Annotated in this window: 56 protein-coding genes (2 of these 56 only partly in view); 35 read left to right on the forward strand and 21 right to left on the reverse strand. The window is 70.3% G+C overall.

Annotated elements, in window-relative coordinates; all coding sequences use genetic code 11:
- The 10 genes from sufB to dapD form a co-directional block, all read left to right on the forward strand.
- Positions 1-1,081 carry the 3' portion of a Fe-S cluster assembly protein SufB gene (sufB, locus tag OG746_RS31585; protein ID WP_266720897.1) on the forward strand. The gene continues 344 nt to the left of window position 1, outside the view, so only the last 1,081 of its 1,425 coding nucleotides appear in the window; its start codon lies beyond the left edge, outside the window; it ends in the stop codon at positions 1,079-1,081.
- Between the two features lie 76 nt (positions 1,082-1,157).
- Positions 1,158-2,339: a Fe-S cluster assembly protein SufD gene (gene sufD / locus OG746_RS31590; protein ID WP_266720898.1), complete on the forward strand. Its 1,182-nt coding sequence runs from the start codon at positions 1,158-1,160 to the stop codon at positions 2,337-2,339.
- A complete protein-coding gene (locus OG746_RS31595) occupies positions 2,339-2,668 on the forward strand; it encodes a bifunctional 3-phenylpropionate/cinnamic acid dioxygenase ferredoxin subunit (protein ID WP_266720900.1) in 330 nt (109 codons plus the stop codon). Before sufD ends, OG746_RS31595 begins: the two co-directional genes overlap by 1 nt.
- Positions 2,669-2,675: 7 nt before the next feature.
- A complete protein-coding gene (gene sufC / locus OG746_RS31600; RefSeq protein WP_266720902.1) occupies positions 2,676-3,440 on the forward strand; it encodes a Fe-S cluster assembly ATPase SufC in 765 nt (254 codons plus the stop codon).
- The gene (locus OG746_RS31605; RefSeq protein ID WP_266720904.1) at positions 3,437-4,693 is read left to right on the forward strand and encodes a cysteine desulfurase; all 1,257 of its coding nucleotides are present in this window, start codon (positions 3,437-3,439) and stop codon (positions 4,691-4,693) included. The genes sufC and OG746_RS31605 overlap by 4 nt, the downstream gene beginning before the upstream one ends.
- A gap of 12 nt (positions 4,694-4,705) precedes the next feature.
- Positions 4,706-5,164, forward strand: a complete 459-nt coding sequence (gene sufU, locus OG746_RS31610) for a Fe-S cluster assembly sulfur transfer protein SufU (RefSeq protein ID WP_266720906.1) — start codon at positions 4,706-4,708, stop codon at positions 5,162-5,164.
- The gene (locus OG746_RS31615; protein WP_266720908.1) at positions 5,161-5,499 is read left to right on the forward strand and encodes a metal-sulfur cluster assembly factor; all 339 of its coding nucleotides are present in this window, start codon (positions 5,161-5,163) and stop codon (positions 5,497-5,499) included. Before sufU ends, OG746_RS31615 begins: the two co-directional genes overlap by 4 nt.
- A gap of 108 nt (positions 5,500-5,607) precedes the next feature.
- Complete coding sequence (locus OG746_RS31620; RefSeq protein WP_266720910.1) at positions 5,608-5,928, forward strand: DMT family transporter; 321 nt, start codon at positions 5,608-5,610, stop codon at positions 5,926-5,928.
- Positions 5,928-6,467, forward strand: a complete 540-nt coding sequence (locus OG746_RS31625) for a TetR/AcrR family transcriptional regulator (protein ID WP_266720912.1) — start codon at positions 5,928-5,930, stop codon at positions 6,465-6,467. The genes OG746_RS31620 and OG746_RS31625 overlap by 1 nt, the downstream gene beginning before the upstream one ends.
- 92 nt (positions 6,468-6,559) lie before the next feature.
- A complete protein-coding gene (gene dapD / locus OG746_RS31630) occupies positions 6,560-7,561 on the forward strand; it encodes a 2,3,4,5-tetrahydropyridine-2,6-dicarboxylate N-succinyltransferase (RefSeq protein WP_266720914.1) in 1,002 nt (333 codons plus the stop codon).
- Between the two features lie 102 nt (positions 7,562-7,663).
- On the opposite strand, the gene OG746_RS31635 is transcribed toward dapD, so the two are convergent.
- The 8 genes from OG746_RS31635 to OG746_RS31670 all read right to left on the reverse strand — a co-directional run bounded on the left by OG746_RS31635 (position 7,664) and on the right by OG746_RS31670 (position 14,977).
- Entirely contained in the window at positions 7,664-7,984 is a 321-nt protein-coding gene (locus OG746_RS31635) for an SCO4225 family membrane protein (RefSeq protein ID WP_266720916.1), read from the reverse strand.
- 138 nt (positions 7,985-8,122) lie between these two features.
- Positions 8,123-9,124 (reverse strand): hypothetical protein, encoded by a 1,002-nt coding sequence (locus OG746_RS31640; RefSeq protein WP_266720918.1) that lies wholly within the window; start codon positions 9,122-9,124, stop codon positions 8,123-8,125.
- Positions 9,125-9,137: 13 nt separating this feature from the next.
- On the reverse strand, positions 9,138-9,647 hold the full coding sequence (locus OG746_RS31645) for a SigE family RNA polymerase sigma factor (RefSeq protein ID WP_266720920.1): 510 nt from the start codon (positions 9,645-9,647) through the stop codon (positions 9,138-9,140).
- Between the two features lie 163 nt (positions 9,648-9,810).
- Positions 9,811-11,097, reverse strand: a complete 1,287-nt coding sequence (locus OG746_RS31650; protein WP_266720922.1) for an ABC transporter permease — start codon at positions 11,095-11,097, stop codon at positions 9,811-9,813.
- The gene (locus OG746_RS31655) at positions 11,094-11,798 is read right to left on the reverse strand and encodes an ABC transporter ATP-binding protein (RefSeq protein WP_266720924.1); all 705 of its coding nucleotides are present in this window, start codon (positions 11,796-11,798) and stop codon (positions 11,094-11,096) included. The genes OG746_RS31650 and OG746_RS31655 overlap by 4 nt, the downstream gene beginning before the upstream one ends.
- Positions 11,795-13,348 carry a peptidoglycan-binding protein gene (locus OG746_RS31660; RefSeq protein ID WP_266720926.1) on the reverse strand — a complete coding sequence of 518 codons (1,554 nt, stop codon included), beginning with the start codon at positions 13,346-13,348 and terminating at the stop codon, positions 11,795-11,797. The genes OG746_RS31655 and OG746_RS31660 overlap by 4 nt, the downstream gene beginning before the upstream one ends.
- Before the next feature lie 102 nt (positions 13,349-13,450).
- The gene (locus OG746_RS31665) at positions 13,451-14,398 is read right to left on the reverse strand and encodes a hypothetical protein (RefSeq protein ID WP_266720928.1); all 948 of its coding nucleotides are present in this window, start codon (positions 14,396-14,398) and stop codon (positions 13,451-13,453) included.
- A 180-nt stretch (positions 14,399-14,578) separates the two neighbouring features.
- The gene (locus OG746_RS31670; protein ID WP_266720930.1) at positions 14,579-14,977 is read right to left on the reverse strand and encodes a peptidase inhibitor family I36 protein; all 399 of its coding nucleotides are present in this window, start codon (positions 14,975-14,977) and stop codon (positions 14,579-14,581) included.
- A gap of 595 nt (positions 14,978-15,572) precedes the next feature.
- Here OG746_RS31670 and OG746_RS31675 point away from each other — a divergent pair.
- On the forward strand, positions 15,573-16,133 hold the full coding sequence (locus tag OG746_RS31675; protein WP_266720932.1) for a SigE family RNA polymerase sigma factor: 561 nt from the start codon (positions 15,573-15,575) through the stop codon (positions 16,131-16,133).
- A complete protein-coding gene (locus OG746_RS31680; protein ID WP_266720934.1) occupies positions 16,130-17,353 on the forward strand; it encodes a WD40 repeat domain-containing protein in 1,224 nt (407 codons plus the stop codon). Before OG746_RS31675 ends, OG746_RS31680 begins: the two co-directional genes overlap by 4 nt.
- A 40-nt stretch (positions 17,354-17,393) precedes the next feature.
- Here OG746_RS31680 and dapA read toward each other — a convergent pair whose 3' ends face one another.
- Complete coding sequence (dapA, locus tag OG746_RS31685) at positions 17,394-18,281, reverse strand: 4-hydroxy-tetrahydrodipicolinate synthase (RefSeq protein WP_266720936.1); 888 nt, start codon at positions 18,279-18,281, stop codon at positions 17,394-17,396.
- 140 nt (positions 18,282-18,421) lie between these two features.
- On the opposite strand from dapA, the gene OG746_RS31690 reads away from it, so the two are divergent.
- The 4 genes from OG746_RS31690 to OG746_RS31705 all read left to right on the forward strand — a co-directional run bounded on the left by OG746_RS31690 (position 18,422) and on the right by OG746_RS31705 (position 20,423).
- Entirely contained in the window at positions 18,422-18,793 is a 372-nt protein-coding gene (locus OG746_RS31690; protein WP_266720938.1) for a hypothetical protein, read from the forward strand.
- Positions 18,790-18,945, forward strand: a complete 156-nt coding sequence (locus OG746_RS31695) for a hypothetical protein (RefSeq protein WP_266720939.1) — start codon at positions 18,790-18,792, stop codon at positions 18,943-18,945. The genes OG746_RS31690 and OG746_RS31695 overlap by 4 nt, the downstream gene beginning before the upstream one ends.
- Positions 18,942-19,607: a hypothetical protein gene (locus tag OG746_RS31700; protein ID WP_266720941.1), complete on the forward strand. Its 666-nt coding sequence runs from the start codon at positions 18,942-18,944 to the stop codon at positions 19,605-19,607. The genes OG746_RS31695 and OG746_RS31700 overlap by 4 nt, the downstream gene beginning before the upstream one ends.
- Positions 19,608-19,670: 63 nt before the next feature.
- Entirely contained in the window at positions 19,671-20,423 is a 753-nt protein-coding gene (locus tag OG746_RS31705; RefSeq protein ID WP_266720943.1) for an SRPBCC family protein, read from the forward strand.
- A gap of 45 nt (positions 20,424-20,468) precedes the next feature.
- Here the strand turns inward: OG746_RS31705 and OG746_RS31710 are convergent, their stop codons facing one another.
- Complete coding sequence (locus OG746_RS31710; RefSeq protein WP_266720945.1) at positions 20,469-22,310, reverse strand: DUF8508 domain-containing protein; 1,842 nt, start codon at positions 22,308-22,310, stop codon at positions 20,469-20,471.
- Positions 22,311-22,585: 275 nt separating this feature from the next.
- Between OG746_RS31710 and OG746_RS31715 the strand changes: the two genes are divergently transcribed.
- The gene (locus OG746_RS31715) at positions 22,586-24,016 is read left to right on the forward strand and encodes a hypothetical protein (protein ID WP_266720946.1); all 1,431 of its coding nucleotides are present in this window, start codon (positions 22,586-22,588) and stop codon (positions 24,014-24,016) included.
- A 94-nt stretch (positions 24,017-24,110) separates the two neighbouring features.
- Here OG746_RS31715 and OG746_RS31720 read toward each other — a convergent pair whose 3' ends face one another.
- The 4 genes from OG746_RS31720 to OG746_RS31735 form a co-directional block, all read right to left on the reverse strand.
- Positions 24,111-24,557, reverse strand: coding sequence for a hypothetical protein (locus OG746_RS31720; protein ID WP_266720948.1), 447 nt, complete (start codon positions 24,555-24,557; stop codon positions 24,111-24,113).
- An 11-nt stretch (positions 24,558-24,568) separates the two neighbouring features.
- The gene (locus OG746_RS31725; RefSeq protein WP_266720950.1) at positions 24,569-25,723 is read right to left on the reverse strand and encodes a chymotrypsin family serine protease; all 1,155 of its coding nucleotides are present in this window, start codon (positions 25,721-25,723) and stop codon (positions 24,569-24,571) included.
- Positions 25,724-25,773: 50 nt separating this feature from the next.
- Entirely contained in the window at positions 25,774-26,013 is a 240-nt protein-coding gene (locus OG746_RS31730; protein WP_266720952.1) for a hypothetical protein, read from the reverse strand.
- A gap of 149 nt (positions 26,014-26,162) precedes the next feature.
- Positions 26,163-26,936, reverse strand: coding sequence for an SDR family NAD(P)-dependent oxidoreductase (locus OG746_RS31735; RefSeq protein WP_266720954.1), 774 nt, complete (start codon positions 26,934-26,936; stop codon positions 26,163-26,165).
- 116 nt (positions 26,937-27,052) lie between these two features.
- Between OG746_RS31735 and OG746_RS31740 the strand changes: the two genes are divergently transcribed.
- Positions 27,053-28,492, forward strand: a complete 1,440-nt coding sequence (locus OG746_RS31740; RefSeq protein WP_266720955.1) for an alkaline phosphatase PhoX — start codon at positions 27,053-27,055, stop codon at positions 28,490-28,492.
- A gap of 4 nt (positions 28,493-28,496) precedes the next feature.
- On the opposite strand, the gene OG746_RS31745 is transcribed toward OG746_RS31740, so the two are convergent.
- Positions 28,497-29,990: an amino acid permease gene (locus OG746_RS31745; RefSeq protein WP_266725556.1), complete on the reverse strand. Its 1,494-nt coding sequence runs from the start codon at positions 29,988-29,990 to the stop codon at positions 28,497-28,499.
- A gap of 145 nt (positions 29,991-30,135) precedes the next feature.
- Here OG746_RS31745 and OG746_RS31750 point away from each other — a divergent pair, with 145 nt between their 5' ends.
- Positions 30,136-31,365, forward strand: coding sequence for a TerD family protein (locus OG746_RS31750; RefSeq protein WP_266725558.1), 1,230 nt, complete (start codon positions 30,136-30,138; stop codon positions 31,363-31,365).
- Positions 31,366-31,607: 242 nt separating this feature from the next.
- On the forward strand, positions 31,608-32,534 hold the full coding sequence (locus OG746_RS31755; RefSeq protein ID WP_266720956.1) for a PRC and DUF2382 domain-containing protein: 927 nt from the start codon (positions 31,608-31,610) through the stop codon (positions 32,532-32,534).
- Positions 32,535-32,588: 54 nt separating this feature from the next.
- Here the strand turns inward: OG746_RS31755 and OG746_RS31760 are convergent, their stop codons facing one another.
- The 6 genes from OG746_RS31760 to OG746_RS31785 form a co-directional block, all read right to left on the reverse strand.
- The gene (locus tag OG746_RS31760) at positions 32,589-33,578 is read right to left on the reverse strand and encodes a zinc-dependent alcohol dehydrogenase family protein (protein ID WP_266720958.1); all 990 of its coding nucleotides are present in this window, start codon (positions 33,576-33,578) and stop codon (positions 32,589-32,591) included.
- A gap of 55 nt (positions 33,579-33,633) precedes the next feature.
- Entirely contained in the window at positions 33,634-34,467 is an 834-nt protein-coding gene (locus OG746_RS31765) for a carbohydrate ABC transporter permease (protein ID WP_266720960.1), read from the reverse strand.
- Positions 34,467-35,402 (reverse strand): carbohydrate ABC transporter permease, encoded by a 936-nt coding sequence (locus OG746_RS31770; RefSeq protein WP_266720962.1) that lies wholly within the window; start codon positions 35,400-35,402, stop codon positions 34,467-34,469. The genes OG746_RS31765 and OG746_RS31770 overlap by 1 nt, the downstream gene beginning before the upstream one ends.
- Positions 35,399-36,772 carry an ABC transporter substrate-binding protein gene (locus OG746_RS31775; RefSeq protein ID WP_266720964.1) on the reverse strand — a complete coding sequence of 458 codons (1,374 nt, stop codon included), beginning with the start codon at positions 36,770-36,772 and terminating at the stop codon, positions 35,399-35,401. The genes OG746_RS31770 and OG746_RS31775 overlap by 4 nt, the downstream gene beginning before the upstream one ends.
- A 102-nt stretch (positions 36,773-36,874) precedes the next feature.
- Positions 36,875-37,636: a DeoR/GlpR family DNA-binding transcription regulator gene (locus tag OG746_RS31780; protein ID WP_266720966.1), complete on the reverse strand. Its 762-nt coding sequence runs from the start codon at positions 37,634-37,636 to the stop codon at positions 36,875-36,877.
- Between the two features lie 268 nt (positions 37,637-37,904).
- The gene (locus OG746_RS31785) at positions 37,905-38,750 is read right to left on the reverse strand and encodes an NAD-dependent epimerase/dehydratase family protein (protein ID WP_266720969.1); all 846 of its coding nucleotides are present in this window, start codon (positions 38,748-38,750) and stop codon (positions 37,905-37,907) included.
- 222 nt (positions 38,751-38,972) lie between these two features.
- Between OG746_RS31785 and OG746_RS31790 the strand changes: the two genes are divergently transcribed.
- The 15 genes from OG746_RS31790 to OG746_RS31860 form a co-directional block, all read left to right on the forward strand.
- On the forward strand, positions 38,973-39,917 hold the full coding sequence (locus tag OG746_RS31790) for a 5-dehydro-4-deoxyglucarate dehydratase (RefSeq protein WP_266720971.1): 945 nt from the start codon (positions 38,973-38,975) through the stop codon (positions 39,915-39,917).
- On the forward strand, positions 39,914-41,074 hold the full coding sequence (locus OG746_RS31795) for a hypothetical protein (protein ID WP_266720973.1): 1,161 nt from the start codon (positions 39,914-39,916) through the stop codon (positions 41,072-41,074). Before OG746_RS31790 ends, OG746_RS31795 begins: the two co-directional genes overlap by 4 nt.
- A 208-nt stretch (positions 41,075-41,282) precedes the next feature.
- Positions 41,283-41,954, forward strand: coding sequence for a GntR family transcriptional regulator (locus OG746_RS31800; RefSeq protein ID WP_266720975.1), 672 nt, complete (start codon positions 41,283-41,285; stop codon positions 41,952-41,954).
- Positions 41,951-42,907 carry a dihydrodipicolinate synthase family protein gene (locus tag OG746_RS31805; RefSeq protein ID WP_266720977.1) on the forward strand — a complete coding sequence of 319 codons (957 nt, stop codon included), beginning with the start codon at positions 41,951-41,953 and terminating at the stop codon, positions 42,905-42,907. The genes OG746_RS31800 and OG746_RS31805 overlap by 4 nt, the downstream gene beginning before the upstream one ends.
- On the forward strand, positions 42,904-44,658 hold the full coding sequence (gene araD / locus OG746_RS31810; protein ID WP_266720979.1) for an L-arabinonate dehydratase: 1,755 nt from the start codon (positions 42,904-42,906) through the stop codon (positions 44,656-44,658). Before OG746_RS31805 ends, araD begins: the two co-directional genes overlap by 4 nt.
- 141 nt (positions 44,659-44,799) lie before the next feature.
- The gene (locus OG746_RS31815; protein WP_266720981.1) at positions 44,800-45,741 is read left to right on the forward strand and encodes a carbohydrate ABC transporter permease; all 942 of its coding nucleotides are present in this window, start codon (positions 44,800-44,802) and stop codon (positions 45,739-45,741) included.
- Positions 45,738-46,661 (forward strand): carbohydrate ABC transporter permease, encoded by a 924-nt coding sequence (locus tag OG746_RS31820; protein WP_443063064.1) that lies wholly within the window; start codon positions 45,738-45,740, stop codon positions 46,659-46,661. The genes OG746_RS31815 and OG746_RS31820 overlap by 4 nt, the downstream gene beginning before the upstream one ends.
- A gap of 8 nt (positions 46,662-46,669) precedes the next feature.
- Positions 46,670-47,905, forward strand: a complete 1,236-nt coding sequence (locus OG746_RS31825; protein ID WP_266720983.1) for a Gfo/Idh/MocA family protein — start codon at positions 46,670-46,672, stop codon at positions 47,903-47,905.
- Complete coding sequence (locus OG746_RS31830) at positions 47,902-48,768, forward strand: DUF6807 domain-containing protein (RefSeq protein ID WP_266720985.1); 867 nt, start codon at positions 47,902-47,904, stop codon at positions 48,766-48,768. Before OG746_RS31825 ends, OG746_RS31830 begins: the two co-directional genes overlap by 4 nt.
- A complete protein-coding gene (locus OG746_RS31835) occupies positions 48,765-50,336 on the forward strand; it encodes a glycoside hydrolase family 43 protein (RefSeq protein ID WP_266720987.1) in 1,572 nt (523 codons plus the stop codon). Before OG746_RS31830 ends, OG746_RS31835 begins: the two co-directional genes overlap by 4 nt.
- Positions 50,333-51,703: an ABC transporter substrate-binding protein gene (locus tag OG746_RS31840; RefSeq protein ID WP_266720989.1), complete on the forward strand. Its 1,371-nt coding sequence runs from the start codon at positions 50,333-50,335 to the stop codon at positions 51,701-51,703. The genes OG746_RS31835 and OG746_RS31840 overlap by 4 nt, the downstream gene beginning before the upstream one ends.
- A gap of 122 nt (positions 51,704-51,825) precedes the next feature.
- Entirely contained in the window at positions 51,826-52,695 is an 870-nt protein-coding gene (locus tag OG746_RS31845) for a rhamnogalacturonan acetylesterase (RefSeq protein ID WP_266720991.1), read from the forward strand.
- 31 nt (positions 52,696-52,726) lie between these two features.
- Positions 52,727-54,034 carry a pectate lyase family protein gene (locus OG746_RS31850; RefSeq protein ID WP_266720993.1) on the forward strand — a complete coding sequence of 436 codons (1,308 nt, stop codon included), beginning with the start codon at positions 52,727-52,729 and terminating at the stop codon, positions 54,032-54,034.
- Between the two features lie 89 nt (positions 54,035-54,123).
- Positions 54,124-55,239, forward strand: coding sequence for a pectinesterase family protein (locus OG746_RS31855; protein WP_266720995.1), 1,116 nt, complete (start codon positions 54,124-54,126; stop codon positions 55,237-55,239).
- Positions 55,239-55,530, forward strand: the beginning of a protein-coding gene (locus OG746_RS31860; protein WP_266725562.1) for a pectinesterase family protein. It continues 740 nt past the right edge of the window; the window shows 292 of its 1,032 coding nt (coding positions 1-292); the start codon lies at positions 55,239-55,241; its stop codon lies off the right edge, out of view. The genes OG746_RS31855 and OG746_RS31860 overlap by 1 nt, the downstream gene beginning before the upstream one ends.

The following is a 55,530-nucleotide window of genomic DNA, read 5'->3' on the forward strand; positions in this document are numbered from 1 at the left end:
CATCCCCGAGGCGGAGAAGCAGCGCCTCGTCGCCGGTGTCGCGGCCCAGTACGAGTCCGAGGTCGTGTACCACCAGATCCGTGAGGACCTGGAGGAGCAGGGTGTCATCTTCATGGACACCGACACGGCCCTCAAGGAGCACCCGGAGCTCTTCAAGGAGTACTTCGGCACCGTCATCCCGGTCGGCGACAACAAGTTCGCGTCGCTGAACACCGCCGTGTGGTCGGGTGGCTCCTTCATCTACGTGCCGAAGGGCGTGCACGTCGAGATCCCGCTCCAGGCCTACTTCCGTATCAACACGGAGAACATGGGCCAGTTCGAGCGGACGCTGATCATCGTCGACGAGGACGCCTACGTCCACTACGTCGAGGGCTGCACCGCGCCGATCTACAAGTCGGACTCGCTGCACTCCGCGGTCGTCGAGATCATCGTCAAGAAGGGCGCCCGCTGCCGCTACACGACCATCCAGAACTGGTCGAACAACGTCTACAACCTGGTCACCAAGCGCGCCGTGGCGTACGAGGGCGCGACCATGGAGTGGATCGACGGCAACATCGGCTCCAAGGTCACCATGAAGTACCCGGCCGTCTACCTGATGGGCGAGCACGCCAAGGGTGAGACGCTGTCCATCGCCTTCGCGGGCGAGGGCCAGCACCAGGACGCCGGTTCCAAGATGGTCCACATGGCGCCGAACACGTCGTCCAACATCGTCTCGAAGTCCGTGGCGCGCGGCGGCGGTCGTACGTCGTACCGCGGTCTCGTCGAGATCGGTGAGGGCGCCCACGGCTCGAAGTCCAACGTGCTGTGCGACGCGCTGCTCGTCGACACGATCTCGCGCTCCGACACGTACCCGTACGTCGACGTCCGCGAGGACGACGTGTCCATGGGCCACGAGGCGACCGTCTCCCGTGTCTCCGAGGACCAGCTCTTCTACCTGATGAGCCGAGGCATGAGCGAGTTCGAGGCCATGGCGATGATCGTGCGCGGCTTCGTCGAGCCGATCGCCAAGGAGCTGCCCATGGAGTACGCGCTCGAGCTCAACCGGCTGATCGAGCTCCAGATGGAGGGCGCGGTCGGTTAAGACCCCTTCAGGGTCGCCAACTGCCGCTCCCATCAAGCCACTTACGTACGTAACGAAAGCGAGCACTACGACAGCCATGGCTGAGGCTCAGAACATCCCGGCGGGGTCGACGACCACCGGAAACATCGCGGTCGCCGCCGAGTCGACCGTCGCCACGCGCATGAGCGCGCCCCCCTCCTACGACGTGCAGGACTTCGCGGTCCCGCACGGCCGTGAGGAGGAGTGGCGGTTCACGCCGCTGGAGCGGCTGCGCGGGCTGCACGACGGCACCGCCACCGCGACCGGCACCGGCGTGAAGGTCGACGTCCAGGCCCCGGCCGGCGTCACCGTCGAGTCGGTCGGCCGCGACGACGCCCGCGTCGGCAAGGCCGGCAAGCCCGTCGACCGGGTCGCCGCTCAGGCGTACTCCGCGTTCGAGCAGGCGTCGGTCGTCTCCGTGCCCAAGGAGACCGTCCTCGACGAGCCGATCCGGATCGCCGTGCACGGCGAGGGCGGCGTCGCCTACGGCCACCAGGTCATCGAGCTGGGTGCCTTCGCCGAGGCCGTCGTCGTCATCGACCACACCGGTGACGCGGTGCTCGCCGCCAACGTCGACTTCCTGCTCGGCGACGGCGCGAAGCTGACCGTCGTATCCGTGCAGGACTGGGACGACAAGGCCGTGCACGTGGCGCAGCACAACGCGCTCGTCGGCCGCGACGCCTCCTTCAAGTCGGTCGTCGTCACCTTTGGTGGCGACGTCGTCCGCCTGCACCCGCGCGTGAACTACGCGTCCACGGGCGGCGAGGCCGAGCTCTTCGGCCTGTACTTCACGGACGCGGGCCAGCACCAGGAGCACCGCCTCCTGGTCGACCACGCCACCCCGCACTGCAAGTCCAACGTCGTCTACAAGGGCGCGCTCCAGGGCGACAACGCGCACGCCGTGTGGATCGGTGACGTCCTCATCGAGGCCGCCGCCGAGGGCACGGACACGTACGAGCTGAACCGCAACCTGGTCCTCACGGACGGCGCGCGGGTCGACTCGGTGCCGAACCTCGAGATCGAGACCGGCGAGATCGTCGGCGCGGGCCACGCCTCGGCGACCGGCCGCTTCGACGACGAGCAGCTCTTCTACCTGATGGCCCGCGGCATCCCGGCCGACGAGGCGCGCCGCCTCGTGGTCGGCGGCTTCTTCGCCGAACTGGTCCAGCAGATCGGTGTCCCGGACATCGAGGAGCGTCTGCTCGAGAAGATCGCGGCCGAGCTGGAGGCCACGGTCTGATGGCCTTCGTACGCGCCTGTGACCTCAGCGAGCTGGAGAGCGACACCCCCATGCGGGTCGAGCTCGACGGCACGCCGGTCTCGGTCGTCCGCACCGAGGGCGAGGTGTTCGCGATCAACGACATCTGCTCGCACGCGAACGTCTCGCTCTCCGAGGGCGAGGTGGAGGACTGCCAGATCGAGTGCTGGCTGCACGGCTCCGCCTTCGACCTGCGCACCGGCAAGCCGTCCGGCCTTCCCGCCACGCGCCCCGTCCCCGTTTACCCCGTACAGATCGAAGGGGGCAACGTCCTCGTCGACGTCACCGCCTCCCTCACCCAGGAGTCCTGAGACACCCATGGCTACGCTTGAAATCCGAGACCTGCACGTCACCGTCGAGGCCGACAACGCCACGAAGGAGATCCTCAAGGGCGTCGACCTCACCGTGAAGCAGGGCGAGACGCACGCCATCATGGGCCCGAACGGCTCCGGCAAGTCGACCCTCGCCTACTCCATCGCGGGTCACCCCAAGTACACGATCACGCAGGGCACCGTCACCCTCGACGGCGAGGACGTCCTCGAGATGTCCGTCGACGAGCGCGCCCGCGCCGGCATGTTCCTCGCCATGCAGTACCCGGTCGAGGTCCCCGGCGTCTCCGTCTCCAACTTCCTGCGCTCCTCGGCCACCGCGATCCGCGGCGAGGCCCCGAAGCTGCGCACGTGGGTGAAGGAGGTCAAGGGCGCGATGGAGACCCTCCAGATGGACCCGGCCTTCGCCGAGCGCAACGTGAACGAGGGATTCTCCGGCGGTGAGAAGAAGCGCCACGAGATCCTCCAGATGGAGCTCCTCAAGCCGAAGATCGCGATCCTCGACGAGACCGACTCCGGCCTCGACGTCGACGCCCTGCGCCAGGTCTCGGACGGCGTCAACCGCGTCCGTGAGACCGGCGAGGTCGGCACGCTGCTGATCACGCACTACACGCGCATCCTGCGCTACATCAAGCCGGACTTCGTGCACGTCTTCTCGGCGGGCCGCATCGTCGAGTCCGGCGGCCCCGAGCTGGCCGACACCCTCGAGGCCGAGGGCTACGAGAAGTACACGAAGGGTGGCGTATCTGCGTGACACAGCTGCCGGGCCTCCTTGATACAGAGGCGATCCGCAAGGACTTCCCGATCCTCGACCGGGTGCTTCACGATGACAAGAAGCTCGTGTACCTGGACAACGCGGCGACCTCGCAGACGCCGCGCCAGGTCCTCGACGCCATCGACGAGTACTACACACAGCACAACGCGAACGTCCACCGTGGCGTCCACGTGCTCGCCGAGGAGGCCACGGCGCTGTACGAGGGCGCGCGCGACAAGGTCGCCGCGTTCATCAACGCGCCGAGCCGCGACGAGGTCGTCTTCACGAAGAACGCCTCGGAGTCGCTCAACCTCGTTGCCAACATGCTGGGTTGGGCCGACGAGCCGTACAAGGTCGATCACGAGACCGAGATCGTGATCACGGAGATGGAGCACCACTCCAACATCGTTCCGTGGCAGTTGCTCGCGCAGCGCACCGGCGCGAAGCTGAAGTGGTTCGGTCTGACGGACGACGGCCGTCTCGACCTGAGCAACATCAACGAGATCATCACCGAGAAGACGAAGATCGTCTCCTTCGTGCTCGTGTCGAACATCCTCGGCACCCACAACCCGGTCGAGGCCATCGTGCGCCGCGCCCAGGAAGTCGGCGCCCTGGTCTGCATCGACGCCTCGCAGGCCGCGCCGCACATGCCGCTCGACGTGCAGGCGCTGCAGGCCGACTTCGTCGCCTTCACGGGCCACAAGATGTGCGGCCCGACCGGCATCGGCGTGCTCTGGGGCCGGCAGGAACTCCTCGAGGACCTGCCGCCGTTCCTCGGTGGCGGCGAGATGATCGAGACCGTGTCGATGCACTCGTCGACCTACGCTCCGGCGCCGCACAAGTTCGAGGCCGGTACGCCGCCGATCTCGCAGGCCATCGCCCTCGGTGCGGCGATCGACTACCTGAACTCGATCGGCATGGACAAGATCCTCGCCCACGAGCACGCGCTGACCGAGTACGCGGTCAAGCGCCTCCAGGAAGTCCCCGACCTGAAGATCATCGGCCCCACCACGGCCGAGGATCGCGGCGCGGCGATCTCCTTCACGCTCGGCGACATCCACCCGCACGACGTGGGCCAGGTTCTCGACGAGCTGGGCATCGCGGTCCGGGTCGGCCACCACTGCGCGCGGCCGGTCTGCCTGCGGTACGGAATTCCTGCGACCACGCGAGCGTCGTTCTATCTGTACTCCACGCCCGGCGAGATCGACGCTCTGGTCGACGGCCTGGAGCACGTACGGAACTTCTTCGGTTAAGGGCTGGGGACAGTGAAGCTGGATTCGATGTACCAGGAAGTCATCCTGGACCACTACAAGCACCCGCACGGCCGGGGCTTGCGGGACGGCGACGCCGAGGTGCACCACGTCAACCCGACGTGCGGCGACGAGATCACGCTCCGCGTGAAGTACGACGGCGAGAAGATCGCGGACGTGTCGTACGAGGGTCAGGGCTGCTCCATCAGCCAGGCCTCGGCCTCCGTCCTCAACGACCTGCTGGTCGGCAAGGAACTGTCGGACGCGCGGAAGATCCAGGCGACGTTCCTGGAGCTGATGCAGTCCAAGGGGCAGCTGGAGCCGGACGACGACATGGAGGAGATCCTGGAGGACGCGGTCGCGTTCGCCGGTGTCTCCAAGTACCCGGCCCGAGTCAAGTGCGCCCTCCTGAGCTGGATGGCGTGGAAGGACGCGACGGCTCAAGCCTTCGCGGAGGAGGCGAAGACAGCATGAGTGACAGCACGGCAGTGGAGATGAAGCCGGCCTCCGAGGAGGAGGTCCGCGAGGCGCTGTACGACGTCGTCGACCCCGAGCTGGGCATCGACGTCGTCAACCTGGGCCTGATCTACGGCATCCACGTCGACGACGCGAACATCGCGACGATCGACATGACGCTGACGTCGGCGGCCTGTCCGCTCACCGACGTCATCGAGGACCAGGCGAAGTCCGCGACCGACGGCATCGTCAACGAGCTGCGGATCAACTGGGTCTGGATGCCGCCGTGGGGTCCGGACAAGATCACGGACGACGGCCGCGAGCAGCTCAGGGCGCTGGGCTTCAACGTGTGAGCTGATCAAGCCCCTCCGGCGATTGAAGAGCCGGGGCTCTGCCCCGGACCCCGCTCCTCAATCGCCGGAGGGGCTTTTTTGTCGGCACCGTTATGTACACTCGTACACATGGGATACGTGCTGCTGGCCGGCGCCATAGCCGCCGAGGTGGGGGCCACCACCGCCATGAAGTACAGCGAGGGGTTCAGCAGGCTCTGGCCCTCGCTGGTCACCGTCGCGGGCTACATCGTCGCGTTCGCGCTGCTCGCGCAGACGCTGAAGACCGTGCAGATCGGTACCGCCTACGCGATCTGGGCGGGCGCCGGCACCGCCGTCATCGCCGCGATCGGCATGCTGTTCCTGGGGGAGGGGCTGACGCTCGCCAAGGTCGGCGGGATCGTCCTCGTCATCGGCGGGGTCGTGCTGCTCAATCTGGGCGGGGCGCACTGATGGCGCCGCGCCGCTACGACCCCGAGCGCCGCCAGCGGATCATCGACGCCGCGATCCGGGTCGTCGGGTCGAAGGGGATCGGCGGGCTCAGCCACCGCACCGTCGCCCGCGAGGCCGACGTGCCGCTCGGCTCCACCACGTACCACTTCAAGACCCTGGACGAGCTGATGGTGGCCGCGCTGCGGCAGACCAATGAGGGCTTCGCGAAGGTCGTCGCGGCGCACGGCGGGCTCCAGGACCCCGGCAGCGACCTCCCGCACGAGCTCGCCGAGGTGCTCGGCGAGTGGCTGGCCGGGGACCGGGACGGCGTGGAGCTGGAGTACGAGCTGTATCTGGCGGCGCTGCGCAGGCCCGCCCTGCGGCCCGTCGCCGCCGAGTGGTGCGAGGAGCTCGCCGAGCTCGTCGCCCGGCGCACCGACCCGGTCACCGCGCGGGCGCTCGTCGCGCTGATGGACGGCATCTCGCTCCAAGTGCTGCTGACCGGCGGCGAGTACGACGCCGGGTACACGCGGGAGATGCTGGCGCGGCTGATTCGGTGACACAGGGGCGGTCGGGCGGCCGGCGCCCGGCACGTGAGACGGGGGCCAGGACCGGTTAGCCTCCGCGGGCCGGTGCCGATTAGGTTTGGGGCATGACCGACACCTCACCTTCCCCCGCAGGTCCCCGCTCCACCGGCGCCGTCGCCGCCGGCCTCGCCACCGTCACCACCGACGGCACCGTTCTCGACACCTGGTTCCCCGCGCCCGAGCTCGTCGCCGAGCCCGGCCCGGCCGGGACCGAGAAGCTCTCCGCCGAGAAGGCCGTGGAGCTGCTCGGTGAGGGCGCGGCGAAGGCGATCGGCCCCGACGCCCGCCGTGGCGTGGAGATCGTCGCGGTACGCACGGTCATCGGGTCCATCGACGACAAGCCGCTCGACGCGCACGACGTGTACCTGCGTCTGCACCTGCTCTCGCACCGCCTGGTCAAGCCGCACGGCGTGAACCTGGACGGCCAGTTCGCCTTCCTCGCCAACGTCGCCTGGACCTCGCTCGGCCCGGTCGCCGTCGACGACGTCGAGAAGGTGCGCCTGAACGCCCGCGCGGAGGGCCTGCACCTCTCCGTCACCTCGATCGACAAGTTCCCGCGCATGACGGACTACGTCGCCCCGAAGGGCGTGCGCATCGCCGACGCCGACCGCGTCCGCCTGGGTGCGCACCTCGCCGAGGGCACCACGGTCATGCACGAGGGCTTCGTGAACTTCAACGCCGGCACGCTCGGTACGTCGATGGTCGAGGGCCGCATCTCCGCCGGCGTCGTCGTCGGCGACGGCTCGGACATCGGCGGCGGCGCCTCCACCATGGGCACGCTCTCCGGTGGCGGCAACGTCCGCATCGTCATCGGCGAGCGCTGCCTCGTCGGCGCCGAGGCCGGCGTCGGCATCGCCCTCGGCGACGAGTGCGTCGTCGAGGCGGGTCTGTACGTCACGGCCGGCACCCGCGTCACGATGCCCGACGGCCAGGTCGTCAAGGCCCGCGAGCTCTCCGGCGCCTCCAACATCCTCTTCCGCCGCAACTCGGTGACGGGCACGGTCGAGGCCCGCCCGAACAACGCGGTGTGGGGCGGCCTCAACGAGGTGCTGCACAGCCACAACTGATCATCGACGGCCGTGACCTGCGGCAGCCGGTACAGGCGAGCGCCCTTCCGTGGTTCACGGGAGGGCGCTCGTGTGTCCGCACGCGTGTGTCCCCGGAGGGTGTCAGGCGGTCCGGCCGAGGTGGCGGCCGCGCAGGGCCTGGAGGGTGGCGCCCAGGGCCAGGGACTGGAGCAGGGCGCTCACGGCCAGGCCGATGGCGAGGAGCCAGACGGGGGCGTCCAGGCCCCCGACCGCGCCCATGATCCCCATCATGATGAGGGAGGTGGGGGCGGTGAGGAAGAAGGGCCAGACGCCGACGAAGCCGGGGTCCGAGGAGAAGAGCACGACACCGGCCGTGAACACGACGGACGCACCGACGAGTCCCAGGTAGATCGCCGACGCCGGGTTGGTGACGGTCAGGCGCAGAAGAGTGCGGGCGTTCATCGGTCTCCCCGTGGGTGCTGCAGCGGGTGCTGCCGTGCTCGGTCTCTCTCCATGGTCGCCCCGGGGCGCGACGTCGGCATGAGTATCCGTACCTGGTTCGGGGAGGCGGGGAGCTCACTGCTCGGTCTGCTCGGCCGGCTACACCCAGGGCTGCCATGTCTTGCTGCGTGCCATGTCAGTCAGTTGCTCCGTCGTGAGCGGGGGAGTGGCGGTGCTCGCGGGGCCCTTCTTTGCGTCGGCGGCGTTGGCGGTGGTCAGCACCACGCGGGTGCCGTCCTTGCGCAGCAGGTCGGCGGTGCGCTCCACGAGGTCGCCGTGGCGTTCCTGGTACGTGATCAGGACCGAGCCGTCGGAGAGGTTGCGGGCGGCGCAGCCGGACAGGGTGGCGTCGGACGCGGTCCGGGCGGCGCAGGAGTAGAACGTGCGCAGCTCGGCGCGGGTGGCGGGGCGTATGTTCTTGCCGTCGTTCTTGTTCTCCTCCTTGGCGCGCTGCGCCGCATCCGACTTGTCGGGTGCCGCCTTCCCGCTCTTGTCCTGCCGGCCGTCCGTGGAGCGGGCCGCCTTGCGGGCCGCATCCTTGGTGAGTCCGTCGGCGCCGGTCAGCTGGAAGTTGCCCTGCACGTCGACGGTGACCTCGGCGCCGTCCAGCAGCAGCCGGCCGCCCGCGGCGGGCCGTGCCTGGTCGTCGTTACCGTCCCACCAGTGGGCTCCCGTCGCCTCGCCCTCCGGCAGCAGGTCGCGCAGCTCGGTGACGGCCTCCTTCCCGGTCAGCGCCGTCTTGCCCGGCGGCGCCCCCGTCGCGGCGGCGGCCGGCGCGAACTCGGGGATGGTCACACCGCCCGCCTGGGCCGGTGCCCGGTTCGGGGCGCCCCAGGACACGACCACCACCGCGGCCAGCGCGCTCGCGCAGGCCACGGTGCCCGCGCCCCACAGCGCCCTGCGGCGGGCGCGCATCCGTCGGCCCCGGGCCAGTCCACCGGCCACCAGGGTGTCGGTGGAGACGGGCGCATCTTCCGCGTAGCCGTCCAGGAGGGCACCGAGGCGGCGCTCGAACTCCGTTTCCTCGCCCGACAGTTGGTCTACCTGGTTCCTCACGTCCCCCTCGGCCCGGTGGTGTCCCGGCCGCTCCACTCGCTTCATGGCTGCTCCCTACCTACTTCCCCGTGAGGATGTCGTGCTGGCCCGCCAGGGTGCCGCGCAGGATCTTCAGCGCCCGCATGCTGCGGATGCGCACATTGCCCTCGCTCAGGCCCAGTTCGGCGGCGGTCTGGGCGACGCTGCGGTCCTCCCAGTAGCGCAGGACGACCACGGCCCGGTCCTGCGGCGGAAGCTGTGCCAGTGCGTTCACCAGCGTCAGCCGCAGGGCCGGGTCGCGAGCGCCCGACACTTGCTCCGGCAGCTCGCCCACCGGCTTCTCGTATGTCCGATGCAGCCGGACATACGAGAGGTAGGTGCGCATCAGCATCGCGCGCACATACGCCGGCGGGTGGTCGGCCTTGCGTACGCGCCGCCAGGACACGAACACCTTGCCCAGAGTCGTCTGCACCAGGTCCTCGGCGAGATGATGGTCCCCGCAGACCAGCAGCGCGGCCCGGAACAGGCTCGGGCTGACGGTCCGCATGAACTCCTCGATCTCCTCGGTCCGGTGCGCTGATCCGCGCATCTGTGTCCCCTCCCGACCGTGCGTACGCTCCACACTGATGACGCCTTGGCACGGCCGTCGCGTTACACCCTCAGGACGCCGAATTTCGCTGTGCTCGAACGCGATCGGGGCCTTCGGACCGGTCTGGTCCGAAGGCCCCGAGCAGCGCCGCTGTTTCGCGGGTTCAGCGCCGCAGCGCCTCCGCCGGCTGGATACGCGCCGCCCGCCACGCCGGATACAGGCCCGCCACCACGCCGGTCACCAGCCCGATGACGGGTGCCGAAGCCACCGTCGACGTGTGCAGCACCGGCGTCCAGTCCCGGGCGATGGCGACCCCGACGACGGTCAGGGTGCCGAGGCTCGTCCCGATCAGCCCGCCCAGCGCGCCCATCGCCCCGGACTCGGCGAGGAACTGCGCCGTGATGTGCCCGCCACGGGCCCCCAGGGCGCGGCGCAGCCCGATCTCGCCGGTGCGCTCAAGGACCGCCACCAGCGTCGTGTTGGCGATGCCCACGGCGCCGATGACCAGGCAGATCGCGGCCAGTAGCAGGAACAGTTGCTGCAGGTCGTCCGTCACGTTGCCGCGCAGGGTGCGCGGGTCGGGCGGCGGGACCGACTTGAAGTACTCGGGGTGGTCGGGGCGCAGGGCCGTCGCGGCGAGGTGGGCGACCTGGCGGGCCGCGCCCATCTTCGTGGAGATGAGCATCTTGGCCCCACCGGACTCCGGCTCGCCCCAGGTCTTCAGCGCGGTCGAGCGCGGGACGACGACCGAGAGCAGCAGGTCCGCCTTGCGCTCCACATCGTCGATGATGCCGACGACGGTGAACGGCTGGTCCCCGATGAACAGCGCGGGCCGGGTCTCCAGGGTGGTGATGCCGAGCCGTCTGGCCATCCCGGCGCCGATCACCACGACGGGCTGGGCGGTCTTCTCCGCGTACTCGTCGTAGATCCGCCCTTGGGCCATGTGCGGCACCGCCGCCTCGATGACCCCGGGCGACGCGGCGACGATGCCCGCCCGCTCGCCGTCCGCCGCGTCGCCGACGGGCGAGGAGCGGACGGTGGCGTCGGTGCCACGGGTGTCCACCGTCCAGTACACGCCCGCGTGTTCGACCCCGGAGAGCCGCTCGATCCGCGCGTCGGCGTCCTTGGGGAAGGCGAGGTGGACGAACTCGTTCTGCTCGATGCCCACGTCGTCGACGTTGACCTCTGTCGCGGTCAGCGCGTTGAACCGGGAGTCGATCTGCGAGGACGTCGTCGCCGTGAGGCCGAGGATCGCCACGAACGTGCCGACACCGAGGACGGTGCCGAGCGCGGTGAGGGCGGAGCGGGCCGGGCGCTGGAGCACACCGGCCAGGGACTCGCCGAGCAGATCGCGGGGGTTGAGCACGGAGGGCTCGACGGCGGGGTCACGGCGCCGGCGGCCCGGCCACCGCAGGGCGGGGCGCCGGCCGGTGCCGCGGCGGCCGCTCATACCGCCACCTGCTCGCGCAGGACACCGTCGCGGATGGCCACCGTACGGGCGCCGCGCGCCGCCACCGCCGGGTCGTGCGTGATGACGAGGACCGTCATCCCCGAGCGGTGCAGCTCTTCGAGGAGGACGAGGACCGACTCGGCGTTCTTGCTGTCGAGGTTGCCGGTCGGCTCGTCGCACAGCAGCAGGGAGGGCCGCGACACCAGGGCGCGGGCGATCGCCACCCGCTGGCGCTCACCGCCGGACAGCCGGGTCGGCGCCGCGTCCAGGCGGTGGCCGAGCCCGACCTGCTCCAGCGCCTCGCGGGCGCGGCCCGCGCGTTCACCGCGCGGGGTGTCGTTGTAGACCATGGCCAGCTGCACGTTCTCCCGGGCGCTGCGGTGCGGCAGCAGATGGAAGGACTGGAAGACGAATCCGATGCGGCGTCCGCGCAGCGCGGTGCGGTCGCCGTCGCGCAGCGCGCCGGTGTCGATGCCGTCGAGCAGGTACCGCCCCTCGGTCGGCGCGTCGAGCAGCCCCGCGATGTTCAGGAACGTCGACTTGCCGGACCCGGACGGGCCGACCACGGTCACGAACTCCCCTTGCTCGATACGCAGTTCACAGGGAAGCAGGGCGGGCACCGGCGGCGGACCCGGATAGGTCAGGGCGACCCGCTGGAACTCGATGACGGGCGGCCGCGCCGCTCCTTCGTCGACGCTCACCCGGCGTCCCCCGAGCCGGACCGGATACCGGTGACGACCTGGTCGCCCTCGCCGAGCGCCGCGCCGTCCACCGCCCTGACCTCCACATAACCGTCGCCGTTGGTGCCGGTGCGGACCGCGACCCTGCGCTGCTTGCCGCCGGACGTGACGACGGTGACGACCGTGCCGCCGTCCGACGCGGCGGAAACGGCGGAGACCGGCACGACGAGCGCCTCCCCCTCGGTGGACGCCGCCTCGACGGTGAGCCGTACGTCCTGGCCCACGGCGCCCGAGGCGAGCGGGGTGTCCGGCGCCACGACCATTCGGTAGCCCTGGGTCGCGGACTGCTGACCGGAGCCCGCCTCGCCGCCGCCACCCGCTGTCGATGCGGCGGAGCCGTCGTCGGACTGCTCGGCCGCTTCGGGGGTGTCCGCCACCGACCGCACCTCGGCCCGCGTCGTCTTACCCGTCTGCTCCTGCAGGATCTCCGCCTTCTGCCCCGTCCTGACCAGGCCCTTCTGGGCTTCCTGGAGATAGCCGTCCACCACGAGGCGTCCCGCGGAAAGCGTCATCACCTTGCCCGTGACCGCCGAGCCGAGGACCGCGGACACACTGTCCACCCGCGCAGGGAACCCCGACAGATACACCACCTCCGAGGCCGGGAGCATGGGTCCCGCCTCGGCCTGCGCCTTGCCCAGCCGGGTGCGGGCCCGCTGAAGGTCCTGGTCCGCGCGGTCCGCGGCCCGCCGGGTCTCCTGTGTCGCGTGCGCGGCACGGGCGTCCTCGGCGTCCTGCGCCGTCCGCTCCGCGGCGGTCACGGCGTCCTGCGCCTCCTGCACGGCGGTCGCGCCGTCGGTCTGCGCGGAGACCGGGTCGTAGCCGATGGAGGTGTAGAAGGCGGCCAGGGCGTGGCGGGTGCCGGAGCCGAACGTGCCGCGCGCGTCCGGGTTCGACGCATGACCCAACTGGGCGAGTGCGGACTGGAGTTGGGCCACGTCGTCACCGGTCGCCCCGGACTTCAGGTCCCGGTAGACCGGCACCTTCCCCTTGAGGGCGAACACCGGGCGCCCGGAGATCTCGGCGATCACCTGCCCGGCCACGACCTTGGAGCCGACCGGCTTGGGTGCCTTGGTGACGACGGAGCGGCTCGTGCCCGCGGTGCCCGCCGCCCCCGACACCGTGACGTCCACGGACTGCCCTGCCGCCACCGTGCCGCGCAGCACGACGGAGTCCTTCAGCACCCGCTTCTCCACGGGCGCGGTCAGCACCCCCTGGTGCGGGGCCTTGGCCTCGGCCGCGACCTGCGCGGGGGACCGCACCACCAGCGACGCGGCGACGCCCGCGCCGGTCAGCACCAGCGCGCCGCCCGCGACGAGGGCCACGACCCGGCGCCGACGCCCGAGCCCGGCGTCCCCGCCCGGGCTGTCGGCCGTCGGTACGTCGCCGCGCCGCCGCCGGCCGCGCCCAGCGCGCGGAGGACGGTCGACGGGCGCCGTGTCCTCGACCGGCAGGGTGTCCTCGCCCGGCATGTCGGCGGCGCCGCGGGCGCTGCGGGCCTCGGATTCGATCATCGTGTCTCTCCAGGCCGGTGGCGTCCGGCGCTCGTCGTCTGGTGGCCGTCAGGTCCCGGTGCGCACTTCACACGTCGTGGACGCCGCGAAGTGCCCGCCGCGTTACGCGACTTGGGCCGCCAGCTTCAACTGCTTGTCGAGCCGCTTCTTCACGTCGTTCAGCGCCTCGGCGTTCTGCTCGATCATCTGCTTCTGGTAGGCGACGTCGACGGAGTACCAGACGCCCAGCACGTTGTTCTTCTGCTTGCAGGCGACGTCGGCGGAGGCGACCTGCTGCTCACGAGGGGTGGCGGTGGTCGTCTTCTGCCACTGGGGGTCGTCGCCGGCCTTCATCGGGTCGGCGTAGGCGTACCCCTTCTGCTTCATGCAGGCCGACCACTTGGTGAACACCGCCCGGACCCGCTTGTCGTTGTACGACTTGGCCCAGCTGTCGGTGTTGACCTTCACCACGACGGGCGCGTCCCCGAAGCCCTGCGCGGAGGTGGCGCCCAGCTTGCGGTTGGCCTCCCCGATGCAGCCGCCGGCCGGGACCTTCTTGCCGTTGATGTCCTGACCGCCCTTGGCCTCGGTCGAACCCGGCTTGACGTTCGCGTCGTTGGTGCCGGTCAGGGCCGTGGTCGCGGCCGGAGGCAGTTTCACCGGGGCCGGCTTGACGACCTTCTTCTCCGAGCCCGCGGGCTTGTAACCGTGCACGGCCACGTCGTCGGCGTCCGTCATTCCGTACCGGAACTGCGTGATGCTCTTGGGCTGGAACATCTTCTGCGCCTTCTGGTCCGCGTAGGTGAACCCGAAGTTCTGCATGCAGTCCTGGCGGAGCGTCACGACCGCGTTGTTCAGCTGGTCGGTCTGGTCCTTCGTGTACATGTACGCCTCGATGGGCAGCGACTTGTCCGTCGTGGAGGCCAGCTTGGGCGCGGCGGAGGCGCTGGGTACGGAGGCGGTGTCGACGGAGCCACCCGAACCGGAGGAGGAGTCGCAGCCGGCCACGGCCAGCACAGTGGCGATGCCGCCGAAGGCGATCAGAGACAGGGGAAGAGGGCGCCTGCGCATGGTGATGCTCATCCTTCAGGTGACGTTGGTTCTCTCGGGTGGGGGAGGGCCACTGGCTAGACTGCGAAGCGGGGTGTGCTGCCCAGCTGCATTGGGCAGCACACCCCTTCTTTTCTTCGTTAGACGCCTTGCGAACCGCGAAGCGTTACAGACGCGGCGTTCCGATGAACTCGGGTCGGCCTAGTAGAACTTGCCCGACGCGTTCTCGTTCTTGAGCGTCGTGTTCAGGTTGGCCTGGCCGCCGGCGCCGATGGGCTGGGAAGCACCCGAGTAGTTGCTGTTGTAGTACATGCGGATGCCGTTGTAGAAGTCCCAGTTGTCCACCGAGGCGACGTTGTTCTTCACCGGGAGGCCGGCACCGGCGCTGCCGGAGGCGCTGGCGCTGAAGTAGTAGTTGGCGTAGTTGGAGATGTTGAAGTACTGCCGGTAGAAGGCACCGGAGTAGTTGCTGTTGTAGTAGAGGCACGCGTAACCGCTCGTGCAGCTCTCGGCGGCGTTCGCCGTACCGGCGGTGGACAGCGCGGTGCCGAGACCCGCGAGGGTGACGGCGCCGGCCAGGGCCAGCCTTCTGACACGCATGGACATGTCCTTTCGTGGGAACGGCGGTGTTCGGAATTTCAACTGCCGTTCGGATTACGGTCGTTGGCGCCACCCGGATTGGTCTCGCGATCACCCAGGCGGCGCCAGGCAGGAATGTAAGGGCCTGGTCATCGCCGGAACAACGGAGTTGATCTCGGTGGCTTGAACCAGCTCTTCCCGCCCTTCGCCGGCCCGCCGATCACGCACCGCTACCCCGTTCTTCACGCAGGGGTGGCGCGGCACGGCACGGAAACGCGCCGCCGGGGATCACGTGGCCAGCACGAAAGACGCACACGAAGGGCACATCTCTCCGGTGAGGGGTGGTGCCCGCCTCATGTGCGTCGCGACGGAGCGCGATCACCGGAAGGTACTGAAATAGACAGGAAAGTCGTGGTTTTCCGCTGAAGTGGAACTGTGTCCTCTCATTCGGATGTCCCCGTTCCATCCGCCACAATCGAGCGAAAACAGGCGCACCGCGGAACAGATGTTGGCCGATCTCTTCCCCTTGGGGAGGCATAGCGGCCCGGGGTCGCACACGTCATCACGGGTGACAGCGGGAACAGCCGGGGGATCCCGGGGGGAAGAGAAGGTGGCGATGGATGCCGTACGGGATGCGGGTGCGGAGAGGTTCAGGGAGTTCGTGGCGGGGCGGTCGTCCGCGTTGTTGAAGACCGCCGTGCTGCTCAGTGGTGGCGATCGGCACGCGGGCGAGGATCTGCTGCAGAGCGCGCTGATCAAGGTGGCCGGGAGATGGGACCGGATCGAGGACCCGGAGGCGTATGTGCGCCAGGTCCTCTACCGGCAGCAGATCAGCCGGTGGCGGCTGAAGTGGCCGAAGCGGGAGGTCAGTTACGGAAGTGTGCCGGACGGGGCCGCGGGGAGCGACGGGGCGGCCGAGGCCGAACTGCGCGTCGTCCTGCGGGCCGCGCTCGCCCGGCTCACCGCGCGGCAGCGCACCGTGCTCGTGCTCCGGTACTTCGAGGACCTGCCGGAGGGCGATGTCGCCCGGGTGCTCGGCATCTCCGTGGGCACCGTGCGTTCCACCACCCACCGGGCGCTCGCCAAGCTGCGCGGGCTCGCCCCCGAACTGGCACAGGACGGCGACGACCTGCCGCCGTCCTCCCGTGACTACGCCCCGGTGGAGGTGCGCCCGTGAACGTCGACGTCATGCTCAAGGAGGCGCTGCGCGAGCAGGCCGACAGCGTCGGGCCCGCGCCCGGCGACCTCGCCGACCGGGTCCTGGCGGCACGGCGCAGGCGCCGGACCGGTACGGCCGTGGGTGCGTTCGTGGCCGCGACCGCGGTGGTCGTCGCCGCGGTGGTGGTGCCGCGGATGGACGACGCGGAGGACGCCCCGCCCGCGGACGTGATCGGCTCCGCCGACGTCGTCGCGCACCCGGACCAGTCGCCGCCCAAGGACGCCATCGCGGCGGGGCGCACGGCGCTCGCCTCGTTCGTCACGTACAAGTCGGTCAAGTTCGCCGACGGGGACGGCCGGTTGACCCGCACGTACGGGGTGCTCGACCCGACGACCAAGACCTACCGGAAGACCACCGCGTGGTCCTGGCTGACCGTCGCCCCGGGGCTGCGTACCGCCGCCGTCCTGGAGAAGAAGCTGCCCGCGAAGCGGGTCGGCATCCTCGACCTGGCGACGAACAAGGTGACGCGCTGGATCCCGGTGCCGCAGGGGGCCGCCGGGGCCGCGTTCTCGGCGGACGGCGGCAAGCTCGTCGTCACGACGTACAAGACCGATCCGGACCATCTCTACAAGGACCGGCCGATGAACGACGGCAGCGGTCCGGACGAGCCGAGCGTCGGACATCCGTCCAGGACCGGGTTCTCGATCGTCGACCTGGACAGCGGGAAGGGGAAGTGGGCCGCGGCGCCGCAGAAGGGCGACGAGTTCGACCACAACGCCCGTGAGGACTTCCAGTTCTCGCCCGACGGCGACCTGGTGGTCACGACCTCGATCACGAACGGTGGCCCGCAGGCCTACGCCCTCGACGGCAAGCAGGTGCCGACGCCCGCGAAGCTGCGGCACTGGCTGATGTACTCCGAGTCGGGGCTCTCGCCGAACGGGAAGCTCGCCGGAGGGGACTTCGCGGGCAAGGGCGACAAGATCGCCGTCGCCGTGAACGACGCGCGGACCGGCAAGCTCGTCGACAGGCTGCCCGCGCAGCAGCTGCTCGCCTGGGCCGACGACAAGCGGCTCATCGCCTGGGGCTGCGACCCCAAGAAGTGCGGCGGCAAGGGCGAGTTCCACAACCAGCTGCTGTTGGTGACGGTCGGCAGCGACAAGGTCGTCCAGCTGAGCGACTTCCGCAAGGCGTCGGCCGACTATCCGGGGCGCTGGGAGCCCCAGTTCGCGACACGCTGAGCGACCTGCGCCATCAGGACGCGCTGAGCGCCCTGACCCTTCAGGACGCGCCGAGCAGCTTCTCGAGCGCCGCCCGCAGCCCGTCGGTCGCCTCCTGGCCGGCGGGCCGCAGCGGCGCGCGGACCGGGCCGCCGAGGAGGGCCTTCGCGGTGACCGCTCCCGGCAGGCCCGCGTTCATCATCAACTGGGTGAGGTGGATGGTGAGTTGTTGGCGGCGCGCGGCCTCCGCCGTGTCGCCCGCGTCGTACGCGTCGATGATGGCGCGGAAGGCGGCGGGCGCCACGTTCGCCACCGTCGATACGTAGCCCGCGCCGCCCAGTGCGTACAGCGCCAGGACGTATTCGTCGCAGCCCGTGTAGTACGCCAAGTCCGTTTCGGACATGACCCGTTGGGTGCCGAGAAGGTCGTACGCGCAATCCTTCACGGCGACGATCCGGGGGTGGCCCGCGAGCCGGACCATCGTGTCCGGCTCGATGCGGGTGCCGGTGCGGCCGGGGATGTCGTACAGCATCAGGGGGAGGCCCGTGGCGTCGGCGATCGAGCGGAAGTGCGCCTCGATCGCGTCCTGCGGCGGACGGCTGTAGTACGGGGTGACCACCAACAGGCCGTCGGCACCCGCTTGTTGGGCCTGATGGGCGAGATCGACGGTGTGGCGGGTGTCGGACGTGCCGATGCCGGCGACGACCTTCGCGCGGCCGTCGACCGCCTCGCGCACCGCCCGTACGAGGTCCGCCTTCTCCGCGTCCGTCGTGGTCGGCGACTCCCCGGTCGTGCCGGAGAGGACGAGGCCCTCGCAGCCCTCGGTGACCAGCTGGTCGGCCAACTTCTGGGCGGCGCCCAGGTCGAGCGTCCCCGTCCGTGTGAAGGGCGTGACCATGGCACACAGGGCGCGGTTGAAGGGGGAGGGATGTGGGGTTGCGTCCGTCATGAGGGGAGTGTCGGCCCGGGCGCGATGTAGCTCCACTTAATTCTGCTACGAGGTGGTGCCAAGCACTGCTGAAGAGTCGACGTGGAAGCGGAACGCCGGGGCTTGAATTCGACACCCGACATCCGTTTTGGCTGAGATGTGTGCTTCAGGTGGTACGGCAGGAACCCGATGAACTGCATGGAAGATGCTGGTCTGTTCGCGAGGTGCGTGTGGTGCGAGACGTGGTGATGGCGCTTGCCGCGCCCGCGGTGATGTGTGCGAGTGGGGTCTACGCGGCCTGCGCCGTGTGGTGGCGGCGCCGGCGCCCGGCGCCCGAGCCCTGGTCGCAGGCAGGGTTGAGACTCGCGGGGGAGCGGGTGGTGGCCGTGGCCGAGGCCGTGGTGGCCGACGAGCATGCCCTGCTCGTACAGGATGCCGAACGCGCTGGTGCCAAATCGGGTCGTATGCGCCACCATGAGAGGCCGGTGACCGGCAACCGGATCGCCGAAGGCCGTTCAGGGGAGGCACCATGAGGCTCGGCAAAGCACTCGCCACCGGAATCGCCGAAGAAGCGCCGCAGGAGACCGAGCGGCCCGAAGTGGACGACAAGGCTCAGGAGTTGGTGGCCGAAGCCGCCGTGCGCGAAGCCGTACCGGAGCCCGCCGAGGTCCCGGCCGCGCGATGAGGCTGCGGCTCCCTCAGGAGCGCCCGACGGAGCCGCCCACCGGTTATAAAATCGCCCACCCCGTGATCGACGCGGACGGTGGGAGCGCCGGATTTCTGGGTGTCTCGCTCGGCGCCGCCGCGCCCTACAAGGTGCTCGACGAGGCGCGCTGCGTGTACGGGCGGCGCCATCGCGCACCGCACCGGCGCTGCGACTGCGGATTCCACTGCGTACACGAACGCCGGGGCGCGCAAGGGATGTTGGTGCAGGCGGAGTACCGCAGAGCGGCGCTGCTCGAAGTCTCCGTCCTCGGGCCCTACATCCGGTTCGAGCGCGGTTTCCGCTACGGGCGCCAGCGGGTGTGCTCCGCCACCATCGGCCCGTGCCCGTGCGGCGCCGAGGCGGCGGTGCTCGCCGACGCCGGGTGGGGGCGTGCAGGGCGGCTGGTGCTGGAGGGCGCCTGCGCGGGGTGCGTGGGCGGGCGGCCGCGCTGGACCCTGGAGGCGTTCGCCCGGCTCGCGGGCGACGGGCTGCGGGTGCGCGCCGCACCGGGCGCGGGGCCGCAGGGGGTCGCTCCCGGGATGCCCGAACTGGCCGCGGAGGCGGCACTGCTCCAGGCTCGACTCGACTGGTTCCAGGGGCAGTTGGCTCGCCTGGGGCGGGCGATGGGAGGCGGTGGGTAGTCGCGCGGGGGCGGGGTCGGGCGACCTGTGGGACCGTGAGTTCATGCGACGAAGGCGGCGGTCATGAGCGGGTCCCGGGCCGGCGCGAAGCCGTTCGAGATCCCCCGCGAGTTCGAGGTCGACGTCGGCCCCCAGCAGCTGTGGGACGCCGTCACCATGGGGGCCGGCGGCTGGCTGTGGCCCATGGAGTACGTGCCCAAGGAGGGCGGCGAGGGCCCCTTCCGCTCCGTGCTGACCGTGTGGGACCCGCCGCGCCGGCTCACCGTCCGCACCGACGACCCGGCCGCCCTGCCTCCAGGTCAGCCGCTCAACCAGATCGACTGGGCCATCGAGCCGCGCGACGGCGGCAGCCGCTCCCGGGTCCACTACGTCCACAGCGGCGTCTTCACCGAGAACTGGGACGACCTCTACGACGGCGCCGACAAGCACACCGACTTCTACCTGCACACGCTGCGCCAGTACGTGACGCACTTCGCGGGCCGCCCGATCGCCTTCGCCACGGTCGACGGGCCCCGCAGCTCCGCGAACCGCGAGGCGCTCACCGCCGTCGGCCGCGCGCTCGACCTGCCCGCCGATGCGACGGAGGGCGCGCGGGTCCGCGTCCAGGGCCCGGAAGGACAGGCCCTGGACGCCGTGCTCGACTACCGCAACGCCTACTTCCTCGGGCTGCGCACCGAGGACGCCCTGTACCGCTTCTTCGGGCGCGGCCACTGGGGCGCCCCCGTCGGCGTCAGCGTGCACGACTTCGCGCCGGACGCGGACGCGGGGCGGAACGAGGTCGAGTGGGGCGACTGGCTGGCACAGATCTTCGCGTGACGGCCCGACCCACCTGGGCCGCCTGGGGCGCAGGCCCCGTACCCCTCAGGGGCGGAAGCGCAGCACCTGCGGGTCGTGGTCGCTGATCTGGTCGTGGAACTCGCTGTTGATGTGCACGCTGTCGTACGCGAACGCGTCCTTCGCCACGATCGACGGGCTGATCAGGATCTGGTCGAGGACCTGGCTGTTGCCCTGGTAGTCATACGTATAACGCTCGTGCTTCGGCAGGCTCTTGATCGCCGACCAGAGCGCGCCGCCGGCCTCCAGGCGCTGCGTCGTGCCGGAGAACTCGAAGTCGTTGATGTCGCCGAGCGTGATCACGTCCGCGTTGCGCTGCGCCTTCAGGATGTCCTTGGCGAAGGCGTTCACCGCCGTCGCCTGCGCGTGCCGCTGCGTCTCGGAGGAGCGCGCGGGCGGCTGGTACTGGGAGGTCAGGCCCTGATCGCCGCCCTTGGACGCGAAGTGGTTGGCGATCACGAAGACGGGCTTGCCGCGGAACGTGAACTCGCCGGCCAGCGGCTTGCGGCTGTTCGCCCACGCGGCGTCGCCCGGCGCCACGCGGCCGGGCGACGCGGTGAGTGCCGCCTTGCCGTTCTTGCTGGTCACGCCCACCGGCGTGGTGGCGTCGCCGCCGGGGCGGTCGGTGAAGGACACGCGGTCCGGGTTGAACAGGAAGGCCTGGCGGATGTTGCCGCCCGGCTCGCCGCCGTCCTTGTTGTTCTCCGGGTCGATCGACCGCCAGTCGTAGCGGGGCCCGCCCGCGGCGACGATCGCGTCGATCAGCTTGCCCATCGTCGCGTCGGCGGCGACCGTCCCGTCGTTCTTCGCGCCGTTGTTGTCCTGGATCTCCTCCAGGGACACGATGTCGGGCGAGCGGAGGTGGTCGACGATCGCGGCCGCGTGCGCGTCGAAGGTGGCGTCGGACGGGTCGAGGTTCTCCACGTTGTACGTCGCCACGGCCAGCTCGCCCGGCTTCTGCGCGCGGGTCGTCTCGCGCTGGGGTCCTGACTGCTTCAGGTTGCCCAACTCCCGTGCCACCAGCGTGTATCCGCCGTACTGGTTGAAGTCGAGCGGGCCCCCGGTGGCGCCGGTCAGGGTGTCGCCGACGTCGGCCACCGGGAAGTCGTCGATCGCCCCGAGCGACTGGATCTGAAGGCGTCCGCCGTTCTGGTCCTCGTACGAGGAGTAGCGGGTGCCACCGCGCTTCGTACGGTTCTCGTGCGGCTTCACCGTGACCCACAGCTCGCCGTACGCGTCGGACGCGGTGACGACCCGGGAGGAGCCGACGCGGACGTTCTGGCCCTCCAGGGACTCGTAGTAGTCGAGGGCGTACGCCCTGGGGCGCAGCGGCAGCTTGTCGATCGAGCCGTTCGCCGCCGGGTCGCCCTTCGGCGCGTACGCGTCCGGGACCGACTTGTCGCTGATCGTGGTGACCGGCACCGGGTTGCCCGACGAGTTCACGGTCACGGTCGGCTTCGTCAGCTCGGTGAGCGACTGGTTGCCGGAGGAGGCGCCGCCGGGCACGTACTCGGAGACCGTTCCGGAGACGGTGACGGCGTCTCCGGCCTTCACGGTGGGAGTGGAACTCGTGAAGACGAAGACACCCTCGCTGGTGGCCGGGTCGGCGTCGGGGCTTGTGTCCTGGAACCAGAAGCCGCGGGACGAGCCGTACGTTCTGACGCCCGTCACCACCCCCGTCACGCCTGTGACCTGCTGTCCGGCGAGCGGGGATATGCGGGTGGCGCCCTGGATGTCGTGGATGGCGACGTCGGCGGCCGCGGCCGGGTGGGCGGGGAGCGTGGCGAGGGTGCCGGACACCGCCGCGCAGGCGACGGTCAGCGCGGCGAGGCGCGAGCGGGAGAACGGGTGGGACGTCGAATGGGACAACGGATCCTCCGGGGACGTGCGGCCGGCGGGGTGCCGGGACGTGGTGGCGGAGCGGGGGCCGCGGGGCGGGGCGCGTCGTGGGCGCCGTACGCCCTCGTGTACTTCTACGCGCGTCAATTTCCGTCCTGCGCGCGCGAGTTGTCAAGGTTTCGCGGGTGTCGGGGACGTTAGGGGAAGTCGACCGGTCAGTGAACCCGGCAGCATGGGTGCAAATCCGTCTAGGCTGGGCGGTCGCAACGTAGGCCTCATGTACGTCCCCCTAGGAGAACCAGCCGATGTCAGACAGCTCCCCCCTGCCGCCGGTGCGGCTGCCCGCCGAAGCGGAGCTGGCGCGGGACGCCCTTGCCACCCCCCTCCTGTCCCGCGCGGTGAAGCTCGCCCGCTGGGCCGGCCCCGAGACCCGGGTCGGCGCGGGCGGAGAACTCGTCGAGGAGCAGCTGCCCGCCGCCGCGGCCGAGCTGGCGCTCACCGACGACGAGGACGGCGCCGCGTACGCGAGCGAGGCCTGGCGCATCGCCGTCGACACCGGCCTCGTGGAGATCGTCGACGAGGAGGAGGGCACCGTCACGGTCGGCGAGGAGCTCGGCACGCTCACCTCGGGCGGCCCCTCCGACGTGCTCACGCTGTGGCTGGGCGCGCTCGACACCGTGCTCGCCGACGCCAGTGTGCCCGACCTCGACGACCTGGTCGGAGCCATGGAGGAGGGCGGAGAGATCGACTTCTCGCAGCTCGACTGGGACCCCGAGGCGGAGTCCGAGTTCCTGGAGGGCGTGCTCGGCAATCTGTATCTGCTGACCGTCAGCGAGGGCGGCGCAGGCGAGGAGGCCGTGCCGCTGCCCGCGCTCGCCGCGTCGATGATCGTGCCCGACGACATGGGCGAGCCGACGGACGACGTCCTTGAGCAGGTCTCGGACGCGATGATGCGGCTCGACGACCAGTTCCGGCTGCTCGACCCGATCGGCCTCGTGGAGTTCCAGCCGGTCGACGAGGCGCTCATGGCGGACGCCGAGGAGCCGGTGGCCGAGCCGGTCGACGACGGTGACGTCTCCCGTTACGGGATGGTGCGGCTCACGCCTCTCGGCCTGTACGGGGTCCGGGCGCGGATGCTCGAAGCCGGTCTGGACGCCCCGGCCGTCGGCGACCTCGCCGACAAGGGCGCCGACGCGCTGCTCGACGGCACCGCCGCGTTTCCGCAGGCCGCGGCGCAGGTCGAGATCGAGGGGTGGCTCGCGCGGCGCGAACCGCTGGGCGCGGCGCGGGAGTTGCTGGGTGCGGCGCGTGGGGCCGACGAGTGGGGGCCGCTGCGGCGGCTGCGGTGTCAGCAGGCGCTGTCGCTGGTCGGCGCGGAGGCCGAGCCGGCGCTGCGGGAGGTCCTCGACGATGCGGAGCTGGGTGGGCTAGCCCGGGTGTGGCTGGCCGAGCACGGGTTCGCGGATGTGCCGGCGCCGTCGCAGGACCTGGTGTTCTGGCTGACCGTCGACACGATCGCTGCGCAGCTTTCGGTGGAAGGTAACTCGGACGAGCTGCAGGCGTTGGTGGAGGGGCTTGCGGCGCAGCACAGTGGGTTTTTCTCGGCGGCGTGGCGGGTTGAGCATCCCGCTACCGCGGATGTGTTGGAGGCGATGGGCCGGTTGCATCCCGACAAGAAGGTGGCCAAGGAAGCGCGTAAGGCGGCGTTCAAGGCTCGGTCCGCCAACGGAAGTTGAGGGGGCGTCACCCCGGGCCCGCAACGGTGTTGCGGACCCGGGGCTCTGCCCCGGACCCCGCTGGCTCTCGTTTGAAAGGCGGGGCTTCAGTGGGTCAGCACAGATACCGCGTCGTGTGCTTGAACGACGATGACGCGCCGTCGAAGCCGTACGTGCCGCGGTACGACGGTGGGTTCTGGAATTCGCCGACCACGGTGATCGTGGAGGCGCAGGAACCCTGGTCCGAGCGCTTCGCGTCCAGGCGGATGGTGTCGCCGATGAAGCCGCCCGTGATGTCCCACGGGGCGCCGCAGATGCCGGACGTGATCTGGCCGCCGGTCACCACGAAGGGGTGCGTGTTCGGGTTTACCTTCGCGGTGATGGCGAAGGTGACCGAGCCGTTGTTCAGCTCCAGCTTGCAGTCGACCGTGAGGGCCTCCGCAGAGACGTCGCGCTGCGCGGCGAACGCCTCGTCGCGCGTCTTGACCTCCGCGCCCTGCGGGTTGTGGAAGCGGTGCTCCCCGCGGGTCTGGCCCTTGCCCTTGCGTGCCTGAGTACTCATCACGTCACCTCCTATGCCAGCTGCTCGGAGATCTCCACACGCAGCAGCGCGCGGACGTTCTCGATGTGGTTCTCGACCGTGACCGTCGACGAACCGGCGAACAGCAGGCCGACCGCCACGTTGTCGTAGGACGTGACCAGGGATCCGGAGTCGCCGCCGGCCGACATGACCGTGGTGAGGATCTGGTCCTTGAAGCGGGCCGTGCCCGCCGTGCCGTAGTTGACGTCGACCGTGGCGTCGACCGAGATGATCCGGCCGAAGGACACGTTCGTCGTGCGGCCCGTCTTCTTCACGAGGTCGCCGACCGCGACGTTCGCCTTGCGGCGCCAGGCGCGCGGCGCGCCGCTGAAGTACTGCTCGCGCGTGGCGTCCTGGAACGGGACCTCGCCGAGCGCCGCGTCGACCACGTTGTTCTGGCGCTCCAGCGGGGTCTGCGGGGCGAACTGGATGGTGATGAAGCGGGACAGCGTGGCGATGCGGTCCGCGGGGTCCGTGCCGCCGTCGAACCGGCCGGGCTGCACGATGGCGCTGCCCAGTTGGGCCCGGTTGGAGTCGGCGAGGACGTGGTTGTTGGAGAGGATGTAGAACTTCGCCGGGGTGCCGAGCCCGGGTCCCGGCGGGTCCACCGTGGCGCCCCGCAGGAAGTCGTAGACCACGCTGCCGAGGGTGCCCGCGGTGATGGACACGTTGCCGACCGAGAAGCCGGAGGGGCACGGCCGCATGCGGCGTACGAGCTGCTGCGGTTCGAAGGTTCCCAGGCCGCCAAGGTCTTCGAGCAGGGGCTGGCCGGCGCCGGAGAACTGCTGGGAGATACCGCCGTCGGGGCCGTACGTGACCTCTTCGGAGCGGGCTCCGGAGGGGCGGCTCTGCCGGCGCTGGGCGGAGATGTGGCCGACGGCCACGATGTCGGTCGGGGTGCCGTCGTCCATCTGACGCGGAATCACATCCCGCTCGGGCAACAGCGATTCGGGCACCTTCTGGGTCACGAAGACGAGAACGGCCTCCTCGCCCGTCGGCTCGCCGTTCTGCCATTTCACGCCGTGGCCGAAGCCGACCACATTGGCAAGGGGCGCCTCGCGCCGCAGGAAGTCACTGGTCGCTTGCTGCCGGGAGCTGTCGCTGAGCTGTCCTCCGGCGGGTCCGCGCATCAATTCGGGCTGGCGCACGCCAGACCACCTCTTCTTCCCCTGACTTTCACTGAAGTGCGGGGGTTACCTCACAACTCGTCATCCTGCGCGCGCACTTCGCCGATCGCGAGCACGCGCACCGGTACCCCGTCGAGTGCTGTGGGGATGACATCCTCCGCACGGAGCCGGTCGCGGGGCACTTTGCGGGTCACGAAGACGACGATGACGTCCTCGCCCGAGTGCTCGTCCTTCCCGGTCCCGACTCCGGTGACATGGGCCAGCTTCATCAGCCGGCTCTCATGGAGGCCGCGTGCCTGTCGTACGTCCATCGGCTCGCCACCCCCTCGGTGGGTGATGCGGGCAGGAGACTCTCTGCTCCAGTCTGTCTATTGCCGCACGGCAGTCCGGTCAAGGCGTTCTGCGTGAAATCTTGGGTTTGGGTGCGTGATGCACCTGTTGACCTTCTTTACGAAGATTCTCACGTACGCAGGTACGAAGCGCCGTTCAGGTCGAGGACGGTGCCGGAGGCCCACTGTGCGGCCGGTGAGGCGAGCCACAGGACGGAGTCGGCGATCTCCTCGGCCGAGGCCACGCGGCCGAACGGGCTCTGCGCGCGCACCTCGTCGGTCAGCCGGTGCGCCACCCGCTCCGTCTCGATGAAGCCGGGTGCCACCGACGCCACCCCGATCCCGTGCGGCGCGAGCGCCACCGCGAGGGACTGGCCGAGCGCGTGCACGGCGGCCTTCGTCGCCCCGTACGCCGGGTGGTCGGGCTCGCCCTTGAACGCGCCGCGCGAGCCGATGTTGACGATCCGGCCCGCCGTGCCCTGCCCGATCATGCGCTGCGCGGCGAGGTGACTGAGGTTCGCGGTGCCGAGCAGGTTCACGGAGACATGGCTCTGCCACAGCCGGGTCCACTCCTCGTACGGGGTGGTGGCCGGCGGGTGCGGCAGGTTCACGGCCGCGTTGTTGACCAGGACGTCGAGGCCGCCGAGGCCCTCGGCCGCCCGCTCGGCGACGGACGCCGCGCCCTCGGGGGCGGAGATGTCGCCGCCGACGAGGACGTGCCCCTCCCCGGCGAGCGAGTCGAGCGTGGCCTGCGCCTCGTCCTCCCGCGAGCCGTAGTGCACCGCCACCCGGTCGCCGTTGGCCGCGAAGGCGCGGGCGAGGGCCCGGCCGAGGCCGCGCGAGGCCCCGGAGACAAGGACGCGGCGGCCGGACGGCGGAAGGTTCACGGAATTCACGGAAGTCATGGAGGTGGGCCCCTTGGCGTTGGACGGTGTTCAACCGCCGTTTATACGCGAGCGAGAACGTATGGCCGAAAACAGGGCCCGTTCACTCTCATCGATCATTACGGGAGACAGCCAGCATGTCGCTCACTCGCAGGGACTTCACCAGACGATCCGCGGCCACCGGCGCCGGTATCGCACTCGCCGGGTCCGTCGGCTCCCTGGCCACCGCGCCGAACGCCCTCGCGGCCACCGACGACGCGGACGTCGACGTACTCAAGGGCAAGGACAAGGGCGTCGGCTACGGCCCGCTGGTCGACGACCCCGACGGCATCCTCGCGCTGCCCGAGGGCTTCTCGTACAAGGTCATCACGTACTGCGGGAAGACCAAGCTGGAGTCCGGCGAGTTCACGCCCTCCAACCACGACGGCACCGCCACCTTCGCGGGCCCGCGCGGCGCCACGCTGCTCGTCAACAACCACGAGCTGGCGGGCGCCCGCGCCGACTGGCCGCACCCGGTGCCGCTGACCGAGGGCCTCGTCTACGACCCGATGGCGGCCGGCGGCTGCACCGTCGTCGAGGTGCGCCGCGGCGGCGAGGTCGCCGAGTGGGTCGGCATCGCGGGCACCGCCACCAACTGCGCGGGCGGGCACACCCCGTGGAACACCTGGCTGACCTGCGAGGAGACCGAGGACAAGGCCGGTAAGAACGGCTTCACCAAGGACCACGGCTACGTCTTCGAGGTCGACCCGGCGGACCACCGGGCCAACCGCGCGCCCAAGCCCATCAAGGCGTTCGGCCGGTACGCCCACGAGGCCGTCGTCATCGACCCCAAGCGCGGCCACGCCTACCTCACCGAGGACGCCTCCGGCCCCAACGGTCTGCTCTACCGCTGGGTTCCGCCGAAGGGCTTCGAGCACGGCCGCGGCAAGCTGCGCACCCTCGCGGACGACGCGGGCGTGCTGCAGGCGACCCGGTGCTTCGACTCGGGCGGCCGCTTCGTCGACGACCTGTCCCGCGCCACGAAGCTCGGCACGACGTACGGCGTCGACTGGGTCGACGTCCCCGACCGCGACGCCAAGTCGGTGTCCACGCGCAAGCAGTTCAAGGACGGCGAGATCACCCGCGCCCGCAAGCTCGAGGGCATGTGGTGGGGTGACGGCGGCGCCTACGTCGTCTCCTCGTACGCCCGCGAGGAGAGCCCCGTCGCGCACGACGGCCAGGTCTGGTTCTACGACCCCAAGCGCCGCACCCTCACCCTGAAGGTGCTGCTCGGCGTCAACCCGGACCCGTCGAAGGACGGCGCCCTCGACGGCCCGGACAACATCACCGTCTCCCCGTACGGCGGTCTGGTCATCTCCGAGGACGGCGAGGGCATCCAGCACCTGTTCGGGGCGACCGAGCGGGGCCGTACGTACCCGATCGCGCGCAACGACCTCAACATCGGCACCGAGACGGAGCCGGAGTACAGCGAGATGACGGGCGTGACCTTCTCGCCCGACGGCTCGACCCTCTACGCCAACATCCAGAACCCCGGCATCATGCTGGCGATCAAGGGCCCCTGGAAGCGTCAGCGCTGAGCGGTCACTGGAGCGGGTCCACCGGCGGCGCCTCGCGCTCGGAGGCGATCCGGTGGACCCGCCCCCGCACCGCGTACCAGCCGATCGTCAGGCACACCGCGATCGGGATCAGCATCAGCACCGTGTTGCGGCCCGCACCGTCCTTGTCGAACCACATCATCACGATCACGGCGAGCAGGAACGCGATCGTCGTGAGCTCGATCCACGGCGAGGCCCACAGCCGGAACGCGGGCCGGTGCACGACGCCCTCCCGGGCACGCCGCACGAACACCAGGTGACAGAGCATGATCATGCACCAGGTGGAGATGACGCCGAGCGAGGAGATGTTCGTGACGATCGCGAACGCGTCCTCCGGCAGCCACGCGTTGAGCGCGACCCCGAACATCGCCACCGTCGCCGTCAGCAGGATCCCGCCGTACGGGACGTGGCTGCCGCTCATCCGGGCCGTGAACGAAGGGGCCGAGCCCGCCATCGACATCGAGCGCAGGATGCGGCCCGTGGTGTAGAGCCCGGAGTTGAGCGAGGACATCGCGGCGGTCAGCACCACCAGGTTCATGATCCCGCCGGCCGACGGCACCCCGATCTTCGACAGAACCGTCACGAAGGGGCTCTCGCCCGCCGAGTACGCCGTCCAGGGCAGCAGCAGCGTCAGCATCACGACCGAGCCGACGTAGAAGATGCCGACACGCCACATGATCGAGTTCACGGCCTTCGGCACGACCTTCTCCGGCTCCGCGGTCTCGCCTGCCGTCACACCGACCATCTCGACCGCCGCGTACGCGAAGACCACGGTCTGCGTGATGAGGACGACCGGCATGACGCCCAGCGGGAAGAATCCGCCGTTGTCGCTGATGAGCGAGATGCCGGGGTCGTAGTTCCCGTCCACGGGCTTGCCCGTCACCAGGAAGAAGATCCCGATCAGCAGGAACAGCACCAGGGCCGCCACCTTCACGATGGCGAACCAGAACTCCATCTCACCGAAGCTCTTCACGGAGATGAGGTTGATGGTCAGCACGATCGCGAGGGCGACCGCGGCCAGCACCCACTGCGGGATCGTCGTGAACATCGACCAGTAGTGCACGTACAGGGCGACGGCGGTGATGTCCGCCATCCCGGCCGAGGACCAGTTCAGTACGTACATCCAGCCGGCCACGAACGCGCCCCGCTCGCCGAGGAACTCGCGCGCGTAGCTCACGAAGGAGCCGGAGGAGGGCCGGTGCACGACCAGTTCGCCCAGGGCCCGCACCACGAAGAAGGCGAACACGCCGCAGATCGCATAGGCGAACGCGAGGGCGGGTCCCGCCTTGGCGAGGTTGCCGCCGGCACCGAGGAAGAGGCCCGTGCCGATCGCCCCACCGATCGCGATCATGCTGATGTGCCGGGGCTTGAGGCTCTTGCTGTACCCGAGGTCACCGGCGTCGGTGACCCCCTCGGCGGTGGTCGGGTCGTCCAGATGGGGGTCTTCACCCGCCGGTCCGGTTTGGTGGCCTTTGTGCATGTTCACGAGGGGCACTCTCGCAAATTGACCGCCCGGCGTCGCAGCTACGCGCCGCAGGCGTGCGGGAGGGAGAAAAGTCCTCTGCGAAAGTCCCGGGTAAGGGAACGGTAAAGCGGGGTCGATCGTTACCCCAGGCATGACCGCAATGACTCCCGGCTCGAACATCCCGCTCGCCGTGCAGCGCGTGACGGTGGACGTCACGGCGCCCGTGCGGCTCGACGTATCGGGCCTGCTGCTCACCGCCGACGGCAAGGTGCGCTCGGACGACGACTTCATCTTCTACAACCAGCCCTCGGGGCCCGGTGTGACGTACACATCGGGCGGTGGCAGCGCCCCGGACTCCATCACGGTGGACACGGCCGCCGTCCCGCCGGGCATCGAGAAGATCGTCGTCACCGCGAGCCCGGACGCCGAGGGCCAGTCGTTCCAGGGCGTCGAGCCGACGGCCACGATCCGTGGCGCGGACGACGGCTCGGTCCTCGCCACGTTCACGCCGCCCCAGCTCGGCGCGGAGACGGCGCTGGTGGTCATGGAGGTGTACCTGAGGAACGGCGCGTGGAAGGCACGCGCGGTGGGCCAGGGGTATGCGAACGGGCTTGCGGGTATCGCCACGGACTTCGGTGTCTCGGTGGAGGAGCCGGCGACCCCCGCCGCGGCTCCGGCCCCGCAGGCTCCGCCCGCCCCGCCGGCCGCGATGCCCGCGCCGACGACGCCGCCGCTCGACCCGCGGACGGCCCCGCCCGCGCCGGCCGCAGCGCCCGCCGCTGCCGCCGCGCCCGCCCCGGCGCCCGGCTCCGGCAAGATCAACCTCGACAAGGGCCGCGTCTCCCTCCAGAAGAATCAGACGGTGTCCCTGGTCAAGGGCGGCAAGCCGCTGCTCTCCCAGGTCAAGATGGGCCTCGGCTGGGAGCCCGCCTACCGGGGCAAGGACATCGACCTGGACGCGTCGGTCATCGCGTACGGGCCGCAGCGCAACCACGTCGACAGCTGCTACTTCGGCAAGCTCTCGATCGTGGGCGGCGCGATCAAGCACTCCGGCGACAACCTCACGGGCGAGGGCGGCGGTGACGACGAGGTGATCGTCGTGGACCTGGGCCGCATCCCGCAGGAGGTCACGGGCCTGGTCTTCACGGTGAACTCGTTCACGGGCCAGAAGTTCACCGAGGTCGCCAAGGCGTACTGCCGCCTCATCGACGCGGCGAGCGGCGAGGAGCTGGTCCGCTTCGACCTCACGAACGCCGAGGCGCAGACGGGCGTGATGATGGCGAAGCTCATCAAGCAGTTCTCCGGCGAGTGGGAGATGACGGCGATCGGTGAGTTCGTGAAGTCACGGACGGTGCGCGGGATGGTGAAGCCCGCGGCGAAGTCGCTGTAGGAGGCGCGGGGGCTGTTGTGAACATCAACCGTTCACCCGTATGGCGGCGCCCGGCGAATTCGGCCGGGCCGTGCCCTGCGGCCCTGCACGGGGCCGCAAAGGCACTCCCACCAGGTGTTACGGCTACGCCCAGTGAAGCCCCTTGTTGCGAACTCCCCGGGTCCGGCGCGGGATGGACCTGAGGCACATGGCCCACGCGGCGGCCACCAGCCGCCTCCATGTCCCGAAGGGAGTGATCACGCATGACGCAGAGCGAGATCAACAACCCGGATGCCCTTGTCGGGCTCACCGCCTACGACCGCACTGGGGAAAAGATCGGCAGCGTCGAGCGGGTCTACCTGGATGACAGGACCGGCAACGCCGACTGGGTGACGGTCAAGACCGGCCTCTTCGGTATGAAGGAGACCTTCGTGCCGTTGAGCGGGGCCACGCACGACAGTGACCGGCTCAACGTGCGGTACACGAAGGAAGCGGTCAAGGACGCCCCGCGGGTCGACGCCGACCAGCACCTCGACGAGGACGAGAAGAGCGAGCTGTACGCGCACTACGGCATGACGCGCCCCGCCGCGGGCGCCGCCGGCACCCAGCCCCAGCGGCCGGGTCAGGCGGACACCGGCCGGATGGGCGCGGCAGGCACGGCGGGCGCCGCGGGCGCGGCCGGTGCCATGGGCGCCGGAGCCGGTGCCCGGTCGGACGCCGGGCGGCACGCGGGTGCCGCGGCGCGGGAGCCGGCCATGCGTTCCGGTCCCGACGCCGAAGGCGACCGCAAGGCCGACGAGATGATCCGCTCCGAGGAGCGCCTGCGCGTGGGCGTCGAGGAGCAGGAGGTCGGCCACGCGCACCTGCGCAAGACGGTGGAGACGGAGAACGTCACCACGTCGGTGCCGGTGTCCCACGAGGAGGTCCGCGTCGTGCGCGAACCGATCCGTGAGGGCGACGGCGCGAAGGCCACGATCGGAGAGGCGGAGACCGAGGTGACGCTGCACGCGGAGCGTGCGGTCGTCCGCAAGGAGACCGTCCCGGTCGAGCGTGTCCGGCTGGAGACCGAGAAGGTCACGGAGACGAAGGAGATCTCCGACACCGTCCGCAAGGAGAAGATCGAGTACGACAACCCGAAGGACGACGGCATGCCCGGTGAGGGCAAGGGGCGTCGCGGACCGCGACACTGACGGCCGCAGGTAGCGGGCGGGCCCGGCCGAGAGGCGGGCCCGCACTGCCGTGCGTCAGGGCACCACGACGATCTTCCGGCCCACGCCCGAGGCGAACTGGTCCAGTGCTCCCGGGTAGTTGTCGAGCGGCAGGCGGTCGCTGATGAACACGGACGGGTCCAGGACGCCGCCCGCGAAGAGCTCCGCCGCCCGCTCGTAGCTGTGCAGGACCGCCATCGAGCCGGTGATGGTGATCTCCTGGTTGTAGATGCGGTACGGGTCGATCGTCACGCGCGTCGCGTAGTCCGCCACGCCGAACTGGAGGAACGTGCCGGCCTTGGCGACGCGGCCGAGGCCGTCCTGGATCGCCGCCGCGTTGCCGGTCGCGTCGATGACGACGTCCCAGCCGGTGGGGCGGTCCAGCTCGTCCGGGTTCGCCGCCGACGCCGAGACGCCGAGGCGCTGGGCCGTCTTGAGGCGGTCCGCGTTGAGGTCCACCACGTCGACGCTCGCCGCGCCGGTCCGCTTGGCCAGCTCCAGCATCATCAGGCCCATCGTGCCCGAGCCGTAGATCAGCACGTGCGAGCCGAGCCGCGACTGCAGGACGTCGTAGCCGCGCACCGCGCAGGAAAGCGGCTCGATGAGCGCCGCGTCCTGGGTCGCTACGTGATCGGGGAGCGGGACACAGTTGGCGACAGGGGCGACCGCGTACTGCGCGGCCCCGCCCGCCGTCGACACCCCGATCGCCGCCCACCGCTCGCACAGATTGCCCCGCCCGGCCCGGCAGTAGCGGCACTCGTGACAGTGCAGGGAGGGGTCGACGGCCACCCGGTCGCCCACCCTCAACTCCGTGACGTCACGCCCCACTTCGGCGATCGTGCCCGCGAACTCGTGGCCCGGCACCACCGGAAGTGTGGGGGCGAACTCGCCCTGCAGGATGTGCAGATCGGTGCCGCAGAGCCCGCAGGCGGCGACCTCGACGATCACGTCGCGGGGGCCCGGTGTCGGGTCCGGCACCTCGCCGACGACGACTTTGCCCACCGATTCGACGATCGCGGCCTTCATGTGCAACCTCCAAGACACGTACGGATGTTGTTCAATTCCCCGTTCGATCCCCCGTTCACTTCACCGCTCCGAGGGACAGGCCCTGGACGAGCTTGTCCTGGGCGGCGAACCCTGCCGCGAGCACCGGCAGGGAGATCACGAGGGACGCGGCGCACACCTTCGCCAGGAACAGGCCCTGGCTGGTGATGAAGCCGGTCAGGAAGACGGGTGCGGTCTGGGCGACGACGCCGGTCAGCACCCGCGCGAAGAGGAGTTCGTTCCAGGAGAAGATGAAGCAGATCAGGGCCGTCGCCGCGATGCCAGGCAGGGCGATCGGCGCCACCACCCGCGTCAGGACCGTCGGCAGGCGCGCCCCGTCGATCTGCGCCGCTTCGATCACCGCGACCGGCACCTCCGCCAGGAACGACTGCATCATCCACACCGCGATCGGCAGGTTCATCGACGTATAGAGGATGACCAGGAGCCAGATGTTGTCGAGGAAGCCGGTGTTCTTCGCGAAGAGGTAGATCGGGAGCAGGCCCGCCACCACCGGCAGCATCTTCGTGGAGAGGAAGAAGAACAGGACGTCGGTCCACTTGCGGACCCGGCGGATCGACAGCGCGTACGCCGCCGGGAGCGCGAGCACCAGCACGAGCGCCGTCGCGACGAGCGAGGCCACCGTCGAGTTGATGAGCGCGGGCCAGGGGCTCGCGCCGCCGTCCGCGCCGAAGAAGTCGCGGTAGCCGTCGAGGGTGAGGGAGGCGGCGAAGGAGGGCGGGTTGGTGGCCGCGTCCGACTCCGAGTGGAAGGACGTCAGCGCCATCCAGGCGATCGGCAGGAAGAAGAGGATGCCGGCCAGCCAGGCGAGCAGCCCAAGTCCCTTGCCGCGCAGGAAAGTTGAGAACGTCATCAGCGTGACACCTCCTCACGGAACAGCGACGACACGACGCGCAGCGCGAACGTCGCGATGATGATCGAGCCGATGACGACCAGGACGCCGGCCGCCGAGGCGAGACCGTTCTCGTGGGCCTGGTAGAAGGACTGGTAGACGGTGTACGGCAGGTTGGCCGTGCCGAGGCCGCCGGACGTGATGGTGAAGACGGCGTCGAAGTTCTGCACGATGTAGATCGAGCCGAGCAGCGCGCCCAGCTCCAGGTATCTGCGCAGATGCGGCAGCGTGAGATGGCGGAAGATCTGCCAGGGACCCGCGCCGTCCACGCGGGCGGCCTCGATCTGCTCGGCGGAGCGCGACTGGAGCCCCGCGAGCAGGATCAGCATCATGAACGGCGTCCACTGCCAGACGAGGGAGAGCTCCACCGCGAGCAGCGGGGTGTTCGAGATCCAGTCGGGCTGGGGGCCGCCCACGTAGTGCAACAGGCCGTTGAGCAGCCCGTATTCGGGGTTGTAGAGGACGTGCTTCCACAGCAGGGCCGCGGCGACCGGGACGATCAGGAACGGCGCGATCAGCAGCGTACGGACCAGGCCGCGGCCCTTGAACCGCCGGTCGAGCAGCAGCGCGAGGCACAGCCCGAGCACCAGGCTCGCCACGACCACCGACACCGTCAGGACGATCGTGGTCAGGACGGACTTGCGCAGGTCCGGGTCGGTGAGGACCTCGGAGTAGTTGCCGAGTCCGGTGAACTGGCGGGCGTCCGGGTACAGCGCGTTCCAGTCGAAGAACGAGATCACGAGCGTGGCCACGAAGGGGAGTTGGGTGACCACGACCATGAAGACCAGGGCGGGGAGCAGCGGCGCGCGGGTAGCCCACGCGCGCAGCTTGCTCGGGGTGTTCGGGGCGACCGGCGGGTGGGTGGCGCGAGGTGCCGGAGCGGTGGTCGTGGTCATCGGCCCTCGTACTCCTTCGCGATCTCGGCGGCGAGCTTCTGGGACTTGGCCAGGGCCGAGTCGACCGACTGGCGTCCGGCGACGGCCGCGCTGATCTCCTGCGAGACCTTGGTGCCGAGGTCGGTGAACTCGGGGATGCCGACGAACTGGATGCCGGGCGCGGGCCGCGGCTGCACGCCCGGGTCGCGCGGCCGGGCGCCCTCGATGGCGGCCTGCGTCTGGGCCTGGAAGGGGGCCGCCTCCTTGCGGTACTGCGGGATCTCGTACGTGGAGGCGCGCTTGCCCGCGGGCACGTTGGCCCAGCCGAACTTCTCGCCGACGAGCTTCTCGTACTCCTTGCCGGACGCCCAGGAGATGAACTTCCAGGCCTTGTCCGGGTTGGCGGACGCCTTTTGCAGGCCCCAGGCCCAGGTGTAGAGCCAGCCGCTCGACTTCGTCTTCTCGACGGGCGCCGCCACGTAGCCGATCTTGCCCTTGACCGGGGACTTGGACGCTTCGAGGGAGCCCGCCGCGGAGGTCGCGTCGTACCACATGGCGGTCTTGCCCTGGGTGAGGTTGTTGAGGCACTCGGCGAAGCCGGCCTGGGCGGCGCCGGACTCACCGTGCTTGCGGACAAGATCGACGTAGAACTTGGTGGCGTCCTTGAAGCCCTTGTCGTCGAGGCGGGCCTTCCAGTCCTTGTCGAACCAGGTGCCGCCGAAGGTGTTCACGACGGTGGTCAGCGGCGCCATCGACTCGCCCCAGCCGGGCAGCCCGCGCAGGCAGATGCCCTTCATGCCCTTCTCGGCGCCGTCGACCTTCGCCGAGAGGTCCGCGACCTGCTGCCAGGTCGGGTGCTCCGGCATCTTCAGGCCCTTCTTGGCGAAGACGTCCTTGCGGTACATCAGGAAGGACGACTCGCCGTAGAACGGTTCGCCATACAGCTTCCCGTCGTCGCCGGTGAGGGACTCGCGCATGGGGGCGAGGATGTCCTTCTGGTCGAAGCCCTTGTCCTTGCCGACGTACGGGCCGAGCGAGCGCAGCCAGCCGTTGCGGGCGTAGATCGGGATCTCGTAGTTGGAGAGGGTCGCGACGTCGTACTGGCCCGCCTGATTGGCGAAGTCCTGGCTGATCTTGTCGCGGACGTCGTTCTCCGGCAGCACCGTGAAGTTCACCTTGATGCCGGTCTCCCGCGTGAAATGGCGGGCGGTGAGCTTCTGCAACTCGACCATCTGCGGGTTGTTGACCATCAGGACGTTGAGGGAGTCACCGCCCGTGCCGAGCCCGCCGGCGCCGGCCCAGCAGCCGGACAGGAGGGGGGTGAGCAGCGTCCCTGCGGCGGCCATCACGAGCAGGGGGCCCGGTGGCCTGCGTCGGCTCTGGGTTCGCATCGATGCTCCTGGACGTAAGGGATGGAGGGGATTTACCGGGATGAAGCGGTACGTCGACGGGTGTGCGGAACCCGCCCCCGTACCGGTGGAGTCGTGGGTGGATCAGACGCGGATGACCTGAGGCCCCATCAGTGAGTAGCGGTGGGCCTCGGACGCGGGCAGCTGGGTGCTGGTGACGATCGTCTCCAGGGCGCCCACCGGGGCGAAGCGGCAGAAGCTGGTCGCGCCGAACTTGGTGTGCACGCCCGTGAAGACGGTGCGCCGCGCCGCCCGGACGGCCTGCGATTTCACCTCGCTGACGGCCGGGTCGGGGGTGGTCAGGCCGTGGTCGCGGGAGATGCCGTTGGCGCCGATGTAGGCGAGGTCGACGACGAAGCCGGCGAGCATCTTCGACGTCCAGTGGTCCACGGTCGCGAGCGTGCCCGCGCGGACCCGGCCGCCGAGCAGCAGCACGGTCGTGTTGTCGTTCTCGGCGAGCGCGCCCGCGGTCGCGAGGGAGGCGGTGACGACGGTCAACGGCCGCTCGCGCGGCAGCGCTTCGGCGATCAGCTGCGGCGTGAAACCCTCGTCGACGAAGACCGTCTCGGCGTCGCCGAGCAGATCCGCGGCGGCCGCCGCGATCCGCCGCTTCTCCGGCACGTGCATCGTCGTGCGGAACGCCAGCGTCGTCTCGAACCCGGCGCTCTCCACCGGATACGCCCCGCCGTGCGTGCGCCGCACCAGGCCGTGGTCCTCCAGGGCCCGCAGGTCCCGGCGCACGGTCTCCTTCGCGACACCGAGTGCGGCCGCGAGCTCCGTGACGTCGACGGAGCCGGAGTGCCGCGCCGCCCGCACGATCTCACGCTGTCGTTCCTCCGCGCTCATGCCCGCCGACCTCCTCCGTACCCGACACTGCCCGTTCGGGCCCGGAAGGACCCGTACCGGAAGTTGTACCGGGGGTACACCGAGGTGAACAGGCCTGGAGCGGGCCCGATGCCGCCCGTTCCTGCCCGTTTCGCGGGGCGCGCGGTCCGGCGCGGACCTGCGGGGGAGCGGGGGATCATGTGGGTTCGGGCGGGGCGGATGCCCGAACAAGGCGGCGGGCGGGCCCGTTCGGTGCCCGCCCGCCTGGAAGTGCCGTGCTCGGTCGTGCTCAGTACGGCCAGATCGGCGGGTCGTTGACGAAGCGGCCGCCCATGTACTGGTGCGCCGGGTTGTCGTCGCTGAGCGGGCCGTACTCGGCCAGCAGCTTCTCCGCGTACGCCTCCGAGTTGTCCTGCGGCTCGTAGCCGAGGGCGCGGGCGCTCGAAAGGTCCCACCACAGGCGGGTGTTGGCGGACGAGCCGTAGGCGACGGTGTGGCCGACCTTCTCGGCGGTCAGCGCCGCGTCGAAGAGGCGGGCGCCGTCCGCGGGGCTCATCCACACCGACATCATGCGGACGTCCGTGGGCTCCTTGAAGCAGGAGCCGATGCGCACGGAGACCGTCTCGATGCCGTGCTGGTCCCAGTAGAACTGGGCGAGGTCCTCGCCGAACGACTTCGACAGGCCGTAGTACGTGTCGGGGCGGCGCAGCGTCTCGACCGGGACCAGCGGCGCGCCGTCCTCCACGTGCGGGCGCGGCGTGTAGCCGATCGCGTGGTTGGAGGAGGCGAAGACGATGCGCGGGGCCGTGCCGTCCTCGCGGGACGCGGCCTCTTCCCGCACGGCCTCGTAGAGGTGGTACGTGCCCTTGATGTTCGAGTCGAGGATCTTCTCGAACGTCGACTCCAGGCTGATCCCGGCGAGGTGCAGCACGCCGTCGACGCCGTGCACCGCCTCGCGCAGCGCGTCCGTGTCGTTGAGGTCGGCGACGATCGCGTCGGGCGCGTCCTCGACGGGGCGCACGTCGAGCAGGCGAAGCTCGTAGCCGTACTGGGGCAGCAGCTCCCGCATCAGGGTGCCGAGTCCGCCGGCCGCGCCGGTGAGCAGGATGGTGCGGGAACGGGAAGGGACTGGCATGCGTGTGATCTCCGGTTGCGTGAGCGGCATTCACATTCATGGATGCGGGACAACGCTATGAAGCCCTGCAGTGCCAGTCAAGAGGCGTGCGTACCTTGTGAGTTCGCGTCTTTTGTGTGCTTGACCGGCCCCTGAAGGGCGTCCTACCGTGGTGTTGTTCAGAAATGTAAACGCGGATCACAAATGTGCACATCGTGCGATGTGTGCGCTCAGGGAGAGCTCGTGACCTCAGCCCCTCTCGCCGCTCGCCTCAGCATTCCCAGCGGGCCGCTGTTCTTCCCCGTCACCGCCTACGGGTCCGACGGGGCCGTGGACCTCGACACCTACCGCACCCATGTCCGGCGCGGCGTCGAGGCCGGGGCCGCCGCCGTGTTCGCCTGCTGCGGCACCGGGGAGTTCCACGCCCTCACGCCCGAGGAGTTCGAGGACTGCGTCGCGGCCGCGGTCGAGGCGACGGCGGGCCGGGTACCCGTCGTCGCGGGCGCCGGATACGGCACCGCACTCGCGGTCCGGTACGCGCGCGCGGCCGAACGGGCGGGCGCGGACGGCCTGTTGGCGATGCCTCCGTATCTCGTCGTCGCAGGACAGGAGGGGCTGCTGCGGCACTACACCGAGCTGGCCGACGCGACCTCCCTCGACACCATCGTCTACCAGCGCGACAACGCCGTCTTCACTCCTGAAACCGTCGTCGCGCTCTCCCGCCACCCCAAGGTGATCGGGCTCAAAGACGGGCTCGGCGACCTGGACCTGATGCAGCGGATCGTGAGCGCCGTACGGACGGAGGGGCCGGCGGAATTCCTCTACTTCAACGGTCTGCCCACCGCCGAACTCACCGGCCTCGCCTACCGCGGCATCGGCGTCACCCTCTACTCCTCCGCCGCCTTCGCCTTCGCGCCCGAGCTCGCGCAGGCCTTTCACAAGGCGCTGAACGCGGGCGACGACAGCACGGTGAACCGGCTCATCGACGGCTTCTACCGGCCCCTCGTCGAACTCCGCAACCAGGGGCGGGGGTACGCGGTCTCCCTCGTGAAGGCGGGTGTACGGCTCAGCGGACTCGATGTCGGCGGGGTGCGGCCGCCGCTGCACGAGCCGCGCGCGGAACACATCGAGCGGCTCGTCGAACTCATCGAGCAGGGCGCCAAGTTGGTGGAAGGAGCCGACGCATGAGGACATCCACCTTCGTCTACCCCTGGGACGTCAACGGCGACCCGGACGCCGCCCGCCGCATCGCCGACCTCGGCGTCCAGCAGGTCACCCTCGCCGCCGCGTACCACTCCACGCGCGCGCTGACGCCCCGCCATCCGCGCCACCGCATCGTGACGGCGGAGCACGCGGCCGTGCTGTACCCCGTCGACCAACAGCGGTGGCAGGGACGGGAGCTGACGCCGTACGGGGCCGGAGACTGGGCCCCCGGCGACGCCTACGGAGAGGCCGCCGAGGCCCTCGCGGGCGCCGGTCTCGACGTCCACACATGGGTCGTGCTCGCCCACAACTCCCGGATGGGCGACGAGCATCCGGGCACCTCCGTCGTCAACGCCTACGGAGACCGCTACCCGTGGGCGCCGTGCATCGCGCAGCCCGCCACGCGCGCGTACCTCGTCGACCTGGCGGCGGAGGCTGCGGCGCGCCCCGGCGCGCGCGGCACCGAACTCGAATCGCTCGGCTGGTACGGCCTCGCGCATCTGCACGCCCACGACAAGATCGGCGGCGTCGGTCTCGGTGAGGCCGGGCAGTACCTGATGTCGCTGTGCTTCTGCGAATCCTGCCGCGAGGGCTACGGGCAACACGGCCTGGATCCCGTGCAGTTGGCGGTGTCCGTTCGGTCGGCCCTGGATCCCGTATGGCGGGGGAGAGTGACGGACGACGGCTGGGTGACGGTCGAGAAGCTGCTCGGCGCCGAGACCGCGGCCGCCACGCGCGCGTACCGCGACACCACGGCCCGCACCCTCCAGGAAGCGGCCGTGGCGGCGGTACGGGCCGCGGCCCCCGCAGACTTCCAGGTGCTGCTGCACGCCGACCCGGTCTCGTACCACTGCGGCGCCAACGCCGGCGTCGACCCGGAGCACATCCTCTCCGTCGCCGACGGCGTCGTCGTGCCCTGCACGGGCGGTGCGGGCATGGTGCGCCCGTTCGCGGAGCAGGGCAGGGGCGTCGTCGCAGCGAACTTCACCGTCGTACGCGGCATGGGCGGCAGCCCGGACGCGCTCGCGGAGGACGCCCGGGCCGCGCGTGACCTGGGTGCGACGCAGCTGCGGCTGTACCACGCGGGGCTTGCGTCGGACGGGGACCTGGAAGCGGTGGCGGGGGCGCTCGCGGGGCTCTGACGGGCGGTGGCGGCCGGTAGTGGCAGGCGGTCGGCGGCAGGCATTCGGCGGCGAAGTGCGGCGGAGGATCAACTTCCGCAAGATTCATGGAAGTTGTGTGAACTTCTTTCGTCGGAAGCGTTGACGAAACAGGGCCGTGCTTCTAGCTTCAACGCGTCGTACTTCGTACGTCATATATGAGACGCGATACGCCATACGAGAGGCCCGCATGACCTCTGTGCCCACGCCGATCCCCTCCCGTACCCAGTACGTCCTGGAGGAGATCAAGCACCGCATCCTGACGGGGCGGCTGCGACCCGGCCAGGCCCTGGTGGAGACCGATGTCGCCGCCCAGTTCGGGGTCTCCAAGACCCCGGTGCGCGAGGCGCTCAAGACCCTCGCCGGGACCGGACTCGTCGTGATGAGCCAGTACAAGGGCGTCACGGTGCGCATGGTGGACGCCGACATGGCCCGCGAGGTCTACGACGTGCGGCTGCTGCTCGAGCCGGAGGCGCTGCGCCGCACCGTGTGCCGCCGCGCCTCCCTCGACGCCGCCCGCGACGCGCTGCACAGCGCCGCCACCGCGAGCGACACGGCTCAACGCTCCCTCGCCAACCGGGAGTTCCACCGCGCCCTGTACCTCCCGTGCGGCAACCCGCTGCTCGGCAGGATGCTCGACGAGGTCCGCGACCAGGCCGCCCTGGTGTCCGCGGTGGCGTGGGCCGCCGACCCCTCGTGGGACCGGGAGGCCGCCGAGCACCGGGAGATCCTGGAGCTCGCCCTCGCCGGTGACGCCCAGGGGGCCTCGCGCGCGCTGCGTGACCACATCGCGTCGTTCGTCCAACGGGCCTTCCCCGAAGCGCGGGAGGACCGGGAAGAAGAGGGTGAGCACCACTCATGACCATCCCCACGTTCTCCGCTCCGTACGAGCAGGGGAGACCCCACTCGCCGGCCGTGTTCGAGACCCAGCGCGCCGCGCTAGCCGATGTGGTCGCGATCCCGGTGACCCCGTTCGCCGAGGACGGCTCCGTCGACGAAGTGCAGTACAAGGCCCTGCTGCGGCGCCTGCTCGACGCCGGCGTGCGCACCCTCACGCCGAACGGGAACACCGGCGAGTTCTACGCCCTCACCCCCGAAGAGCGCCGCCTCGTCACGGAGTTGACCCTCGCCGAGGTGGGGGAGCGGGGCGTCGTCCTGGTCGGCGTCGGGCACGACGTGCCGACCGCGATCGAGGCCGCCCGGCACGCCCGTGAGCACGGCGCCCACATGGTGATGGTCCACCAGCCCGTGCACCCGTACGTCTCCGAGGTCGGCTGGGTCGACTACCACCGGGCGATCGCGCGGGCCGTGCCCGAGCTCGGCGTCGTCCCGTACCTCAGGAACGCGGCGCTCCCCGGCGCCCGGCTCGCCGAACTCGGCGCGGCCTGCCCGAACGTGATCGGCGTGAAGTACGCGGTGCCGGACGCCTCGCGCTTCGCCGGCTTCGCCCGGGACGCGGGCCTCGACCGGTTCGTCTGGGTGGCCGGGCTCGCCGAGCCGTACGCGCCCTCCTACTTCTCCGCGGGTGCCACCGGCTTCACCTCGGGACTCGTGAACGTCGCGCCGAGCGTCTCGCTGTCGATGATCGAAGCGCTTCGATCGGGCGACTACGCCGCCGCCATGAAGGTGTGGGAGCAGATCCGCCGCTTCGAGGAACTGCGCGGCGCCGACGCCTCCGCCAACAACGTCACCGTCGTCAAGGAGGCCCTGGCCTCCCTCGGCCTGTGCCGCCGCGACGTCCGTCCGCCGAGCAAGGAGCTGCCGGAGGCGGCGCGCGCCGAGGTCGCCGAGATCGCCGCGGGGTGGTCCATATGAGTACCGACCGGAGAGGGCCCGACGACCGGAGGCTGAGCCCCGAACAGCTCCGCTCCCACCAGTGGTACGGCACCGAGGGGCAGCTGCGCACCTGGTCGCACAACGCCCGGATGCGCCAACTCGGCTACGAGGGCGAGGAGTACGAGGGCCGCCCCGTCGTCGCCGTGCTCAACACCTGGTCCGACATCAACCCCTGCCACGTACACCTGCGGGAGCGGGCGGAGGCCGTGAAGCGGGGCGTGTGGCAGGCGGGCGGCTTCCCGCTCGAATTCCCCGTCTCCACGCTCTCGGAGACGTACCAGAAGCCGACCCCGATGCTCTACCGCAACCTGCTCGCCATGGAGACCGAGGAGCTGCTGCGCTCCTACCCGGTCGACGCGGCGGTGCTGCTCGGCGGCTGCGACAAGTCGACCCCCGCCCTGCTCATGGGCGCGGCGTCCGCCGACGTGCCGGCGGTCTTCGTGCCGGCCGGGCCGATGCTGCCGGGCCACTGGCGCGGCGAGACCCTCGGCTCCGGCACCGACATGTGGAAGTACTGGGACGAGCACCGCGCGGGCAACCTCACCGACTGCGAACTGCGGGAACTCCAGGGCGGGTTGGCGAGGTCACCGGGCCACTGCATGACCATGGGGACCGCGTCCACCATGACCGCGGCGGCCGAGGTCCTCGGCATGACGCTGCCGGGCGCCTCCTCGATCCCGGCCGTCGACTCCGCGCACGAGCGGATGGCCGCGGCCTCCGGGCGGCGCGCCGTCGACCTCGCCTGGACCGCGCTCAGGCCCTCCGAGATCCTCACTCCCGAGGCCTTCGAGGACGCCGTCACCACGGTGCTCGGGCTCGGTGGCTCCACCAACGCCGTCATCCACCTCATCGCCATGGCCGGGCGGGCCGGAGTGCCGCTGAGCCTCGACGACTTCGACCGCGTCGCGCGCACCGTTCCCGTGCTCGCGAACGTGCGGCCGGGCGGACAGACGTATCTGATGGAGGACTTCTACTTCGCCGGCGGCCTGCCCGCGTTCCTCTCCCGGATCACCGACCTGCTGCACCTCGAACGGGCCACGGTCAACGGGCGGTTGGGCGAGCAGATCGAGGGCGTCGAGGTCCACAACGACGACGTGATCCGCACCCGTACGAACCCGGTCGCGGCCGAGGGCGGCGTCGCCGTCCTGCGCGGAAACCTCTGCCCCGACGGCGCTGTCATCAAGCACATCGCCGCCGAGCCGCGGCTGCTCAAGCACACCGGCACGGCCGTGGTCTTCGACGACTACAAGACCATGCAGCGCACCATCAACGACCCGGAGTTGGGCATCACCGCCGACAGCGTGCTGGTGCTGCGCGGCTCGGGGCCCAAGGGTGGGCCCGGCATGCCCGAGTACGGGATGCTGCCCATCCCCGACCATCTGCTCAAGCAGGGCGTGCGCGACATGGTGCGGCTCTCCGACGCCAGGATGAGCGGCACGAGTTACGGGGCGTGTGTCCTGCACATCGCCCCCGAGTCGCACGTCGGGGGACCGCTCGCGCTGGTCCGCAGCGGGGACACCATCACGCTCGACGTCGCCGCCCGCTCTCTCCAACTCGACGTGAGCGACGACGAGTTGGAGCGCCGCAGGAGCGACTGGACGCCGCCCGTCGAGCGTCACGAGCGCGGCTACGGCGTGCTCTACAACGAGCAGATCACCCAGGCCGACACCGGCTGCGACTTCGCCTTCCTGGCGGGGCCCGGCACGGTCGCGGACCCGTACGCGAGCTGAGTCACCGACACCTCGAACATCGTTTGCGAAGCGCTTCGATGTGTGGGTCGTGCAAGCGCTTTCTATGGCCTGCGAAGAAGCAAGAAAAGCAAGAGAACCAACGAAGCACCGACCTGAGCCACCGAGAACGGAGTTCCCGTCATGGCCCAAGCCGCAGCCGTGGCCAAAGCACCGGGGGGCGCCTCGCCGCCCCGGCGCCGCAAGTCAGCCACCCCGCGCAGGCTCCCTTATCTGCTGATCGCGCCCGCCGGGCTGCTGATGCTGGGCTTCATCGCGTATCCCGTCATCAGCGTCTTCTACTACAGCGTGCAGCACTTCAACCCGACCAAGCCGTGGCGCAACGGGTTCGCGGGACTCGACAACTTCGTCACCGCGTTCACCAACGACCCGGACTTCTGGCGGACATTGGGCTTCAGCCTCCAATGGGTCGTCGTCCAAGTGGTGCTGCAACTACTGCTCGGCCTCGGGCTCGCGCTCGTGGTCAACCAGACGTTCGTCGGCCGCGGCATGGCTCGCGCGCTCGTCTTCTCGCCGTGGGCCGTCTCCGGCGTGCTGACCTCCGCCGTCTGGATGCTGCTCTACAACTCCCAGACGGGCATCACGCGTTACCTCGCCGACATGGGCATCGGAACGTACGGGACCTCATGGCTCTCGGACACCGCGACCGTCTTCCCCGCCGTCGTCACCGCCGAACTCTGGCGCGGCGTCCCCTTCTTCGCGATCCTCATCCTCGCTGACCTGCAGTCCGTGTCGAAGGACCTGTACGAGGCGGCCGAGGTCGACGGGGCGAGCCGGCTCCGCCAGTTCTTCCACATCACGCTGCCGCACCTCAAGGACGCGATCATCCTGTCCACGCTGCTGCGCGCGGTGTGGGAGTTCAACAACGTCGACCTGCTCTACACCCTCACCGGCGGCGGACCCGCGGGTGAGACGACCACTCTGCCGCTGCGCATCGCCTCCATCGCCGTCGACAGCCACGACTTCGGCTACGCGTCCGCGCTGACGTCCATCGCCTTCGTGATCCTCCTGTTCTGCTCGATGATCTATCTCCGCCTGAGCAAGTTCGGGGGCGAGGACAAGTGACCGTCAAGGAAGCCGAATTGACCGCCACCACGACCGCGCCCGCCACCACGACGGGCGGCGGCAGGCACCGCGCCGCCCTCCGCCCCTCCAAGAAGGACCGCGGGCCCTCCTGGGAGGACGTGCCGCGCTGGCAGATCTATGTCCCGCTCGGCGTCTATCTCCTCTTCACGCTCATCCCGTTCTACTGGATGCTGCTGTTCGCGTTCCGGCCCGCCGGATCCACGTCCCTCGTGCCGTGGCCGCTCACCTTCGAGCACTTCGACAAGGTGTGGAACGAGCGGTCGTTCGCGATCTTCTTCCAGAACAGCCTGCTCGTCGGCCTCGCCTCGATGCTGATGACGACGGTGGTGGCGCTGGCCGGCGGCTACGCGCTCGCCCGCTTCAAGTTCCGGATCAAGCAGGGCTTCATGCTCGCGCTGCTGTGCTCGCAGTTCATTCCGGGCGCCCTGATGCTGGTCCCGCTGTTCCAGATCTTCGCCAACCTGCGGCTGATCAACTCGCTCGGCAGCGTCATCATCGCCGAGACCGTCTTCCAGCTGCCGCTCACGATGATCCTCATCAGCGGCTTCATCAAGAACGTGCCGTACACGCTCGAAGAGGCCGCCTGGGTCGACGGCTGCGGACGCTTCCGCGCCTTCTGCGCCGTCGTCCTCCCTCTTCTGCGACCGGGTCTTATCGCGGTCGGTTCCTTCGCCTTCGTGCACAGCTGGAACCACTTCCTGTTCGCCCTCATGTTCCTCTCCAACCAGGACAAGCAGACGATCCCGGTCGGCCTCGCCACGCTCATGGGCGCCGACTCCGTCGACCTGGGCGCGCTCGCCGCCGGCGGCGTCGTGGCCGCGCTGCCCGTCGTGATCGTTTTCGCATTCATTCAGAAATGGCTCGTCACGGGGTTCAGCGCGGGGGCGGTGAAGGGATGACAAGCACTATGAAGATCAAGCCGATCATGCAGACACGCAACAGCAGCACGGAGCACGAGCCCGTTCCCGTCGTCCTCGCGGGCGCGCGCGGACACGGGCGCTGGCACCTGAACAACCTGCGCAACCTCGCGGAAGCGGGGCGGGTGAAGCTGGCCGGAGTGTGCGAGCTGCGGCCGCTGGACGCGGCGGAGCTCGAAGGATTCGATGCCGGGGGCGTCGTGCAGTCCGCCGACTTCGGGGAGCTGCTCGACCGCACCGGCGCCCGGATCGCGATCATCTGCACCCCGATCCCCACGCACACGGATCTGGCCCTGGTGGCCGCCGAGCGGGGTGTGCACCTGCTCCTGGAGAAGCCGCCCGCGCCGTCATATACGGAATACGAGCGGATGGCGGCCGGGGTTGCCGCGGCGGGGATCGCCTGCCAGGTCGGCTTCCAGTCGCTCGGCTCGCACGCGGTGTCCCATGTACGAGATCTCGTACGCGACGGCGTCATCGGTGAGCCCCTCGGCATCGGCGCCGCCGGAGCCTGGGCCCGCGACGAGGCCTACTACCGGCGCGCCCCCTGGGCCGGGCGCCGCCGCCTGGACGACGGCAGCGGTACGGGCCGCACGGTCGACGTCGTCGACGGCGTGCTCACCAACCCCCTCGCCCACGCCGTCGCCACCTCCCTCGCCCTCGACGGCGCGACCGGTGGCGACGACCTCACCGCGATCCGCACCGAGCTGTACCGCGCCAACGACATCGAGGCCGACGACACCTCGTACGTCGAGCTGACCACCCGCACCGGATCGCGCGTCACCGTCGCCGCGACCCTGTGCGCCGAGCTGCCCGACGAGCCGTACGTGATCGTGCACGGCAGTCAGGGCCGAATCACGTTCTGGTACAAGCAGGACCGCGTCCTCGTGCAGCGCGCGGGCCACGGCCCGGAGGAGACTGTGCACGGGCGCACCGACCTGCTGGCGAACCTCGTCGAGCACCTCGCCACCGACAGGGAGACGCCGCTGCTCGTGCCACCCGCGTCGACCGGCGCGTTCATGCGCGTCGTCGAGGCGATCCGGCGCGCACCCGCCCCGCTGGCGCTGCCCGCGGACGCGTGGAGCGCGGTGCCCGCCGACCGGCCCGACACCGTACGACGGGTGGTGCACGGCGCCGACGGACTCGTCGCCGCGAGCGCCGACGGACTCACCGGCTTCGCTGGGCTCGGCGCGTCCTGGGCCCGCTCCGGAGCGGAGGCCTCGTCATGACCCGAACCATGCACGGTCTTGTCACCGCCCCGCTGACACTGAGCTGCGCGGGCCGCCCCGTCGCCCGCTACGAGATCCGCCCCGACGTCGAACGGCGCCTCTCGCCGCGCCCCTTCCTGCATCCGGTGACCACGCTCGCCGGCACCCCGGTCACCGAGTCCGCGCCCGCCGACCACCTGCACCACCTCGGGGTGGGCGTCGCCGTGCCGGACGTCGCGGGGCGCAACTTCTGGGGCGGGCGCACCTACGTCGAGGGCCGGGGGCCGACCGAGCTCGACAACCACGGCGAGCAGCGGCACCGAGAGTTCAAGCTGTGCGACCCGGACGGGTTCGTGCAGGACCTGGACTGGATCACGGACGACTGCCTGCCGCTCCTGCGCGAGCGCCGCACCGTGGCCGTCTCCCAACTGGCCGACGACGCCTGGGCATTGGACTTCACGTTCTCGCTCACCAACCCGTCGGACGACGCGCTGAGCATCGGCAGCCCGGCGACCAACGGCCGCCCCGGCGCCGCGTACGGAGGCTTCTTCTGGCGGGCGCCGAAGGAGGCCGCGGCCCCGGCCGTGTTCACCGCGGACGGTGCGGGCGAGTCCGCGGTCCACGGCCGCCCCGCCGACTGGCTTGCCATGGCGGGCGACGGCTGGACCCTCGTCTTCGCGGGCGCCACCGCCGAGACCCGCCGCGACCCCTGGTTCGTCCGCACCGACGAGTACCCGGGCGTCGGCTCCTCGCTCGCCTCCGCCGACCGACTGCCCATCGGCCCCGGTGACACCGCCGTACGCCGCGTGGTCACGGTCGTCGCCGACGGCACGCTCGACCGGAAGCGGGCCACGACGCTCGTCCGCAAGGCGGTGGCCGCATGAACCGCGCGCCGGGCAGAACCGGTGACCTGGGCGACGGCACGTACCGCAACCCCGTGCTCGCCGCCGACTGGTCCGACCCCGACGTGGTCCGCGTCGGTGACGACTTCTACCTGACCGCGTCCAGCTTCGGCCGCGTCCCCGGGCTGCCGCTGCTGCACTCCCGCGACCTCGTCAACTGGACGCTCGTCGGGCACGCCCTCGACCGGCTCGAACCCGCCGAGGCGTTCACCACCCCGCGCCACGACTGCGGCGTGTGGGCGCCGTCGATCCGCCACCACGACGACCGCTTCTGGATCGTCTGGGGCGACCCCGACCACGGCATCTACCAGATCAACTCGCCGTCGATCGAGGGCCCTTGGACGGCACCCCACCTGCTCAAGGCGGGCAAGGGCCTCATCGACGCCTGCCCGCTGTGGGACGAGGAGACCGGCGAGGCGTACCTCGTGCACGCCTACGCGAAGTCCCGCGCCGGCATCAAGAACCGCCTCACCGGACACCGCATGGCGCCCGACGGCAGCGAACTCCTCGACGAGGGAACGGTGTTGATCGACGGGGACCGCATCCCTGGCTGGTTCACCCTTGAGGGCCCCAAGGTCTACCGGCACGACGGCTGGTACTGGATCTTCGCCCCGGCGGGCAGCGTGGAGACCGGCTGGCAGGGCGCCTTCCGCTCCCGCTCGTTCTTCGGCCCCTACGAGGAGCGGGTCGTGCTCGAACAGGGCGACACCGACGTCAACGGCCCCCACCAGGGTCCATGGGTGCGCACGGCGGCCGGTGAGGACTGGTTCCTGCACTTCCAGCAGCGCGGCCCGTACGGGCGGGTGGTGCACCTGCAGCCGATGCGCTGGGACGCCTCCGGGTGGCCGGTGATCGGCGACGACGGCGCCCCCGTCGACGTACACGAGAAGCCCGCGCTGCCGCTGTGTCCGGCGGAGGCGCCCGCGACGGACGACACGTTTCCCGGCGGGCGCTTCGGGCCGCAGTGGCAGTGGACGGCCAACTCCGAGTCGGACTGGACGAGTTCGCACGACGGAGACGGACTGCGGCTTGCCTGTGTGCGCTCCGCCGACGGGGTGCGCGACCTGCGCCGTGTACCGCATCTGCTGACCCAGCGGCTGCCGCTCCTGCCGAGCCGGCTGGAGGTCGACCTGCGGCTCGACGCCACAACTCCCGGTGCCCGAGCCGGACTTGTGGTGCTCGGCGACGCGTACTCCTGGATCGGCCTCGAACGCGGGGCGGACGGAGCGGCCCACGTGGTGCACCGGTTCGCCGAGACCACCGCCGACGCGGAACGGGACGCGGCCCATCCCCGCGCGGCGCCCGACGCGACGGCGCGGCTGCGCGTCGACATCGCCGACGGGGCCCGCTGCCGCTTCTTCGTCGACACCGGAGACGGCTTCCGGCGCTCGGGCCAGGTGTTCGCCGCGCAGCCCTGGCGCTGGGTCGGCGCCCTGCTCGGCCTGTTCGCGGCGGCACCACTTGGCGGTCAGGCCGCCGGCGCCGCCCGGTTCACGCACTTTCGCAGCACCACCCTCCAGTTGGATCCAGAAGAAGAGAGCCGATCATGACCATCAGCGCACGCAGAGGAACCCGCAGCGGCATCCGCAGATCCGCACTGCGCACCGGCACGGCCGTCGCCATCGGCACCGTCCTCGCCCTGACCGCCACCGCCTGCGGCGACGACGGCAGCGGGTCCGGCGGCGACAAGGGGGACGAGGGCTCGGGCAAGGGCGAGATCACCTTCTGGGACAACAACACGGCCGTGCGCCGCGACGTCTGGATGGAGGTCATCAAGGACTTCGAGAAGAAGTACCCGAACATCAAGGTCAAGTACGTCGGCATCCCCGCCGAGAACGTGCAGTCCAAGTACGACACCGCCATCCAGGGCGGCGGCCTGCCCGACGTCGGCGGCGTGGGCACCGCGATGCTCGCCGGTGTCGCCGCGCAGGGCGCACTCGAACCGCTCGACGAGCGCATAGCGACGAGCCCGCTCAACGGGAAGCTCAACGACGCCTTCATGGAGTCGGTGAAGTCCGCGGGCGCCGGGGACAAGCTCTACGAGCTGCCGACCTCCGCCAACAACGGTGTCCTCTACTACCGCACCGACCTGTTCAAGAAGGCGGGCCTCGGCGCGCCGACGACCTGGGACAAGTTCTTCGAGGCGGCGTCCAAGCTCACCAACACCGGTAAGAACGAGTTCGGTTACACCATCCGCGGCGGCGAGGGCTCCATCGCGCAGGCCCTCGACGCGTCGTACGGGCAGAGCGGCATCACGTCGTTCTGGGACGCGAACAACACGAAGACCACGGTCAACGACCCCAAGAACGTCGCCGCGCTGCAGAAGTACGCCGACCTCTACAAGAAGGCGACGCCGTCCGCCGACGTCAACAACGACTTCACAAAGATGGTCGCGCAGTACGACAGCGGCAAGATCGGCATGCTGAGCCACAACCTCGGCTCGTACGGCGACCACGTGAAGGCCTTCGGCACCAAGTTCCGCGGCATCCCCAACCCGACGGGCCCGGACGGCACCCGCGTCCAGGTCTCCAACCCGGTGGACGGGCTCGGCCTGTTCAAGGCGAGCAAGAACAAGAAGGCCGCCTGGAAGTTCATGGAGTTCGCCGCCTCGCACGCGGAGAACAGCAAGTGGAACGAGTCGGCCAAGCAGATCCCGGCCAACACCGAGGCCGCCAAGGACGACTGGGTGCAGGAGTCCGAGCCGACGAAGCTCGCCGCCGAGGCCCTGCAGTCCGGCACCACCAAGATCGTGCAGCTGCCGTACTACCTGCCCGACTGGAACACCATCTCCAAGGCCGACAACGAGGACGACTTCCAAAAGGTCATGCTCGGCAAGATGACGGCCAAGGCCTTCCTGGACTCGCTCGCCGACCAGCTCAACAAGGCGCAGGCCGAGTGGAAGCAGCAGGCCAACTAGCCGCCGCTGCACGTCCGTTCACCTCTGACAGGGTCGGCTGCGGGACGCCCCGTGCCCCGCGGCTCCCGCCGCCGACCCCACCACACCCCCCTCACCACCCATCACCTTCATGAAGCACGCCCATGAAAGGACGGCACATCGACGTGTCGACCACCCGAAGAACCCCCCGAATAACCACCCGCAGAGCCACCCTGGCCGCCCTCGCGGCCCTGCCCCTCGCGGCGGCCCTCGCGTCTCCCGCGCCGGCGGCCACCGCCCGGCACGACCGGCGGACCCTCTTCATCGCGGGCGACTCCACCGCCGCCCAGAAGTACCTCGACGCCAAGCCCGAGACCGGCTGGGGCATGGCCCTCCCGTTCTTCCTCTCCGACCGCGTCCGGGTCGCCAACCACGCGGTCAACGGCCGCAGTTCGAAGAGCTTCGTCGACGAGGGCCGCCTCGACACGATCCTCGCCGCCATCCGCCCCGGCGACCTCCTCCTGATCCAGTTCGCGCACAACGACGAGAAGAGCGCCGACCCCACGCGCTACACCGAGCCCTGGTCGACGTACCAGGAGTATCTGCAGCTGTACGTCGACGGGGCGCGGGCCAAGGGCGCCCGCCCGGTGCTCGCCACCGCCGTCGAGCGCAGAAAGTTCGACGCGAGCGGCAACTCCCTGCCCACCCACGGCGACTACCCGGCGGCGATGCGCGCCCTCGCCGAGCAGGAGGGCGTCGCGCTGCTCGACATCCAGGCGCTGTCCCTCGCCCTGTGGCAGAAGCTCGGCGTCGACGAGACGCAGACGTACTTCAACTGGACGGCCACGGAGCAGGACAACACGCACTTCAATCCGCCCGGAGCGATTGCCGTGGCCCGCCTCGCCGCCACCGAGCTGCTCGACCGCAAGGTGCTCGCGCACCGCGACGTGCGCCGCGTCGGAGACGAGATCGACGAGCTGGACCCGGCGTGGCAGTCGCGCCTGTCCTGGCTCGCCGGGACCACCCCCGCCTGACTTCCCTCAACCAGTGCGCCAGGAGCCGTAGATGAGATCCAGCAAGACATACGCGTTCGTCGCCGCCGGTGTCGCCGGCTGCACCGCCGTCGTCCTCGCCATGACCGGCACGGTCGCCTCCGCAGGCGCCGCCGAGCCCCACGGACACGGGCACGACCCCGCCCGGCAGACCCTCGCGAAGGGCGACGGCTGGGGCTCGGCCACCACCGGCACCACGGGCGGCGCCACCGCCGACGCCGCACACGTCTACACCGTCACCACCTGGGCCGGGCTGAAGGCCGCCTTCGCCGCGGGCGGCACAGCGCCGAAGATCATCAAGGTCAAGGGCACTCTCGACGCGGACGGCGCGACCTGCGCGGACTTCGCCGCCGACGGCTACGACCTCGACCAGTACCTCGCCGATTACGACCCGGCCACCTGGGGCTACGACAAGGAGGTGACCGGCGAGCAGGAGGACCTGCGCGCCGCGTCGGCCGCCGCCCAGGCCAAGGCCATCAAGGCGGACGTGCCCGCCAACACCACGATCATCGGCGTCGGCAGGAACCCCGGCATCGTCGGCGGCAGCCTCCAGATCAACGGCGTCGACAACGTCATCGTGCGCGGCCTCACCCTGGAGTCCCCGCTCGACTGCTTCCCGCAGTGGGACCCGACGGACGGCGACACCGGCAACTGGAACTCCGAGTACGACTCGGCCGTCGTCTACAACTCCACGCACGTCTGGCTGGACCACAACGAGTTCACCGACGGCGACCACCCGGACTCCACGCTGCCCAGCTACTACGGCCGCATCTACCAGCAGCACGACGGCGAGCTCGACGTCGTCAAGGGCGCGGACTACGTGACCGCCTCCTGGAACGTCTTCGCCGACCACGACAAGACCCTGATGATCGGCAACAGCGACGGCGCGGCCGCCACGGACCGCGGCAAGCTGCGCGTGACGCTGCACCACAACCTCTTCAAGAACCTCGTCGAGCGGGCCCCGCGCGTCCGCTTCGGGCAGGTCGACGTCTACAACAACTCGTATGTGGGCAACGCCGATTACGCGTACTCGTTCGGCATCGGCTTCGAATCGCAGCTCTACGCGGAGAAGAACGCGTTCACGCTGCCGAAGGGGACCGGGGCGGGCGCCGTCCTGCACCGCTGGAACGACTATCCGCTGACGATCACCGGCAACCAGGTCAACGGCAAACCGGCCGACCTCGTGTCCGCCTACAACGCGACCCACGCGGACGCCCCCCTCCGCGAAGGCGCGGGCTGGAAGCCGACGCTCCGCAAGGACGTCGACCCGGTGAAGTCGGTGCCGCGGGTGGTCGCGCGGGGCGCCGGTCCGGCCAATTGAGCCCCGCCGGCGATTGAGGCGCGGGGTCCGGGGCGGAGCCCCGAGACGTGCTCCTCAATCGCCGGCCAACCCCTCCCAGGAGCCGCCCCATGCCCACCCGCCTCGCCAGACGCACCTTCCTCGCCGGCACGGCACTCGCCCTGACCGCCACCACCACCCCGGCCCACGCCACACCGAATCGTCGACACCCCTTCGGCCGCTACGGCTCGCCGAGGGCCCGCCTCACCCCGACCACCCTCTACGTACATCCCCGCGGCGCCGGCGACTTCACCACCGTCCAAGCCGCCGCATCCGCCGCAACGGACTCCGGCCACACCCTGGTGATCGCCCCCGGCACCTACCGGGAAACGGTCACCGTCCCGGCCACGGCCACCGGCACGACCTGGATCGGCGCCTCCGGCGACCCCCGCGACACGGTCATCGTGTACGACAACGCCGCCGGCACCCCGAAGCCCGACGGCTCCGGCACATACGGCACCACCGGAAGCGCCACCGTCACCCTGCGCCCCGACGGCTTCACCGCGCACCACCTCACCTTCGCCAACGACTGGCTGCGCGCGGACCACCCGGAGATCACCGGGACCCAGGCCGTCGCGGTCAAGGTGATGGGGGACCGCTCGGCGTTCCTGTCGTGCCGGTTTCTCGGCCACCAGGACACCCTGTACGCCGACTCGTCCGCGCTCACCGCCTTCGCTCGCCAGTACTTCCGCGACTGCTACGCCGAGGGCGACGTCGACTTCGTCTTCGGGCGCGGCACGGCGGTCTTCGAGCGCTGCCACTTCCGGACGCTCGACCGCACCGACCTGGGCTCGGCGCCGTACGGCTTCGTGTTCGCGCCGTCCACGGCGGGCGCCAACCCGCGCGGCTTCCTGGTGAGCCGCGCCCGGATCGACTCCACGGCCCCGGACGCGTACTACAAGCTGGCCCGCCCCTGGGTGCCCAGCTCCGACACGACGGCCAGGCCCGCCCTCGTCGTCCGCGAATCCCGGCTCGGCCGTGGCATCGACGCGGCGGCGCCCTACACGAACATGTCGGACGGCTTCCCCTGGCAGAACCAGCGGTTCGCGGAGTACCGGAACACAGGCCCCGGCGCCGCCCGATCCGTTCCGGAGAACCGGCCGCAACTGACGCGCGCACAGGCCGAGTCGGCGACCCGCGCCGCCTACCTGGGCGACTGGGAGCCGGAGGAGGGCAAGCGCCGATGATCCGCCGCCGTACGCTGCTCGCCGCCGCCTCGAGCGCCCTCGCCGCGTCCACCGTCGCCGCCGCCCGGCCCCGCCCTCATCCGCGCACACTGCACGTCAGGCGCGGCGACTCGGTGCAGGCGGCCGTGGACTCGGTGGACGGGCCGGGCCGCACCATCGTCGTGCACCCGGGAACATACCGCGGAGTCGTCCAAGTCCCCGCTACCGCACGAGACGTGACCATACGAGGTGTCGAGGGCGCCGACCCCCGCGACACCGTCATCGTGTACGACAACGCCAACGGGACGCAGA

It is taken from the genome of Streptomyces sp. NBC_01016, assembly GCF_026341035.1.
In the GTDB taxonomy this organism is placed as follows: Bacteria; Actinomycetota; Actinomycetes; order Streptomycetales; family Streptomycetaceae; genus Streptomyces.

What these genes read in the sequence shown, in the direction of transcription:
- sufD (WP_266720898.1), top strand. Translation starts at nt 1,158, where the DNA reads ATGGCTGAGGCTCAGAACATCCCGGCGGGGTCGACGACCACCGGAAAC.
- OG746_RS31595 (WP_266720900.1), top strand. Translation starts at nt 2,339, where the DNA reads ATGGCCTTCGTACGCGCCTGTGACCTCAGCGAGCTGGAGAGCGACACC.
- sufC (WP_266720902.1), top strand. Translation starts at nt 2,676, where the DNA reads ATGGCTACGCTTGAAATCCGAGACCTGCACGTCACCGTCGAGGCCGAC.
- OG746_RS31615 (WP_266720908.1), top strand. Translation starts at nt 5,161, where the DNA reads ATGAGTGACAGCACGGCAGTGGAGATGAAGCCGGCCTCCGAGGAGGAG.
- OG746_RS31620 (WP_266720910.1), top strand. Translation starts at nt 5,608, where the DNA reads ATGGGATACGTGCTGCTGGCCGGCGCCATAGCCGCCGAGGTGGGGGCC.
- OG746_RS31625 (WP_266720912.1), top strand. Translation starts at nt 5,928, where the DNA reads ATGGCGCCGCGCCGCTACGACCCCGAGCGCCGCCAGCGGATCATCGAC.
- dapD (WP_266720914.1), top strand. Translation starts at nt 6,560, where the DNA reads ATGACCGACACCTCACCTTCCCCCGCAGGTCCCCGCTCCACCGGCGCC.
- OG746_RS31635 (WP_266720916.1), bottom strand. Translation starts at nt 7,984, where the DNA reads ATGAACGCCCGCACTCTTCTGCGCCTGACCGTCACCAACCCGGCGTCG.
- OG746_RS31640 (WP_266720918.1), bottom strand. Translation starts at nt 9,124, where the DNA reads ATGAAGCGAGTGGAGCGGCCGGGACACCACCGGGCCGAGGGGGACGTG.
- OG746_RS31645 (WP_266720920.1), bottom strand. Translation starts at nt 9,647, where the DNA reads ATGCGCGGATCAGCGCACCGGACCGAGGAGATCGAGGAGTTCATGCGG.
- OG746_RS31650 (WP_266720922.1), bottom strand. Translation starts at nt 11,097, where the DNA reads ATGAGCGGCCGCCGCGGCACCGGCCGGCGCCCCGCCCTGCGGTGGCCG.
- OG746_RS31660 (WP_266720926.1), bottom strand. Translation starts at nt 13,348, where the DNA reads ATGATCGAATCCGAGGCCCGCAGCGCCCGCGGCGCCGCCGACATGCCG.
- OG746_RS31665 (WP_266720928.1), bottom strand. Translation starts at nt 14,398, where the DNA reads ATGCGCAGGCGCCCTCTTCCCCTGTCTCTGATCGCCTTCGGCGGCATC.
- OG746_RS31670 (WP_266720930.1), bottom strand. Translation starts at nt 14,977, where the DNA reads ATGCGTGTCAGAAGGCTGGCCCTGGCCGGCGCCGTCACCCTCGCGGGT.
- OG746_RS31675 (WP_266720932.1), top strand. Translation starts at nt 15,573, where the DNA reads ATGGATGCCGTACGGGATGCGGGTGCGGAGAGGTTCAGGGAGTTCGTG.
- dapA (WP_266720936.1), bottom strand. Translation starts at nt 18,281, where the DNA reads ATGACGGACGCAACCCCACATCCCTCCCCCTTCAACCGCGCCCTGTGT.
- OG746_RS31695 (WP_266720939.1), top strand. Translation starts at nt 18,790, where the DNA reads ATGAGGCTCGGCAAAGCACTCGCCACCGGAATCGCCGAAGAAGCGCCG.
- OG746_RS31700 (WP_266720941.1), top strand. Translation starts at nt 18,942, where the DNA reads ATGAGGCTGCGGCTCCCTCAGGAGCGCCCGACGGAGCCGCCCACCGGT.
- OG746_RS31705 (WP_266720943.1), top strand. Translation starts at nt 19,671, where the DNA reads ATGAGCGGGTCCCGGGCCGGCGCGAAGCCGTTCGAGATCCCCCGCGAG.
- OG746_RS31715 (WP_266720946.1), top strand. Translation starts at nt 22,586, where the DNA reads ATGTCAGACAGCTCCCCCCTGCCGCCGGTGCGGCTGCCCGCCGAAGCG.
- OG746_RS31720 (WP_266720948.1), bottom strand. Translation starts at nt 24,557, where the DNA reads ATGAGTACTCAGGCACGCAAGGGCAAGGGCCAGACCCGCGGGGAGCAC.
- OG746_RS31730 (WP_266720952.1), bottom strand. Translation starts at nt 26,013, where the DNA reads ATGGACGTACGACAGGCACGCGGCCTCCATGAGAGCCGGCTGATGAAG.
- OG746_RS31735 (WP_266720954.1), bottom strand. Translation starts at nt 26,936, where the DNA reads ATGACTTCCGTGAATTCCGTGAACCTTCCGCCGTCCGGCCGCCGCGTC.
- OG746_RS31740 (WP_266720955.1), top strand. Translation starts at nt 27,053, where the DNA reads ATGTCGCTCACTCGCAGGGACTTCACCAGACGATCCGCGGCCACCGGC.
- OG746_RS31745 (WP_266725556.1), bottom strand. Translation starts at nt 29,990, where the DNA reads ATGCACAAAGGCCACCAAACCGGACCGGCGGGTGAAGACCCCCATCTG.
- OG746_RS31750 (WP_266725558.1), top strand. Translation starts at nt 30,136, where the DNA reads ATGACTCCCGGCTCGAACATCCCGCTCGCCGTGCAGCGCGTGACGGTG.
- OG746_RS31755 (WP_266720956.1), top strand. Translation starts at nt 31,608, where the DNA reads ATGACGCAGAGCGAGATCAACAACCCGGATGCCCTTGTCGGGCTCACC.
- OG746_RS31760 (WP_266720958.1), bottom strand. Translation starts at nt 33,578, where the DNA reads ATGAAGGCCGCGATCGTCGAATCGGTGGGCAAAGTCGTCGTCGGCGAG.
- OG746_RS31765 (WP_266720960.1), bottom strand. Translation starts at nt 34,467, where the DNA reads ATGACGTTCTCAACTTTCCTGCGCGGCAAGGGACTTGGGCTGCTCGCC.
- OG746_RS31770 (WP_266720962.1), bottom strand. Translation starts at nt 35,402, where the DNA reads ATGACCACGACCACCGCTCCGGCACCTCGCGCCACCCACCCGCCGGTC.
- OG746_RS31775 (WP_266720964.1), bottom strand. Translation starts at nt 36,772, where the DNA reads ATGCGAACCCAGAGCCGACGCAGGCCACCGGGCCCCCTGCTCGTGATG.
- OG746_RS31780 (WP_266720966.1), bottom strand. Translation starts at nt 37,636, where the DNA reads ATGAGCGCGGAGGAACGACAGCGTGAGATCGTGCGGGCGGCGCGGCAC.
- OG746_RS31785 (WP_266720969.1), bottom strand. Translation starts at nt 38,750, where the DNA reads ATGCCAGTCCCTTCCCGTTCCCGCACCATCCTGCTCACCGGCGCGGCC.
- OG746_RS31795 (WP_266720973.1), top strand. Translation starts at nt 39,914, where the DNA reads ATGAGGACATCCACCTTCGTCTACCCCTGGGACGTCAACGGCGACCCG.
- OG746_RS31800 (WP_266720975.1), top strand. Translation starts at nt 41,283, where the DNA reads ATGACCTCTGTGCCCACGCCGATCCCCTCCCGTACCCAGTACGTCCTG.
- OG746_RS31805 (WP_266720977.1), top strand. Translation starts at nt 41,951, where the DNA reads ATGACCATCCCCACGTTCTCCGCTCCGTACGAGCAGGGGAGACCCCAC.
- araD (WP_266720979.1), top strand. Translation starts at nt 42,904, where the DNA reads ATGAGTACCGACCGGAGAGGGCCCGACGACCGGAGGCTGAGCCCCGAA.
- OG746_RS31815 (WP_266720981.1), top strand. Translation starts at nt 44,800, where the DNA reads ATGGCCCAAGCCGCAGCCGTGGCCAAAGCACCGGGGGGCGCCTCGCCG.
- OG746_RS31825 (WP_266720983.1), top strand. Translation starts at nt 46,670, where the DNA reads ATGAAGATCAAGCCGATCATGCAGACACGCAACAGCAGCACGGAGCAC.
- OG746_RS31830 (WP_266720985.1), top strand. Translation starts at nt 47,902, where the DNA reads ATGACCCGAACCATGCACGGTCTTGTCACCGCCCCGCTGACACTGAGC.
- OG746_RS31835 (WP_266720987.1), top strand. Translation starts at nt 48,765, where the DNA reads ATGAACCGCGCGCCGGGCAGAACCGGTGACCTGGGCGACGGCACGTAC.
- OG746_RS31840 (WP_266720989.1), top strand. Translation starts at nt 50,333, where the DNA reads ATGACCATCAGCGCACGCAGAGGAACCCGCAGCGGCATCCGCAGATCC.
- OG746_RS31845 (WP_266720991.1), top strand. Translation starts at nt 51,826, where the DNA reads ATGAAAGGACGGCACATCGACGTGTCGACCACCCGAAGAACCCCCCGA.
- OG746_RS31850 (WP_266720993.1), top strand. Translation starts at nt 52,727, where the DNA reads ATGAGATCCAGCAAGACATACGCGTTCGTCGCCGCCGGTGTCGCCGGC.
- OG746_RS31855 (WP_266720995.1), top strand. Translation starts at nt 54,124, where the DNA reads ATGCCCACCCGCCTCGCCAGACGCACCTTCCTCGCCGGCACGGCACTC.